The sequence below is a fragment of the Pseudomonas sp. NFX5 genome (assembly GCF_049132125.1).
GTDB classification, from domain to species: domain Bacteria; phylum Pseudomonadota; class Gammaproteobacteria; order Pseudomonadales; family Pseudomonadaceae; genus Aquipseudomonas; species Aquipseudomonas marginalis.
The window spans coordinates 173015-228945 of the sequence record NZ_JAFMZG010000009.1; the positions used below are offsets into that span (position 1 = coordinate 173015).

Annotated in this window: 58 protein-coding genes (1 of these 58 cut by a window edge); 6 read left to right on the forward strand and 52 right to left on the reverse strand. The window is 61.4% G+C overall.

From position 1 onward, the window contains the following. The first annotated feature begins 266 nt into the window (after window positions 1-266). The 3 genes from J1N02_RS04720 (at window position 267) to J1N02_RS04730 (ending at window position 3116) form a co-directional block, all read left to right on the forward strand. Window positions 267-2150, forward strand: a complete 1884-nt coding sequence (locus J1N02_RS04720; protein WP_368964294.1) for an acetyl-CoA carboxylase biotin carboxylase subunit — start codon at window positions 267-269, stop codon at window positions 2148-2150. A gap of 74 nt (window positions 2151-2224) precedes the next feature. Beyond that, the gene (locus J1N02_RS04725) at window positions 2225-2767 is read left to right on the forward strand and encodes an exonuclease domain-containing protein (protein ID WP_027603887.1); all 543 of its coding nucleotides are present in this window, start codon (window positions 2225-2227) and stop codon (window positions 2765-2767) included. A 64-nt stretch (window positions 2768-2831) separates the two neighbouring features. Next, window positions 2832-3116 (forward strand): pyrimidine/purine nucleoside phosphorylase, encoded by a 285-nt coding sequence (locus tag J1N02_RS04730; RefSeq protein ID WP_027603886.1) that lies wholly within the window; start codon window positions 2832-2834, stop codon window positions 3114-3116. 63 nt (window positions 3117-3179) lie between these two features. On the opposite strand, the gene J1N02_RS04735 is transcribed toward J1N02_RS04730, so the two are convergent. Continuing rightward, window positions 3180-3986 carry an MOSC domain-containing protein gene (locus tag J1N02_RS04735; protein ID WP_027603885.1) on the reverse strand — a complete coding sequence of 269 codons (807 nt, stop codon included), beginning with the start codon at window positions 3984-3986 and terminating at the stop codon, window positions 3180-3182. A gap of 39 nt (window positions 3987-4025) precedes the next feature. Next, entirely contained in the window at window positions 4026-4961 is a 936-nt protein-coding gene (locus J1N02_RS04740) for a chemotaxis protein CheV (protein ID WP_027603884.1), read from the reverse strand. 550 nt (window positions 4962-5511) lie between these two features. On the opposite strand from J1N02_RS04740, the gene J1N02_RS04745 reads away from it, so the two are divergent. The 3 genes from J1N02_RS04745 (at window position 5512) to J1N02_RS04755 (ending at window position 7866) form a co-directional block, all read left to right on the forward strand. Next, entirely contained in the window at window positions 5512-5961 is a 450-nt protein-coding gene (locus J1N02_RS04745; RefSeq protein ID WP_027603883.1) for a hypothetical protein, read from the forward strand. Window positions 5962-6316: 355 nt separating this feature from the next. Beyond that, on the forward strand, window positions 6317-7210 hold the full coding sequence (locus tag J1N02_RS04750) for a sensor histidine kinase (protein ID WP_027603882.1): 894 nt from the start codon (window positions 6317-6319) through the stop codon (window positions 7208-7210). Next, a complete protein-coding gene (locus tag J1N02_RS04755) occupies window positions 7207-7866 on the forward strand; it encodes a response regulator transcription factor (RefSeq protein WP_027603881.1) in 660 nt (219 codons plus the stop codon). The genes J1N02_RS04750 and J1N02_RS04755 overlap by 4 nt, the downstream gene beginning before the upstream one ends. On the opposite strand, the gene yegS is transcribed toward J1N02_RS04755, so the two are convergent. The 50 genes from yegS to flgK form a co-directional block, all read right to left on the reverse strand. Then, window positions 7825-8745 (reverse strand): lipid kinase YegS, encoded by a 921-nt coding sequence (gene yegS / locus J1N02_RS04760; protein WP_092355172.1) that lies wholly within the window; start codon window positions 8743-8745, stop codon window positions 7825-7827. The two genes, J1N02_RS04755 and yegS, sit on opposite strands and share 42 nt — an antisense overlap. A 96-nt stretch (window positions 8746-8841) precedes the next feature. Continuing rightward, window positions 8842-9387, reverse strand: coding sequence for a hypothetical protein (locus tag J1N02_RS04765; RefSeq protein WP_027603879.1), 546 nt, complete (start codon window positions 9385-9387; stop codon window positions 8842-8844). A gap of 33 nt (window positions 9388-9420) precedes the next feature. Beyond that, window positions 9421-9747 carry a hypothetical protein gene (locus tag J1N02_RS04770; RefSeq protein WP_027603878.1) on the reverse strand — a complete coding sequence of 109 codons (327 nt, stop codon included), beginning with the start codon at window positions 9745-9747 and terminating at the stop codon, window positions 9421-9423. A gap of 24 nt (window positions 9748-9771) precedes the next feature. Beyond that, window positions 9772-10080, reverse strand: a complete 309-nt coding sequence (locus J1N02_RS04775) for a hypothetical protein (RefSeq protein ID WP_027603877.1) — start codon at window positions 10078-10080, stop codon at window positions 9772-9774. A gap of 433 nt (window positions 10081-10513) precedes the next feature. Next, window positions 10514-10906: a DUF2802 domain-containing protein gene (locus J1N02_RS04780; protein WP_092355175.1), complete on the reverse strand. Its 393-nt coding sequence runs from the start codon at window positions 10904-10906 to the stop codon at window positions 10514-10516. After that, window positions 10907-11389, reverse strand: coding sequence for a chemotaxis protein CheW (locus J1N02_RS04785; RefSeq protein WP_005790025.1), 483 nt, complete (start codon window positions 11387-11389; stop codon window positions 10907-10909). Window positions 11390-11470: 81 nt separating this feature from the next. Then, window positions 11471-12265 carry a CheW domain-containing protein gene (locus J1N02_RS04790; RefSeq protein ID WP_027603875.1) on the reverse strand — a complete coding sequence of 265 codons (795 nt, stop codon included), beginning with the start codon at window positions 12263-12265 and terminating at the stop codon, window positions 11471-11473. Window positions 12266-12267: 2 nt separating this feature from the next. Continuing rightward, window positions 12268-13056: a ParA family protein gene (locus J1N02_RS04795; protein WP_027603874.1), complete on the reverse strand. Its 789-nt coding sequence runs from the start codon at window positions 13054-13056 to the stop codon at window positions 12268-12270. A 51-nt stretch (window positions 13057-13107) separates the two neighbouring features. After that, the gene (gene motD, locus J1N02_RS04800; RefSeq protein ID WP_027603873.1) at window positions 13108-13995 is read right to left on the reverse strand and encodes a flagellar motor protein MotD; all 888 of its coding nucleotides are present in this window, start codon (window positions 13993-13995) and stop codon (window positions 13108-13110) included. A 15-nt stretch (window positions 13996-14010) separates the two neighbouring features. Further along, window positions 14011-14751 carry a flagellar motor protein gene (locus J1N02_RS04805; RefSeq protein WP_027603872.1) on the reverse strand — a complete coding sequence of 247 codons (741 nt, stop codon included), beginning with the start codon at window positions 14749-14751 and terminating at the stop codon, window positions 14011-14013. Then, window positions 14751-15884: a protein-glutamate methylesterase/protein-glutamine glutaminase gene (locus tag J1N02_RS04810; protein ID WP_421147202.1), complete on the reverse strand. Its 1134-nt coding sequence runs from the start codon at window positions 15882-15884 to the stop codon at window positions 14751-14753. The genes J1N02_RS04805 and J1N02_RS04810 overlap by 1 nt, the downstream gene beginning before the upstream one ends. 48 nt (window positions 15885-15932) lie before the next feature. Then, on the reverse strand, window positions 15933-18158 hold the full coding sequence (locus J1N02_RS04815; RefSeq protein WP_027603870.1) for a chemotaxis protein CheA: 2226 nt from the start codon (window positions 18156-18158) through the stop codon (window positions 15933-15935). 11 nt (window positions 18159-18169) lie between these two features. Next, the gene (locus J1N02_RS04820) at window positions 18170-18958 is read right to left on the reverse strand and encodes a protein phosphatase CheZ (protein WP_027603869.1); all 789 of its coding nucleotides are present in this window, start codon (window positions 18956-18958) and stop codon (window positions 18170-18172) included. Between the two features lie 18 nt (window positions 18959-18976). Continuing rightward, a complete protein-coding gene (locus J1N02_RS04825) occupies window positions 18977-19351 on the reverse strand; it encodes a chemotaxis response regulator CheY (RefSeq protein ID WP_160385018.1) in 375 nt (124 codons plus the stop codon). A 170-nt stretch (window positions 19352-19521) separates the two neighbouring features. Next, window positions 19522-20262 carry an RNA polymerase sigma factor FliA gene (gene fliA, locus J1N02_RS04830; RefSeq protein ID WP_015885174.1) on the reverse strand — a complete coding sequence of 247 codons (741 nt, stop codon included), beginning with the start codon at window positions 20260-20262 and terminating at the stop codon, window positions 19522-19524. Continuing rightward, window positions 20259-21092 (reverse strand): flagellar synthesis regulator FleN, encoded by an 834-nt coding sequence (fleN, locus tag J1N02_RS04835; RefSeq protein ID WP_003192912.1) that lies wholly within the window; start codon window positions 21090-21092, stop codon window positions 20259-20261. Before fleN ends, fliA begins: the two co-directional genes overlap by 4 nt. 105 nt (window positions 21093-21197) lie before the next feature. Beyond that, the gene (gene flhF, locus J1N02_RS04840) at window positions 21198-22514 is read right to left on the reverse strand and encodes a flagellar biosynthesis protein FlhF (RefSeq protein ID WP_027603868.1); all 1317 of its coding nucleotides are present in this window, start codon (window positions 22512-22514) and stop codon (window positions 21198-21200) included. 12 nt (window positions 22515-22526) lie between these two features. After that, window positions 22527-24641: a flagellar biosynthesis protein FlhA gene (flhA, locus tag J1N02_RS04845; RefSeq protein ID WP_222935394.1), complete on the reverse strand. Its 2115-nt coding sequence runs from the start codon at window positions 24639-24641 to the stop codon at window positions 22527-22529. Between the two features lie 224 nt (window positions 24642-24865). Then, complete coding sequence (gene cspE / locus J1N02_RS04850) at window positions 24866-25069, reverse strand: transcription antiterminator/RNA stability regulator CspE (RefSeq protein ID WP_098478959.1); 204 nt, start codon at window positions 25067-25069, stop codon at window positions 24866-24868. A gap of 41 nt (window positions 25070-25110) precedes the next feature. Next, complete coding sequence (locus J1N02_RS04855; protein ID WP_108573778.1) at window positions 25111-25314, reverse strand: DNA-binding protein; 204 nt, start codon at window positions 25312-25314, stop codon at window positions 25111-25113. 149 nt (window positions 25315-25463) lie between these two features. Continuing rightward, on the reverse strand, window positions 25464-26783 hold the full coding sequence (locus tag J1N02_RS04860) for a YncE family protein (RefSeq protein ID WP_098478957.1): 1320 nt from the start codon (window positions 26781-26783) through the stop codon (window positions 25464-25466). Window positions 26784-26913: 130 nt separating this feature from the next. Further along, window positions 26914-28050 (reverse strand): flagellar biosynthesis protein FlhB, encoded by a 1137-nt coding sequence (gene flhB, locus J1N02_RS04865; protein ID WP_027603865.1) that lies wholly within the window; start codon window positions 28048-28050, stop codon window positions 26914-26916. A gap of 3 nt (window positions 28051-28053) precedes the next feature. Then, entirely contained in the window at window positions 28054-28839 is a 786-nt protein-coding gene (gene fliR / locus J1N02_RS04870; RefSeq protein WP_027603864.1) for a flagellar biosynthetic protein FliR, read from the reverse strand. 4 nt (window positions 28840-28843) lie between these two features. Beyond that, entirely contained in the window at window positions 28844-29113 is a 270-nt protein-coding gene (fliQ, locus tag J1N02_RS04875) for a flagellar biosynthesis protein FliQ (protein WP_027603863.1), read from the reverse strand. 18 nt (window positions 29114-29131) lie between these two features. Continuing rightward, on the reverse strand, window positions 29132-29875 hold the full coding sequence (fliP, locus tag J1N02_RS04880; RefSeq protein WP_027603862.1) for a flagellar type III secretion system pore protein FliP: 744 nt from the start codon (window positions 29873-29875) through the stop codon (window positions 29132-29134). Next, window positions 29875-30309 (reverse strand): flagellar biosynthetic protein FliO, encoded by a 435-nt coding sequence (gene fliO / locus J1N02_RS04885; protein ID WP_027603861.1) that lies wholly within the window; start codon window positions 30307-30309, stop codon window positions 29875-29877. The genes fliP and fliO overlap by 1 nt, the downstream gene beginning before the upstream one ends. Window position 30310: 1 nt before the next feature. Further along, window positions 30311-30778: a flagellar motor switch protein FliN gene (gene fliN / locus J1N02_RS04890; RefSeq protein WP_098478955.1), complete on the reverse strand. Its 468-nt coding sequence runs from the start codon at window positions 30776-30778 to the stop codon at window positions 30311-30313. A 38-nt stretch (window positions 30779-30816) separates the two neighbouring features. Beyond that, window positions 30817-31785 (reverse strand): flagellar motor switch protein FliM, encoded by a 969-nt coding sequence (fliM, locus tag J1N02_RS04895; protein ID WP_027603859.1) that lies wholly within the window; start codon window positions 31783-31785, stop codon window positions 30817-30819. 9 nt (window positions 31786-31794) lie between these two features. Then, window positions 31795-32295, reverse strand: a complete 501-nt coding sequence (gene fliL, locus J1N02_RS04900; protein ID WP_027603858.1) for a flagellar basal body-associated protein FliL — start codon at window positions 32293-32295, stop codon at window positions 31795-31797. Between the two features lie 328 nt (window positions 32296-32623). After that, entirely contained in the window at window positions 32624-33961 is a 1338-nt protein-coding gene (locus tag J1N02_RS04905) for a flagellar hook-length control protein FliK (protein WP_421147203.1), read from the reverse strand. Between the two features lie 86 nt (window positions 33962-34047). Beyond that, a complete protein-coding gene (locus J1N02_RS04910; RefSeq protein WP_065940558.1) occupies window positions 34048-34392 on the reverse strand; it encodes an Hpt domain-containing protein in 345 nt (114 codons plus the stop codon). Between the two features lie 30 nt (window positions 34393-34422). Further along, window positions 34423-36141 (reverse strand): ATP-binding SpoIIE family protein phosphatase, encoded by a 1719-nt coding sequence (locus tag J1N02_RS04915; protein WP_421147204.1) that lies wholly within the window; start codon window positions 36139-36141, stop codon window positions 34423-34425. Further along, window positions 36138-36443 (reverse strand): STAS domain-containing protein, encoded by a 306-nt coding sequence (locus tag J1N02_RS04920; protein WP_098478953.1) that lies wholly within the window; start codon window positions 36441-36443, stop codon window positions 36138-36140. The genes J1N02_RS04915 and J1N02_RS04920 overlap by 4 nt, the downstream gene beginning before the upstream one ends. A gap of 95 nt (window positions 36444-36538) precedes the next feature. Then, window positions 36539-36988: a flagellar export protein FliJ gene (gene fliJ, locus J1N02_RS04925; protein WP_027603853.1), complete on the reverse strand. Its 450-nt coding sequence runs from the start codon at window positions 36986-36988 to the stop codon at window positions 36539-36541. A gap of 3 nt (window positions 36989-36991) precedes the next feature. Continuing rightward, window positions 36992-38350, reverse strand: a complete 1359-nt coding sequence (gene fliI, locus J1N02_RS04930; protein ID WP_098478952.1) for a flagellar protein export ATPase FliI — start codon at window positions 38348-38350, stop codon at window positions 36992-36994. Then, entirely contained in the window at window positions 38340-39104 is a 765-nt protein-coding gene (fliH, locus tag J1N02_RS04935; RefSeq protein ID WP_421147205.1) for a flagellar assembly protein FliH, read from the reverse strand. The genes fliI and fliH overlap by 11 nt, the downstream gene beginning before the upstream one ends. Before the next feature lie 10 nt (window positions 39105-39114). Continuing rightward, window positions 39115-40131 carry a flagellar motor switch protein FliG gene (gene fliG / locus J1N02_RS04940; RefSeq protein ID WP_017527617.1) on the reverse strand — a complete coding sequence of 339 codons (1017 nt, stop codon included), beginning with the start codon at window positions 40129-40131 and terminating at the stop codon, window positions 39115-39117. Next, window positions 40124-41902, reverse strand: coding sequence for a flagellar basal-body MS-ring/collar protein FliF (fliF, locus tag J1N02_RS04945; protein WP_027603850.1), 1779 nt, complete (start codon window positions 41900-41902; stop codon window positions 40124-40126). The genes fliG and fliF overlap by 8 nt, the downstream gene beginning before the upstream one ends. Before the next feature lie 16 nt (window positions 41903-41918). Beyond that, window positions 41919-42248, reverse strand: a complete 330-nt coding sequence (fliE, locus tag J1N02_RS04950) for a flagellar hook-basal body complex protein FliE (protein WP_010208741.1) — start codon at window positions 42246-42248, stop codon at window positions 41919-41921. Between the two features lie 128 nt (window positions 42249-42376). Next, window positions 42377-43753: a sigma-54-dependent transcriptional regulator gene (locus tag J1N02_RS04955; RefSeq protein ID WP_027603849.1), complete on the reverse strand. Its 1377-nt coding sequence runs from the start codon at window positions 43751-43753 to the stop codon at window positions 42377-42379. A 4-nt stretch (window positions 43754-43757) separates the two neighbouring features. Beyond that, window positions 43758-44969 carry a sensor histidine kinase gene (locus tag J1N02_RS04960; protein ID WP_065924955.1) on the reverse strand — a complete coding sequence of 404 codons (1212 nt, stop codon included), beginning with the start codon at window positions 44967-44969 and terminating at the stop codon, window positions 43758-43760. A gap of 110 nt (window positions 44970-45079) precedes the next feature. After that, on the reverse strand, window positions 45080-46555 hold the full coding sequence (locus J1N02_RS04965; protein ID WP_027603847.1) for a sigma-54 dependent transcriptional regulator: 1476 nt from the start codon (window positions 46553-46555) through the stop codon (window positions 45080-45082). Between the two features lie 168 nt (window positions 46556-46723). Beyond that, window positions 46724-47020, reverse strand: coding sequence for a flagellar protein FliT (gene fliT / locus J1N02_RS04970; protein WP_027603846.1), 297 nt, complete (start codon window positions 47018-47020; stop codon window positions 46724-46726). Between the two features lie 41 nt (window positions 47021-47061). After that, complete coding sequence (gene fliS / locus J1N02_RS04975) at window positions 47062-47466, reverse strand: flagellar export chaperone FliS (RefSeq protein WP_027603845.1); 405 nt, start codon at window positions 47464-47466, stop codon at window positions 47062-47064. Window positions 47467-47606: 140 nt separating this feature from the next. Next, entirely contained in the window at window positions 47607-48998 is a 1392-nt protein-coding gene (gene fliD / locus J1N02_RS04980) for a flagellar filament capping protein FliD (protein WP_027603844.1), read from the reverse strand. Between the two features lie 80 nt (window positions 48999-49078). Continuing rightward, a complete protein-coding gene (locus J1N02_RS04985) occupies window positions 49079-49432 on the reverse strand; it encodes a flagellar protein FlaG (protein ID WP_027603843.1) in 354 nt (117 codons plus the stop codon). A 74-nt stretch (window positions 49433-49506) separates the two neighbouring features. Then, window positions 49507-50931 carry a flagellin gene (locus tag J1N02_RS04990; RefSeq protein ID WP_027603842.1) on the reverse strand — a complete coding sequence of 475 codons (1425 nt, stop codon included), beginning with the start codon at window positions 50929-50931 and terminating at the stop codon, window positions 49507-49509. Window positions 50932-51205: 274 nt separating this feature from the next. Next, window positions 51206-52135 (reverse strand): ketoacyl-ACP synthase III, encoded by a 930-nt coding sequence (locus J1N02_RS04995; RefSeq protein ID WP_065924951.1) that lies wholly within the window; start codon window positions 52133-52135, stop codon window positions 51206-51208. 274 nt (window positions 52136-52409) lie between these two features. Further along, the gene (locus tag J1N02_RS05000) at window positions 52410-54011 is read right to left on the reverse strand and encodes a flagellar hook-associated protein 3 (protein WP_027603840.1); all 1602 of its coding nucleotides are present in this window, start codon (window positions 54009-54011) and stop codon (window positions 52410-52412) included. Window positions 54012-54025: 14 nt separating this feature from the next. Beyond that, window positions 54026-55931, reverse strand: partial view of a flagellar hook-associated protein FlgK gene (flgK, locus tag J1N02_RS05005; protein WP_368961219.1) — the 3' portion only. The gene runs 143 nt beyond the window's last position; 1906 of the gene's 2049 nt are visible here — the last part of the coding sequence; its start codon lies off the right edge, out of view — the gene reads right to left on this strand; it ends in the stop codon at window positions 54026-54028.

Sequence of the window (55931 nt, forward strand, 5' to 3'; positions counted from 1 at the left end):
CCCGTCAAACACGCTGGCCGAACGCAGGCTTTGGAGCGTGGGTAACCCGGCAGGACGCCGGGTTAGCCGCACTGGGCCAGGGATGGCCCAGTGCGGCGGCCCACGCTCCAAAGCCGGAGTGAGGGCACACCGAGCCTAGGCGAGGTGCCGAGTGTTGGGGCGAGGACCTTTTGGTTACTTTTGGGTCCTTCCAAAAGTGACCCGCTGTAAGAGCGGAACCCTAAGTGGCCGTTACCTAAATAACGGATATACACACGGAGCAAAAAATGCCGCAGTTCACAAAAATCCTGATCGCCAACCGCGGCGAAATCGCCTGCCGCATCCAGCGCACGGCCCAGGCATTGGGCTACCGCACCGTCGCCGTCTACAGCGACGCCGACGCCCAAGCCCGGCACATACAAATGGCCGACGAAGCCGTCCACATCGGCCCCGCCCCGGTACAGCAGTCGTACCTGAACATAGAAGCCATCCTCAATGCAGCCAAACTGACCGGCGCCGACGCCATCCACCCCGGCTACGGCTTCCTCTCGGAAAACCCCGGTTTCGCCCGCGCGTGCCAGGACGCCGGCCTGACCTTCATCGGCCCCAGCGCCGAGGCCATCGAATTGATGGGCAGCAAGCGCCGGTCCAAACTCGCCATGCTCGAGGCCGGCGTGCCTTGCATCGCCGGCTACCAGGGCAGCGCCCAGGATGACACCTGCCTGCAACGGGAAGCCGAGCGCATCGGCTACCCGCTGATGATCAAGGCCAGCGCCGGCGGCGGTGGCCGTGGCATGCGTCTGGTCCACCAGCCGGAGGCGCTGCTGGAAAGCCTGCACAGCGCCCGCTCGGAGGCCAGGCATGCGTTCGGCAGTGACGAACTGATCCTCGAACAGGCGCTGATCGAGCCGCGCCACGTCGAGATCCAACTGTTCGGCGACCGCCACGGCAACCTGATTTACCTCGGCGAACGCGACTGCTCGATCCAGCGCCGCCATCAAAAAGTCATCGAGGAAGCGCCCTGCCCGGTGATGACGCCCGAACTGCGCCAGGCCATGGGCGAGGCCGCGCTCAAGGCCGGGCGCGCAGTGAATTACCTCGGCGCCGGTACCGTGGAATTCCTGCTCGACCGCAACGGCCGGTTCTACTTCCTGGAAATGAACACCCGCCTGCAAGTGGAGCACCCGGTCACCGAGCTGATCACCGGCCTCGACCTGGTGGCCTGGCAACTGCAAATCGCCGCCGGCCAGCCGCTGCCGCTCGAGCAGGCGCAGGTGAGCCTGAGCGGCCACGCCATGGAAGTGCGCCTCTATGCTGAAGACCCGGCCCAGGGCTTCCTGCCGCAAACCGGTGAGGTGCTGCGCTGGGAACCGGCCGTGGGCGTACGGGTTGACCATGGGCTGTGCGAAGGCGAAACCATCAGCCCGTTCTATGACCCGATGCTCGGCAAGCTCATCGCCCATGGCGCCACCCGCGAAGAAGCCCGGCGCAAACTGCTGCGGGCGGTGGAGGACACGTTGCTGCTGGGGGTGACGACCAATCAGCGCTTGTTGGCTGAACTGCTCAAGCACCCAGGGTTTATCGAGGGTGATTTCAGCACCGGGTTTATCGCCGAGCACTTCAGCGAAATACCGCGCCCGGCCGCGACAAGTGATCAACTCGCCCTGGCCGCCGCGCTGTTTTACCAACACAGCGCCGACCAGCATCCCCACGGCCTCGCGGGATGGCGCAACAACGCGCGGGTTCCCTGCACCTTTCGCCTGGAGGTCGACGGCGAAACCCACACCGTCACCGCCGCCCCCCTGCCACTCAGCACCGATGGCCGTCACGCCACCGTGGTGCTCAACGGCATTCGCCGGCGTATCGCCTATCACCTGGAGGGCTCTCGGCTGTGGTTGCCAGGCCTTATCGTCACCAACCGCACCCAGCAGGTTGCCGGGCGCCAGGCCGACGCAGGCAGCGGCACGGTCAAGGCACCGATGGACGGTGCCATCGTCGACGTCCGCGTCAGCACCGGTGAACAGGTGACCAAAGGCCAACTGCTGCTGGTGCTCGAAGCCATGAAAATGGAGCATCCACTCAAGGCCGACAGGGACGGCGTGGTCAAGGCCGTACAGGTCACAGCAGGCGATCAGGTACGCAATCGCCAGGTTCTGCTGGAGATCGAATAACCCCCTAGTCGGAACTACAAGGCCGGTCTACGCTCTATCCCCAACAGGAAAGGACGAGTACGGGAACCTGCGCGATGCCTCATTGGCTGATTATTGACCTTGAAGCCACAACGGATGAAGGCGGCTGGCCCGTGACGGAGATGGAAGTCATCGAGATCGGCGCTAGCCTGGTAAACCGCCAGGGCCGCGAGCTGGACCACTTCCAGCGCTTTGTGCGGCCGCTGCGCCGCCCCTTGCTCACGCCCTTTTGTCGCCAGCTGACCCATATCACCCAGGCAAATATCGACGGCGCTGCACCGTTCATCGAGGTGTGGCCGCTGTTCGAGCGCTGGCTGGGCCAGCATCAGGCGCGCCTGGAAGGCTGGGCCAGTTGGGGTGACTACGACCGCGTGCAGCTGGAGCTCGAATGGCAGCGCCATGGCCTGGCCAGCGCCATGGCCCCCACGCCCCATGTCAACCTCAAGCAACGCTTCGCCAAGGCCCGGCGCCTGGACAAGCCCCTGGGGCTCAATGGCGCCCTGCAATTGGCGGGGATGCAGTTCCAGGGCCAGCAACATCGCGCGCTGGAAGATGCACGCAACACCGCGCGCCTGCTGCCGCTGATTTTGCCGGTCTAGGCAGCTTCCCTGGCCTTGGGCATACTGGCCGACCTTTCCAGACCCTTTTTCCGAGGATTCGCCCATGTTCAAAGTCAACGAGTACTTCGACGGCACCGTCAAGTCGATCGCTTTCGGCACCGCAGAAGGTCCGGCGACCATCGGCGTGATGGCCCCGGGTGAATACGAATTCGGCACCGCCCAGCGCGAAATCATGCACGTGGTGTCCGGCGCCCTGAGCGTCAAGCTGCCCGACGCCAATGACTGGGAAACCTTCGCCGCCGGCAGCCAGTTCAACGTACCGGCCAACAGCAAGTTCCAGCTGAAGGTCGCGGTAGACACCGCTTACCTGTGCGAATACCGCGGCTGATCGCTGCGCCGCAAAAAAAATGCCCGTCTCCCAGGAGACGGGCATTTTTTATGGGCCCATGGCTTATTCGAGGATGATCACCGGCATGCCCACTTCCAGGCGGCCCACGCCATCGTTGACCAGGTTCTGGCCAAAAATCGCGCCGTCCTCGGTCTTGCGGTAGGCCTCCAGCGTCACAAAAGGCTCACGGTCGGGACTGCGCTCGCCGGTGTGCGGATCGATGGTGGTGAGAATGCAGCGTGAGCAGGGCTTGACTGCACGAAACTCCACATCCCCGATGCGCAGGCGCTTCCAGCCATCCTCGGCGAAGGCGTCGCTGCCTTCGATCACCAGGTTGGGGCGAAAGCGCAGCATGTCCATGGGACGGCCGACTTTTTGCGAGAGGTCGTCGAGGGACGCTTGCCCGATCACCAGTAACGGATAACCGTCGGCGAACGCGACCTGGTCATCATCGCGGCCGTAACCTGCCTGGGTAGTGCGCGCCCGCTCCAGAGGAATCTGCACCAGCCGTGTCGGTTTGCCGATAAAGGCGCTGACCCAGGCGGCGGCTTCGTCGCCGGCGTCCGGCACACGCAAGGTGTCGCGCCAGATGGTCACGCCACGTAACTCAGCCGCGCTGCCGGGCAACGCCACGTCCAGCGGCGCGTAGCCAGGCGAACTCAGGGTCAGGCCGCCGCTGCTGTTCCACAGCGCCGACAGTTGGCTCATCTTCGCCACGGCGCGCTGGGTGAGGAAACGCCCGCTGGCCTCATCCACCAGCATCCAGCGTCGATCGCCGTCCAACCCCAGTTTATCCAGGCCGATCTGTTGCAGGGTTTCGGCCTTGCCGGACTTCAAGGGGTAACGGTACAACGCGCTGAGACGAAGCATGGGCCAACATTCCTGAGGGGCAAAGCCGTCACCCTAAGGTCAAGCGGACGCTTCGTCCAGCATCAGGCGCTGACGCACCACATCCACCAGCTTGTCCGGCTGGAACTTGGACAGGAAGTTGTCGCAGCCGACCTTCTTCACCATCGAGTCGTTGAAACTGCCCGACAGCGAGGTGTGCAGCACCACGTAGAGCTTGCGCAGTCGTGGGTCGTTGCGGATTTCGGTGGTGAGGCGGTAGCCGTCCATCTCGGGCATTTCGGCGTCGGTGAAGATCATCAGCAGCTTGTCGGTCATCACATGGCCGGCGTCGGCCCAGGCCTTGAGCATGTTCAGCGCCTTGAGACCGTCGCTGGCGATGTGCATCTTCACGCCCAGTTGGCCGAGGGTGTCGCGCAATTGCGACAGGGCCACGTTGGAGTCGTCCACCAGCAGCACTTCGCGGCCACGGGCGCGTTCCAGCACCGGGTCGTCGAGTTTTTCGCGGGAGACCTTGGCGTTGTACGGCACGATCTCGGCGAGGACTTTTTCCACGTCGATGATCTCCACCAACTGGTCGTCGACCTTGCTGATGGCGGTGAGGTAATGCTGGCGCCCGGCGCTGGTCGGCGGCGGCAGGATGGCCTCCCAGTTCATGTTGACGATGCGGTCCACGCCACCCACCAGGAACGCCTGCACCGAGCGGTTGTACTCGGTGACGATGATGGTGCTGTTGGGGCCCGGCACCAGCGGACGCATGCCGATGGCCTGGGACAAGTCGATCACCGGCAGGGTCTGGCCCCGCAGGTTGACCACGCCGCACACGAAGGGGTGGCGCTGGGGCATCAGGGTCAGCTTGGGCAGTTGCAGGACTTCCTGCACCTTGAACACGTTGATGGCGAACAGCTGCCGCCCGGCCAGGCGGAACATGAGGATCTCCAGGCGATTCTCACCCACCAGTTGCGTGCGTTGGTCTACCGTGTCGAGAATGCCGGCCATTAAGAGCTCCTGGTGTGCGCTGGAAAGTAATGCGCGAAGTGTTTGTGCAGTTAGCTTGTTATCGGCGGCAAACGCCGGACCTTGACCCCGGTAAAATGCCACGTAAATTCATTGATGTCACACTGACATCATGCTTTACTGCTGAGGCCTGTTCATATGGCGGTGCAGCGACGTTGCGCGACATTCAAATCGACGCAAGGTTCCGCCATGTAAGGGATTCCCCTATACACAATCAGGCCCAACCTGATGTTCGCAATATCTAATAGCCATTAATGTGACGCCATTCTCATTGCATGAATGGAGTCAGGCTTTTGTTTGCCATCCCCAGCCCTCGTCTTATGGGTTTTCCAGACGCTCACGTCGCGGCAACTGAAGGTGTGCAATCGAGCCCGCTCACGGGGGCCACGCACAGCCGTCGCCGTCATTCAAATAAACGTCCTACTGAAAACTCAGAAGCAACCTACAGATTCCCGTTATCTTTCAGCGGTAGTTTTACGCCATTCACCCGGTGCGACCTCTCATCACCCGACCTTATGTTGTGGAGACTTGCATGATGAACGACGGTAACGAGTGGCAACTTGCACTTCCTGAGTTCCTGCGCGAGGCTGAAAAGCTGCTGACCAAGTCGGAAGAATGCCTGAGCCACCTGCATTTGATCCGCAACGACAGTGACGCCATCGACTGCATGAAAATCAGCCTGATCAAGCTCGCCGAAAAGGCCGATTGCCTGGCCCTGCAAGCGATCAGCGAGTTCTCGCGGCATATCCAGGACGTGATCGCCAACGCCGAAAACCCGTTGCAGTTACATGATCAAGCCCTGGACGCCCTGCATGACTGCCTGACATTGCTGGCCTGGCAGTTGGAATTGATCGATGCAAAAACAGGCCAACTGCCCCTGGATGAAGAAGAACAGACCAAGTTGATTGACACGGTCACCCTGCACATTCCGCAAAAGGGTTTCAGTTACAATCCGCAACAACGTATGCACCATTTGTCTTGAAGCGTTATCAGGTCGCATTCAAGCACGGGGTTATCTAAAAACGACGACTCCAACTAATCTGCTGGAGAAAAATGGCTATTCAATATCAATTAGCCATTAACGATACAAACCCTTTGAAATAATACAACCTCACTTCATTAACTCTGGGATTATCATTCCTCGAGTTGTTGCGCGTTTAAATAGGCCCGCCAGGCACGGCACCTGGCGACCAACGGTAAGAGTGGTGGTACTATGCACCCGCTTGAAGTGACTCAACTTCAGCCTGCTTGAGAACGATTCAAGAACGTATTCCAAACAGAGCCCGGTCAGCCGCGACCGGTCTTCCCGCAGCGAACCTTCATTGGCTCCATCCGCTATGCATGCCAGCCTCAAGACATTCATCGCAAGGTCCGCGTCCCGCAGTAACGCACGCCGTTTGATCCTCGCCCTGTGCCTCGGCTCGCTGCTGCTGAGCCTGTGGGCCTACAGCCGCTCCGCGCCGCTGCCACTGCTGGTGCTGCTGCTCAACCTGGCCATCTTGGTGGTGGTTGGCCTGCAACAATGGCGCTCGCGTAAATCCATCAAGTTCCAGCCCCAGGAGTTGGCCGATCGCCTGTTGCAAGTGCAGGAAAACGAACGTCATCGCCTCAGCCGTGAACTGCATGACGATATCGGCCAGTTGCTGACCGCCGCCAAGCTGCAAAGCGAATGGCTCAAGCGCCGCCTGCCGGAGGAGCTGCAAAGCCAGTGCACCGTGCTGTGCAACACCTTGAACGAGACCCTGGCCAAGGTGCGCGACGTGTCCGCCATCCTCAACCCCCGGCAGCTCGCCAGCCTGGGCCTGGAAGCCAGCCTGCGCGCGCACCTGCTCAAGACCCTGGAAAACACCCCGGTGCACTGGAGCCTCGAATGCCAGCAACGACTGACCGGCATCCCTGAAGAAATGGCCGTGGCGGCCTTTCGCATTACCCAGGAAGCCGTGACCAACATGCTGCGCCACGCCCAGGCGCGCAACCTGCTGGTGCGCCTGCAGCGCCTGCCCGAGGGCCTGTCGCTGACCATCTGCGATGACGGCCAGGGCTTTTCGCCCGCCATCAACCCCGGCCTGGAAGGCCAACGGGGCATGGCCGGCATGTCCGAGCGCATTGACCAGCTTGGCGGTTCATTGTCCGTCAGCAGCCAACCAGGCCACGGCACACGGATCGACGCGCTTTTCCCCTGGGCGCCTCGCTCCCTCGAACGGGCCAGCGCCCCTAAGGTTATCGAGTGACCTGCACATTACTCCTGGTGGATGACCATGCACTGATCAGGGCCGGCGTACGTGCGCTGGTACAGGATATTCCCGGCTACACGGTGACCGGCGAAGCCAGCGATGGCGCACAATTGCTGGAGCAGTTCAATACCCTGCTGCCGGATATCGTGCTGTTGGACTTGTCCATGAAACACACCACTGGCCTCGACGCGCTGCAGCAACTCAAGCGTGTGCACCCCAGGAGCAAGGTGCTGATCCTGTCGATGCACACCGATCCGGAGCTGATCATGTGCGCGCTGGAAGCGGGCGCCCACGGCTACCTGCTCAAGGACACCACTGCCAACGAGCTGGAACACGCGTTGCTGGCCTTGCGCAACAACGAGCGCTACCTGAGCCCGGCGATCGCCCATACCGTGATCAACCAGGCGCTGGTGCGCAGCCAGGGGCCGGCCACGCCCGCCAGCCACAGCCATAACCTCACGGCCCGCCAACTGGAAATCCTGCGCCTGATCGTGCGCGGCAAATCCACCCGCGAGATCGCCCACGGCCTGGGCCTGAGCATCAAGACCGTAGAAGCCCACCGCTCGCAAATCATGAAGCGCCTGCAGATATTCGACGTGGCGGGCCTGGTGTTATTTGCCGTGCGCGAGCAGATCATCAGCCTGGACGACTAGGGGCGAACCCACCGGCAGATGCACGCGCAGGGCCTTGGGCAAGGCCTCGAAGTGCAGGTCGTCACCTTCCAGCGGCTCGCCATCGAGGTTGATGTACAAGCCCTGCGCGACCTTGATGTTGACCCACGGCAGGCGTGCCCGCACGAACATCGCGTCCAGCTCCCAACCGTTGCCCATCAGCTCGCGCAAGGTGCCGACCACTTCCTGGGGCGCCGGCAGGATACTGACGTCCAGCAAGCCATCGTCGGCCAATGCCCCAGGGCACAGCACATGCCCACCGCCCGCCTGGCGACCGTTGCCGATACCCAGGGCAAGCAGCTCGCCTTTCCAGTGGAAATCCGGCCCGTCCAGCTCCGCATAGGCGGCCTTCAACTCGCTGAAGCGCGTCAGGCCGGTGAACAGGTAGGCGGCGCCACCGAGGACTTTCTTCAGGTCTTCGGAGGTATTGGCGGTAACCTGGCTGCCGAAGCCGCCGGTGGCCATATTCAGGAAGATTTGCCCGCCGACCTGGCCGAGGTCGATCGCCCTGGGCGGCACATCCAGCAACGCCAGGGCCTGGGCGGGCTCCAAGGGCACGCCGGCAGCCTTGGCGAAATCATTGGCGGTCCCCAGGGGCATCAGCACCAGGCTGGCGTCACCCTTGGCCTGCGCCATGGCCTCGGCCACGTCGCGCAAGGTGCCATCGCCGCCGCCGGCAATGATGTGGGTATAGCCGCCCTCCAGGGCCTCCTTGACCAGGCGCTTTGCGTCACCGCCCTCCCAGGTCACCCGTACCGCCAGCTCCCAGCCCTGCTCGCGCCGGGCCAGCACGGCGCTGCGCACGTCCTCGTTGAGGGCCTGCTTGCCGTGGAGGATCAACAGTGCCTTGGGGGTGGTCATGGGTGGCTTACTCCTGGATTCAAAGGTGCTTGAAGGATGTGGACCCTGGGCGACCGAAAAAAAGCCATGGGCGTTGAAAATTAATCCCGCGACTCACTAGAAGTTATCCATCGCGTTGCACATCGACAGCTTGCCCTTGGGCACAGGCTCCACAGCGACCCATTGCTTGGCGCCCGCCGGCAGTTCATGCAACTGGATCGAACAATTGGCATACATGGACGCCTGCACCATGTAATCCACCCCGGGCCGAGGCACGAAGGCCATGCTGGCGGAGCATTGCCGGGAATACTGCAATTGCCCCAAGTAATGAAAGGCGATCGGCGTGTTCGCCGGCACCACCAATTCCGACGACACCGCAGCCGCCCACGAATAAATCGGCCCAGGCATGCCCAGGCTTTCACCGTTGTGATCGGGGAAGCCCGCTTTCGTCGACGCCATCACCCCGGCGCCCGGCACGTTCCAGTCCAGGCAATCACGCCCCGGCACCGCGCGCACCAGACCATCGGTGATCAACCGCACGCGGGCGGTCTCGCCGGTCTGCGGTGCAACGTAGCCGGTGGACAGGGAGCGGATGTTCGCCACTTGGCCGCAGCCGGTCAGCAGCACCAGCAACGCCACGGGAACCACACGTAAAAGGCTCATCAGCAGTCAACTCGCAGAGGAATAAAGGGCCGCTTACGGCTGACGGCAATTCTGCTTGACCGACAGCTCTGGCGCCGGTTCGTACTTCACCTGCTGCAAGCCATCAGCGCCCTGGAAGATGAAGTACTTGATCCGGCAGTCCTTGAACATCGGCGAATAACCCTCAGCCCGGAAGCCTTGGCCATCGACCTGCTTGGTCACAGCGTTGTTTCGGCTGACCACCGCGAGCACCTGGGCGTAACTCTGGCCCATCTTCACCCCCGGCTCGCCGGTGACCGTCATCGACGAGGCGCAACCGCCCAGCCCTGCCACCGCCAATGCCAGCGCGACGCCGTACAGTCCATTGCGTAGATCGTTCATTCCTTGCTTCCTTTTAGTGATGGATCAGCGGCGGCCATCGCACACTGGAGATTCGCCAACGCGGCCAAGCTTGCACAGGTCCAGATTATCCTTGCGGGTAAAGCCAGCGTCCTTCATGCAATAGAAGTGCTTCAGTCTCTCATCGATTGAGCCGCCGCCCGTGCCCGCCACATTCTCGTACCCGCACGCGAGCATGCTGCTCTTGACGCCCTCTACAGAGACCCCGCTCTTTTGCCAATCGGTAAAATCCGGCGGCGGCGGTTGGAAGCCCCTGCCCGTGCACCCAATCAATAACACCGCGTAAACACTCAACAGCAGCCCGCTCCTCAACATCGCGTTCCTCCTCATGGTTTGCGTAGACCGCTCACCCGCCAACGCGTCCCTGGCATGGCCCGTGGCTCAACGTGAGGTCAATGCCGCTGGCACCGATGCAACGTCCCTGCAACGGATCATCGACAGGGTTGACTGGACATCTTCAGCCTGATCGCCACTGAGCACGACGCGGTCGATCTTGAAGCACGGCATTTGATTGCGCGGTAAGCGCGGAGGTGGCAACCCAAGACGGCAGCCAAACAGAGGGTTTTGCTCGAGAGGGGATCAACAGGCATTTCGCATCCTTGTGAGTGAAACGTCCTACATGCGTAGCTTGGTCATCACAAACAAGTAAAAGTGCCACGGAAAAACATGGCACGGTGACGCATCCGACACAATCAGCCGCAGGCGGCATTCAAGGCATAGCGAGAAGCGCACGGTATACACGGCACAATCAGCTTTTGTGTAATTTACTCATCAACTGCGCCTCAGCCTGGGTCAAGCCACACGACTGGGTCAGTTCATCCACGGTAGCGCCCATGCCCACCAGCTTCGCCGCCTGGGCAAATGACAGGCTGGAAGGGTCACGCTGCTCGATCTGCGCCAGCTTGTCCGGCAGCGGCGCGAGAATGGCGCGCAGTTCATGCACCTCGTCCCCCACCCTCACCGCACTCTGCTGGAAGTGATCAACCCGCTTGACCAGCTCCAGCACCCGTCGATCACGCACCGCATCGCGCTCGGCCTGCTGCATCGCCAACTCGCGCTGCTGGCGTATGTAGCGCAGCAGAAAACCCAAGGTCCCGGCCCACAACAGGGCCAGGACAATCACCGCGACCTCAAGGAACAATCAGATGCTCTCCAGTTCCGACCATTCTTCTTCGCTCATCATTTTGTCCAGCTCAACCAGAATCAACAGTTCGTTGTTCTTGTTGCATACGCCCTGGATGAACTTGGCCGATTCCTCGTTGCCCACGTTCGGCGCGGTTTCCACTTCCGATTGGCGCAGGTAGACCACTTCCGCGACGCTGTCGACCATGATCCCGACCACTTGCTTGTCGGCCTCGATGATGACGATACGCGTGTTATCGCTGACTTCGACCGTGTCCAGGCCAAAACGCTGGCGGGTGTCGATCACCGTCACCACGTTGCCGCGCAGGTTGATGATGCCCAGCACATAGCTTGGCGCACCGGGAACCGGAGCGATCTCGGTGTAGCGCAGCACTTCCTGCACGCGCATCACGTTGATACCGTAGGTTTCGTTGTCCAGTTTGAAGGTAACCCATTGCAGGATCGGATCATCCAAACCTTGTGCGGACGCTGACTTGTTCATATCTCTGACCCCTTCAAATGCCGATGTAGGCGGCGTGTGTACTTCTTTTGGCCGCACGTTCGCGCGGCCCTTGTTGTCCCATCAACTGCGTTTGTTCACCGGCATTGCTTTAACGGCACCGCTGGCGATCAACTCGGCCAGTTCGGCAACGTCCAGCAACGCACACATGTGTTCGATCACGGTGCCTGCCAGCCAGGGCCGCTGGCCCCGATGGCTGCGCCATTTGATTTCATTCGGGTCCAGGCGCAGCGAGCGGCTGACTTGATGCACCGCCAGCCCCCATTCGTAGCCCTGCACCGAGATCACGTATTGCAAGCCTTGGCGGAAGTCATCGCGGTAGCGGTCGGGCATCACCCAGCGTGCGGTGTCCAGCACCTTGAGGTTACCGGCCTGGCTCGGCAGGATGCCCAGGAACCACTCCGGCTGCCCGAACAACGGCGTCAGTTCCTGGCCCTCCAACGAGTAGATCGAGCCCAGGCACACCAACGGCACCGCCAGGGTCAACCCGGCGACGTCGAACAGCAGACATTCAAATGGCTCGGCCGCCCAGGCCGGCCGATCATCGCCACTCACCGGCGGTGGCGTGATGCTCGGTGGCAGGTGCACTTCCACGACCGGCTCGACCACCGCAGGTACGACGGGAGCGACCACCGGGACGCTGACCGGGACGACGAGTGCATCGCGGGCCTGCTCTTCCAATACAGCCAACTGGAACTCGTCCAGGCTGCTCGAGGACGGCACTTCGACCGCCGGCTCCAGCACCAGGATAGGCTCCTGTAATTCTTCTGCGGTCGCGTCCTGCAGCAAGGCATCCAGGTAGGATTCCAGTGCCAGTTGCGGCCGGGTCTTGACCTTGAGTTCGACGGGACGGTTCATCATCAGGCCACCTGCGCCACAAGCTGCTGGGACAGCAGGTGCTTGAGCAACGCCCGGTAGGCCAGCACACCGCGGCTTTTGCCGTCGAACTGCGACGGCGTGAGCCCGGCACGGCTGGCATCACGCAGGCGGGTGTCCACCGGAATGTAGCCGTTCCAGATAGTCTCCGGGTAGGCATCGCGCAGGACGCGCAAGGTGCCCAGGGACGCCTGGGTGCGGCGGTCGAACAGGGTGGGCACGATGCTGTAGGGCAACGCCTGTTTGCGCGAACGGTTGATCATCGCCAGGGTGCTGACCATGCGCTCCAGGCCCTTGACCGCCAGGTGCTCGGTCTGCACCGGGATCACCAGTTGCTGGCTGGCCGCCAAAGCGTTGACCATCAGCACCCCGAGCAACGGCGGGCTGTCGATGATCGCGTAGTCGAAGTCCTGCCACAGTTGCGCCAGGGTCTTGGCGATCACCAGGCCCAGGCCGCTCTGCCCCGGCGACTGGCGCTCCAGGGTGGCCAGCGCGGTACTCGACGGCAGCAGGAAAATGCTTTCGTTACTGGTGGGCAGCAGCAATTGCCCGGGCAGGTCGGCCGGTACGTTGCCTTTGTGCAGGAACAGGTCGTAGTTGCTGTGCTCCAGCGCATCCGGGTCGTAGCCGAAATAGCTGGTCATCGAGCCGTGGGGGTCGAGGTCGACCACGACCACACGCTTGCCCGCCTCGGCCAGCAAGCCGGCTAAAGCGATGGAGGTGGTGGTCTTGCCGACTCCACCTTTTTGATTGGCAACTGCCCAGACTCTCATTCGGATGGTTCCTCCCGGTGGGCACACGCGCGACCGAGACATTGCATAAGGTTATTGAGCCGGCGACGGAGAATTGACGGCACTCTGCTGAACCGGCGGCTTTGCAGGGGCCGGTGCAGTTTGTGTGCCAGCGCGCTTCAAGGCCGCATCCGGTGTTGCATTGGCGGTACCAGTGCCGGTCAGGCTACGGCGCACCTCCAGGTTTCGGGACACCACCAGCACCACCCGGCGGTTGCGTGCGCGGCCTTCGAGCGTGGCGTTATTGGCCACCGGCTGGAACTCGCCATACCCCACCGACGCCAGGCGTCCAGGGTTCACGCCCTGCATCGCGAGCATGCGCACGATGCTTGCGGCACGGGCCGATGACAGCTCCCAGTTGGTCGGGTACTGCGCGGTACTGATCGGCACATTGTCGGTAAAGCCTTCAACGTGGATCGGGTTTTCAAACGGTTTGAGGATCGCCGCCACCTTGTCGATGATGGTGAACGCCTGGTCGCTGGGCAATGCATCGGCACTGGCGAACAGCAGGCTGGAATTGAGCTCGATCTCCACCCACAACTCATTGCCGCGCACGGTCATCTGGTTGGAGCTGATCAGGTCGCCAAACGCGGCACTGATGTCGTCGGCGATGCTTTTCAGCGGATCACTGGTGCCGCCCACGCCGGCAGCGGTTTCGTCGCTGTCGTTGACCAGCGGCTTGGCCGGGGTCACGGTCCTGGGCCGCTCTTCGCCAATCGGGATCGGCTTGAGCGAACGGTCGGCGTCGTTGAACACACCGATCAACGCCTGGGAAATGACCTTGTACTTGCCTTCGTTGATCGACGAGATGGAGTACATCACCACGAAAAAGGCGAACAGCAAGGTGATGAAGTCCGCATAGGACACCAGCCACCGCTCGTGGTTGACGTGTTCTTCAGGCTCGCGACGGCGACGGCTCATTGGCAATACTCCCCATCAATCCATGAAGCCCTGGAGCTTCAATTCGATGGAGCGCGGGTTCTCGCCCTCGGCAATCGACAGGATGCCTTCGAGCAGCATCTCGCGATAGCGCGACTGGCGCATGGCAATCGACTTGAGCTTGCTGGCCACCGGCAACAGCACCAGGTTGGCACTGGCCACCCCGTAGATGGTGGCAACGAACGCCACGGCAATGCCGCTGCCCAACTGCGACGGATCGGCCAGGTTGCCCATCACGTGGATCAGGCCCATCACCGCGCCGATGATGCCGATGGTCGGCGCGTAGCCGCCCATGCTTTCAAATACTTTGGCGGCGTTGATGTCGCGGCTTTCCTGGGTGTAGAAATCCACCTCGAGGATGCTGCGGATCGCTTCCGGCTCGGCGCCGTCCACCAGCAATTGCAGGCCTTTGCGCGAATAGCTGTCGGGTTCGGCATCGGCCACGCCTTCGAGGCCCAGCAGGCCTTCCTTGCGCGCGGTGAGGCTCCAGTTGACCACACGATCGATGCCACCGGCCAGGTCGACACGCGGCGGAAAAATGATCCAGATGAGGATCTGCATCGCGCGCTTGAACGAACTCATCGGTGACTGCAGCAACGCGGCGCCCACCGTGCCGCCAATCACGATCAGCGCCGCCGGGCCGTTGGCCAGGGCGCCCAGGTGACCGCCTTCGAGGTAGTTGCCGCCAATAATGGCGACAAACGCCAGGATGATGCCGATCAGGCTCAATACATCCATCAGAGGCAGGCCTCCACCAGATGCCTGCCGATGTCGTCCAGGCTGTAGACGGCGTCGGCCAGGTCAGCCTTGACGATGGCCATGGGCATGCCATAGATCACGCAGCTGGCTTCGTCCTGGGCCCAGATCGCACTGCCGCCCTGCTTGAGCAGGCGCGCCCCTTCACGGCCGTCGGCGCCCATGCCGGTGAGCACCACCGCCAGAACTTTGTCGCCGTAGGACTTGGCCGCCGAACCGAAGGTGATGTCCACGCACGGCTTGTAGTTGAGGCGCTCATCGCCCGGCAGGATTTTGATCGCGCCACGGCCGTCGACCATCATCTGCTTGCCGCCCGGGGCCAGCAACGCCAGGCCAGGACGCAGGATGTCGCCATCCTCGGCTTCCTTGACGCTGATGCGGCACAGCTTGTCCAGGCGCTCGGCGAAGGCCTTGGTGAACGCGGCGGGCATATGCTGGATCAACACGATCGGCGCCGGGAAGTTGGCCGGCAATTGGGTCAACACGCGCTGCAAGGCGACCGGGCCGCCGGTGGAGGTGCCGATGGCGACCAGCTTATAGGCCTTGCGCTTGGGCGCAGGCGAATGGGTAGCCGCCGGTGCCGACGTTCGTACCGGTGGCGTGGCAGGCCGTGCAAGCGGCGCTGGCGCCGGACGACTGAACGAGGAACTGGTGGGGGCAGCCGGCGCAGCCACCGGTGCCGGCGCAGGGGCTGGCGCGCTGAACAGGCTGCGGCGGTTGCTGCGGGAAATACTGTGGACTTTCTCGCACAGCAGTTGCTTGACCTTCTCGGGATTGCGCGAGATGTCTTCGAAATTCTTCGGCAGGAAGTCCACCGCCCCCGCATCCAGCGCGTCGAGGGTCACTCGGGCGCCTTCGTGGGTCAGCGAGGAGAACATCAATACCGGGGTCGGGCAGCGTTGCATGATGTGCCGGACTGCCGTGATGCCATCCATCATCGGCATCTCGTAGTCCATGGTGATCACGTCCGGCTTCAACGCAATGGCTTGATCAATCGCCTCTTTGCCGTTGGTGGCCGTGCCGACCACCTGGATGCTTGGATCGGCGGAAAGAATTTCCGAGACGCGGCGGCGGAAGAAACCCGAATCGTCCACCACCAGGACCTTGACTGCCATAAACACTCCGTTAGGTGGGGCGGGCAATACCGCCCTGCCCCACCAGAATCAAATACGCCGAGCGGCGTAACGCTTGAGCATGCTCGGAACATCGAGAATCAGCGCGATCCGACCGTCACCGGTGATGGTCGCGCCCGACATGCCCGGGGTTCCCTGCAGCATTTTGCCCAAAGGCTTGATGACCACTTCTTCCTGGCCAACCAGTTGATCGACGACAAAGCCGATACGCTGGGTGCCCACGGAGAGGATCACCACATGGCCTTCGCGCTGCTCTTCATGGGCGGCCGATGCAACCAGCCAGCGCTTGAGGTAGAACAGGGGCAACGCCTTGTCCCGCACGATCACCACTTCCTGGCCGTCGACCACGTTGGTGCGCGACAGGTCGAGGTGGAAGATCTCGTTGACGTTGACCAGCGGGAAGGCGAACGCCTGGTTGCCCAGCATCACCATCAGGGTCGGCATGATCGCCAGGGTCAACGGCACCTTGATGACGATCTTGGAGCCCTGGCCCTTGGTCGAGTAGATGTTGATCGAGCCGTTGAGCTGGCTGATCTTGGTCTTCACCACGTCCATGCCCACGCCACGGCCCGACACGTCGGAAATCTCGGTCTTGGTCGAGAAGCCGGGGGCGAAGATCAGGTTGTAGCACTCGGTGTCGGTCAGGCGGTCGGCGGCGTCCTTGTCCATCACGCCACGCTTGACCGCGATATTGCGCAGGATGGTCGGGTCCATGCCCTTGCCGTCATCGGTGATCGACAGCAGGATGTGGTCGCCTTCCTGCTCCGCCGCCAGGATCACCTTGCCGCCACGGGACTTGCCCGAGGCTTCGCGTTCTTCCGGGGTTTCGACACCGTGGTCGACAGCGTTGCGCACCAAGTGGACCAGCGGGTCGGCCAGGGCCTCGACAAGGTTCTTGTCGAGGTCGGTTTCTTCACCCACCAGTTCCAGATTGATCTCTTTCTTCAGCTGGCGCGCGAGGTCGCGGACCAGGCGCGGGAAGCGGCCGAAGACTTTCTTGATCGGCTGCATGCGCGTTTTCATCACGGCGGTCTGCAGGTCGGCGGTGACCACGTCGAGGTTAGACACGGCCTTCTGCATGGCTTCATCGCCACTGCTCAAGCCCAGGCGCACCAGGCGGTTACGCACCAGTACCAGCTCGCCGACCATGTTCATGATGTCGTCCAGCCGTGCGGTATCGACCCGCACGGTGGTTTCGGCTTCACTGGCCGGTTTTTCCGCGACCGGTGCCGCAGCGGCACGCGCTGGCGCCGGGGCAGCAGCCGGCGCAGGCGCAGGCTTGGCGGCGGGCGCGGCGGCTTTGGCGGCAACCGGTGCCGCCGTGGCTGCAGCAGCGGCCGGGGCGACTTCGGTGAACTTGCCCTTGCCGTGCAGATCGTCCAGCAGTGCTTCGAACTCGTGATCGGAGATCAACCCATCGTCCGCAGGCTTGGCGCCTGCAGCGGGTGCTGCCGGGGCCGCGGCCGTAGCGGCGACTGCCGGCAAGGCATCGGCCGCGAAGGTGCCCTTGCCATGCAACTGGTCGAGCAACGCTTCGAATTCATCGTCAGTGATGTCGGTGCTGGCAGAAGCGGCGGGCACCTCCGCAGCACCGGCGGCGGCACCGGCAGGCGCCACGGCGTCGGCAGCGAACTGGCCCTTGCCGTGCAATTGATCGAGCAGGGACTCGAACTCAGCGTCGGTAATGTCCTCGCTGGTCGGCGCGGCAGCCGGGGCAGCCGGGGCAACCGCAGCCGGCGCTTCGGCTTCGGCCTTGACGGCACTGAGGGAACTGAGCAGTTGCTCGAACTCGCTGTCCGTCACATCCGCTTCAGGCTCCGCCACTGGTTCCGGTACGACTTCGACCACCGGCGCTGCCGTGGTGTCGGCCGGCTCGGCATAGCGCGCCAGGGCGGCCAGCAGTTCCGGAGTGGCTGCGGTGATCGGGGCACGCTCGCGCACTTCGCTGAACATGCCGTTGACCGCATCCAGTGCTTCGAGAATCACGTCCATCAACTCCGAATCAACGTGACGCTCACCCTTGCGCAGGATGTCGAACACGTTCTCGGCGATGTGGCAGCACTCCACCAGCTCATGGAGCTGGAGGAAGCCGGCGCCCCCTTTTACAGTATGAAAACCGCGAAAAATTGCATTGAGCAGGTTCGCATCATCCGGGCGGCTTTCCAGCTCGACCAGTTGTTCGGACAGTTGCTCTAAAATTTCGCCGGCCTCTACAAGGAAATCCTGAAGGATCTCTTCATCGGCGCCGAAGCTCATGTGGGTGCTCCTTAGAAGCCTAAACTGGATAACAGGTCATCTACGTCATCCTGACCTGACACAACGTCTTCACGTTTATCGGCATGAATCTGCGGACCTTCACCCTTGGCGAGATGTTTTTGTGGATCTTTTTCAGAGAGGATCGCTTCGCGGTCATGTTCGATGCCGGCAAAACGGTCGACCTGGCCGGCCATGAGTACCAATTTGAGCAGGTTGCTTTCCACTTCGGTGACCAACTGGGTCACACGCTTGATCACCTGACCGGTCAGGTCCTGGTAATCCTGGGCGAGCAGAATGTCATTGAGGTTGCTGGAAACCATGCGGTTTTCCTGCTCGCTGCGTGACAAAAACCCTTCGACCCGACGGGCCAGCTCACGAAACTCTTCCGCACCGACTTCACGGCGCATGAAGCGGCCCCAGTCAACGCTCAGGGCGTGGGCTTCCGTGGCCATGCCGTTGACCAGGGGCGTGGCGTTTTCCACCAGGTCCATGGTGCGGTTGGCCGCCGCCTCGGTCAGCCTGACCACATAGGACAGGCGTTCGGTGGCGTCGGTGATCTGCGAAATCTCTTCGGCCTGGGGCATGTGCGGGTCAATCTGGAAATTGACGATCGCGCTGTGCAGCTCGCGTGTGAGCTTGCCCACTTCCTGGTACAGGCCTCGGTCACGGGTCTGGTTGAGCTCATGGATCAACTGCACCGCATCGCCGAACTGGCCTTTTTCAAGGCTGTCAACCAACTGGTGAGCATGCTTTTTCAGGGTCGACTCAAAGTCTCCCTGTGACGTTTCTTTATGCTCCATAGCTCCCCCGCGATGGCATCAGCCGTGGATGCGTTCGAAGATCTTTTCGATCTTCTCTTTCAAGGCCTGTGCAGTGAATGGTTTGACCACGTAACCGTTGACCCCGGCCTGGGCGGCTTCGATGATCTGTTCACGCTTGGCTTCGGCGGTCACCATCAACACGGGAAGGCTGCGCAATTTTTCGTCGGCACGCACGTGGCGCAACAAGTCGATACCGGTCATCCCCGGCATGTTCCAGTCCGTTACCAGAAAGTCGATGCTCCCGCTGTTGAGGATCGGAATCGCCGTCAGGCCGTCATCCGCCTCGACCGTGTTTGTGAACCCAAGGTCACGCAACAGGTTTTTTATGATCCGCCGCATCGTTGAGAAGTCATCAACGATGAGGATTTTCATGTTCTTGTCCAATTCGACCTCCAAGCAGTCTTAAACGCGCCCAGCACCTGGACGCGCCATTTCAATCAACAGGCATTACACAAAAAGGACTGCCAAGGGCACCACGGCCCGAGCCCGCGAAGGCCTATCACCTTCGCGGTATCGCTTTGCAATGCTCCCCACACTGCCTGTCAGCGCGCTCGCCACTCTCCCAGACGCCCCCGCAAGCGGGCCGCGCACTGGCTATGCAACTGGCTGACACGGGATTCGCTGACCCCCAGGACCTCACCGATTTCCTTGAGGTTCAGCTCTTCGTCGTAGTACAGCGCCAATACCAACCGCTCACGCTCCGGCAAGTTGGCAATGGCGTCCGCCAACGCACCCTGGAAACGCTCATCTTCCAGGTCACGGGACGGCTCCATATGCGCGCTCGCGCCGTCCTCGTGCAGCCCTTCGTGTTCGCCGTCCTGCAACAGGTCGTCGAAACTGAACAGGCGGCTGCCCAAGGTATCGTTCAAAATCCCGTAATAATCGTCGAGACTCAATTGGAGTTCGGCCGCAACTTCGTGATCTTTAGCGTCGCGACCGGTTTTTGCTTCAATTGCACGAATTGCGTCACTGACCATGCGTGTATTGCGGTGCACCGAACGCGGCGCCCAGTCACCCTTGCGCACTTCGTCGAGCATCGCGCCACGGATGCGGATCCCCGCATACGTCTCGAAGCTCGCGCCCTTGCTCGCGTCGTACTTGGTCGACACTTCGAGCAGGCCGATCATGCCCGCCTGGATCAGGTCTTCGACCTGGACGCTGGCGGGCAGGCGTGCCAGCAGGTGATAGGCGATGCGCTTGACCAGTGGCGCATAGCGCTCGATCAACTCACCCTGGCTGTCACGGGCAGATTTCTTGTAAGCGTTATAGCCGTTCGCTGTCATAGCACCGGTCCTGCACTCGTCTGATGCACCAATCGCTCGACGAAAAACTCCAGATGCCCCCGAGGGTTGGCAGGCAACGGCCAGGTATCGACCTTCTGGGCAATAGCCTTGAACGCCAATGCGCACTTGGAACGAGGGAATGCTTCGTAGACTGCACGCTGCTTTTGCACAGCCTTGCGCACACACTCGTCGTAGGGAACTGCACCGACGTATTGTAAGGCGACATCGAGAAAGCGATCCGTGACCTTGGTCAACTTGGCGAACAGGTTGCGGCCTTCCTGCGGGCTCTGGGCCATGTTGGCCAGGACGCGGAAGCGGTTCATGCCGTAGTCACGGTTAAGCAGTTTGATCAGGGCGTAGGCGTCGGTGATCGAGGTGGGTTCATCGCAGACCACCAGCAAGACTTCCTGCGCCGCGCGCACGAAGCTGACCACGGACTCGCCGATCCCGGCGGCGGTGTCGATCACCAGCACGTCGAGGTTGTCGCCGATGTCACTGAATGCCTGGATCAGGCCGGCATGCTGCGCCGGGCTCAGGTGCACCATGCTCTGGGTACCGGAGGCGGCCGGCACGATGCGGATCCCGCCAGGGCCCTGGAGCAGCACGTCGCGCAGCTCACAGCGCCCCTCGATCACATCGGCCAGGGTATGTTTGGGCGTCAGTCCCAGCAGAACGTCGACGTTCGCCAGCCCCAGGTCAGCATCCAGCAGCATGACGCGACGGCCAAGCTCTGCCAGGGCCAGGGACAAATTCACTGACACGTTAGTTTTCCCGACGCCACCTTTGCCGCCGGTCACCGCGATCACCTGTACGGGATGCATGCTGCCCATTTTATTTCTTTACCTTGTCTTGCTTAGACGCAGGCTACATGGCTTGGCCGCGTGAGTCGCTTGCAGACCATCGATGTAGGTACATTTCACGGTGTTCATCGCACCTCAACCCACCCGTTTTGCAGGCTTGTGGTAAAGGTCGGCGAACATATCGGCCATCGCTTCCTCGCTAGGCTCTTCTTGCATTTGCACGCTGACGGCGCGGCTGACCAGTTGATGACGGCGCGGCAGATGCAAATCATCCGGGATCCGCGGCCCGTCGGTCAGGTAGGCAACCGGTAGTTCATGGCTGATAGCCAGGCTCAACACTTCGCCCAGGCTGGCGGTTTCATCCAGTTTAGTCAGGATGCAGCCGGCCAGACCGCAACGCTTGTAGCTATGGTACGCAGCGGTAAGAACCTGTTTCTGGCTGGTGGTTGCAAGCACCAGGTAATTTTTCGACTTGATGCCACGCCCCGCCAGGCTTTCCAGTTGCAGGCGCAACGCCGGATCGCTGGCCTGCAGGCCGGCGGTGTCGATCAGCACCACGCGCTTGCGCAGCAATGGATCGAGCGCGTTGGCCAGGGACTGGCCCGGGTCGACGTGGGTGACCGGTACATTGAGGATACGGCCCAGGGTCTTGAGCTGTTCCTGGGCGCCGATGCGATAGCTGTCCATGCTCACCAGCGCGATGTTGTTCGCGCCGTACTTGAGCACATAGCGCGCCGCCAGCTTGGCCAGGGTGGTGGTCTTGCCCATGCCGGCAGGGCCGACCATGGCGATCACACCGCCCTCTTCCAGGGGTTCGATTTCCGGGGTGGCGATCATCCGCGCCAGGTGGGCCAGCAACATGCGCCAGGCCTGGCGAGGCTCTTCGATTTCGGTGGTCAGGGCCAGCAGGTCGCGGGACAACGGGCCGGACAGGCCGATGCGTTGCAGGCGGCGCCACAGGTTGGCCTGGTGCGGTTTGCTGCCTTGCAGTTGGGTCCAGGCCAGCGAACCCAGTTGCACTTCCAGCAATTCGCGCAGGCCGTTGAGTTCAAAACGCATCGAGTCGAAGACGCGCTGGTCGACTGCGGCGGCCGGGGCTGGCGCGGCAGGACGCGGCGGTTCGATGAATGTTGGCTCAACCAGCGGCTCGGCGGCGGTCAGCGGCAGGCCGGCGAACAACTGGCGATTGGTGGAGGCATCGCTGTCGCCACGCATGCTCAGCTCAGCCTGGGCCGAGACGATGCGCGAAGCGGTCTTGCGCAGCTCGTCTTCGAGTTCCATGTTCGGCACACGCGGCGCCAATGCCGAGGGGGTGTAGTCCAGGGCAGCCGTCAGCTCGACACCGCCGGCAATACGACGATTACCGATAATCGCGGCATCGGCGCCCAGCTCATCGCGGACCAGTTTCATGGCCTGACGCATATCGGCGGCGAAAAAACGCTTAACTTGCATAACCCACTACCCTCAGCCGTTGGGCCCTACTGTCGCGACGATAGTCACTTGCTTGTTGTCAGGAATTTCCTGATAAGCCAAAACGTGCAAATTCGGTACTGCCAGACGTCCAAACCGCGACAACATCGCCCGGACCGGACCCGCCACCAGCAGAATCACCGGTTGGCCCTGCATTTCCTGGCGCTGTGCGGCGTCGATCAACGAACGCTGCAGTTTCTCAGCCATGCTTGGCTCCAGCAGAACGCCCTCTTCCTGGCCTTGTCCTGCCTTCTGAATACTATTGAGCAATATCTGTTCCAACCTTGGCTCCAAGGTGATCACAGGCAGCTCGGAGTCAAGCCCTACAATGCTTTGCACGATTGCGCGGGACAATCCGACACGCACCGCCGCCACCAGCGCGGCGGTATCTTGACTCTTGGCGGCATTGTTGGCGATAGCCTCGGCAATGCTGCGAATGTCGCGTACCGGCACCTGTTCGGCCAGCAGCGCCTGCAGCACCTTGAGCAGTTGCGACAACGACAGCACGCCCGGCACCAGCTCTTCTGCCAGTTTTGGCGAGGCCTTGCCCAGCAAGCCCATCAATTGCTGGACTTCTTCGTGGCCGATCAGCTCGTGGGAGTGCTTGTACAGGATCTGGTTGAGGTGGGTGGCGACCACGGTGCTGGCGTCCACCACGGTGTAGCCCAGGGACTGCGCCTGGCTGCGCTGGCTGATTTCGATCCACACCGCCTCCAGGCCAAAAGCCGGATCTTTGGCGGTAATGCCGTTGAGGCTGCCGAATACCTGGCCGGGGTTGATTGCCAGCTCGCGGTCCGGGTAGATCTCGGCTTCAGCCAGAATCACGCCCATCAGGGTCAGGCGGTAGGCACTCGGGGCCAGGTCGAGGTTGTCGCGGATATGCACGGTGGGCATCAGGAAGCCCAGGTCCTGGGACAGCTTCTTGCGCACGCCCTTGATCCGCGCGAGCAACTGGCCGCCCTGGTTGCGGTCCACCAGCGGAATCAGGCGGTAGCCGACTTCCAGGCCGATCATGTCGATCGGGGTCACGTCGTCCCAGCCCAACTCCTTGGTTTCCTGGGCGCGGGCCGGGGACGGCAGCAGTTCCTGCTGGCGGGCGATCTCTTGCTGGGCCTGGACCTTGACCGCATTCTGCTTTTTCCAGAACAGGTAGGCCGCGCCGCCGGCCAGGGCCGCCATGCTCAGGAACGACACATGGGGCATGCCCGGCACGATCCCCATGATCGCCATGATGCCGGCCGCCACGGCCAGGGCCTTGGGCGAGGCAAACATCTGGCGGCTGATCTGCTTGCCCATGTCTTCGGAGCCCGAAGCACGGGTCACCATGATGGCGGCAGCTGTAGATAACAACAGTGATGGCAATTGCGCCACTAAACCGTCACCGATGGTCAGCAGGGCGTACACCTTGCCCGCATCGCCGAAGGTCATGCCGTGCTGGAAGATCCCGACCGCCATGCCGCCGATCAGGTTGATGAACAGGATCAGCAGGCCGGCGATGGCGTCACCGCGCACGAATTTGCTGGCACCGTCCATGGAACCGTAGAACTCGGCTTCCTGGGCGACTTCCAAGCGACGGGTCTTGGCCTGGTTCTGGTCGATCAGGCCGGCGTTGAGGTCGGCGTCGATAGCCATCTGCTTGCCGGGCATGGCGTCGAGGGTAAAGCGTGCGCTCACCTCGGAAATCCGTCCGGCACCCTTGGTCACCACCACGAAGTTGATGATCATGAGGATCGCGAACACCACGATACCGACCACGTAGTTACCGCCGATCACCACCTCACCGAAAGCCTGGATCACCTTACCGGCAGCGGCGTGGCCGTCCTGGCCGTGGAGCATGACCACACGGGTGGACGCCACGTTCAGCGCCAGGCGCAACAGGGTTGCCACCAGCAGGATCGTCGGGAACACCGCGAAATCCAGCGGCCGCAAGGCGTAGACGCACACCAGCAGGACGACGACGGACAGGGCGATGTTGAAGGTGAAGAACACGTCCAGCAGGAACGGCGGCATCGGCAACATCATCATTGCCAGCATGACCAGCAACAACAACGGCACACCCAGATTGCCCCGCGAGAGGTCAGTCAGGGTGCCACGGGCCGTGCTGAACATTTGAGAGCGATCCACCACCGGTATTCCTCGTTTCCTTGAAGCAAACTTTTGACGCCGGGAGGCGACCTGGAGGCGGTATTGCAAGAAGCCTTCCAACTTTGCTTTTGAGGAGGTGGATCGCTACAGGCGCCCGAGTCCTATCGGATGTAAACACTCCAACGGTGAGAGAAAGCCTGCTCCCGTCCCACCGTTGGATCCGTTTGCATTTACTGCACGGGACCTTTCTATAACGGCCTCACATTGGCCGCCTGCGGCCCTTTTTGACCCGGAGTCACTTCGTATTCGACTTTTTGCTTTTCATCCAGGCTTTTGAAGCCCGCGCTGTCTATAGCGGAGTAATGGACGAATACATCCGCACTGCCGTCGTCGGGAGAAATAAACCCAAACCCCTTCTCCGCGTTAAACCACTTCACCGTGCCCGTTGCCATTGCCGTTCTCCCTAGATTTCACTCAAGAACCTGCGCCGGTGTCACAAGATAAGCCTGACCCTTGATGCATACACGCCATCGGGTCGATGGATCATCTGAAGCTCGACCTTCAAACCCACTGAAAGCCGAACCCCTTGCGAACCGAGCGAATCCACCAACACCACCTCTGCGCGATCATCCAGCACAATCACCCCCTTGCGGGACTTCGGGTCATAAGATTTGATCGTTCCCGTCACCACAGCCATCACCACTCCCTGCATCTATTAACAGCGTGCGCGCAGTACCTGATGGTATGGAACCGCGAGAATGGCAGGTTGGCTACTGTCAAACTTGACAGGTAGGCAAGGAGTGACGACGAATGGCAGGCCACTCGCCTGCCTCGGCTTTTACGTCGTTACTCGCTGGAGAAGCACACCCACAGGTCGCCGTTGGACTTCTGGGTTTCCATGCGATGAATGAAGGGTTTGAAAATAGAAATACTGTGATCCAACGTCCAGCCTTGCGCGTCATACACGTCAATCCGTCCGTGCTCTTCATAGGACCCGGTGTATACCCACTTCCCGTCCGGACTCACGGCCAATGACCGCACAGACAAACGCTGATTCTCCTTCTCTCTGCCGGTCTTCGTGTCGATGACACTGATAATGTCACCGCCGTATGCATACAGCCGCTGGCCATTGGCACTCAAGGTCAGCCCCCAGGCCGGGTGCTTGGATATTTTTTCGACGCGCTCACTGACAGGATCGAACCTATAGACCCCAGCCCCTTCGCCCAGCACGCCAAGACAAGCCACATAGACATGGCCGTCGTGCGGATTGCCCACGGTGTCGAACGTGATGGCCCCAACCGGTATTTTCTTGATCACTTCCTGCGACGCCCTGTCGACAATGATCAGCGAAGCTTCAGCGTTCCCAGGGCCACCCCACGCACCAACATAAATCTGGCCGCCATCGCGACCAAGCACCAGCCCCGTGGCGTATTCCTCAATGACAGCGCCTGGCAATAGCTCTTTTTCCTGCACATCAACGATGAACAAATGGCTATACAGCCAATTGCATGCATATAGAAACCGCCCGTCGGGGCTGAACCCTCCCAGCTTTTCAATGAAGACGGGATAGTTATCGACGAGGCTGATTGTCTGAAGATCGATCTTCGCAATGCCATTGACCCATTCGGCATGCAGATACCGGCCATCCGGACTGAACAGAAAACTGCCAATATTGCCCTCGATCATATGAACCACTTCGGCGGCCGCCGTGAGGGTGGCAATGCAGGGTTCGACCCTGATATCGATGTTCACATAGACACGTTCATCGTTCTTCTTCACGGGCACCCCCAAGTACAACAGGCGCTGGGCATGCACGCGGACGATGGCTTGGCGGGTGGCCTGACGCAGGCCCGAGCGACCTTGCTTGACCTGATAGCTCAACACATGCCGGCCATGGGTGAGCCGTTCGGCCGCTACCGAAAACTTGATCCCGGCCTGCAGAGGGTCACCTTCGAGCTTATGGCTGGCAATCACCTCGCCGTCCAATATCAGCTCAACAGCACTGTCGGCTTGGCCAAAGGTCTCACGCACATGCACATCGAGACCTTTGTTCGGATAAAAGCCGTGCTGGGCAGCCTGCTTGTCGACCGCATTGCCGGGACGTCGCCGCTGGCCAGGAAGGTTGATCGCAAGGAGAGGAAGGGGTTTGGTTGAGGAGCCGCTCATGGGGGGAAATCCCTCTGCATGGATGGGAATCCCATGTAACGCTCAGAAGTGCCAGCTCACAACTGTCAAACTTGACAGGTAGGCGGCATTTACCGACAGACTGAAACACCGCAAGCACGACAACCCTGCCTCAGGAGTCGCGGCGCAACTCAGGCGGGATCGGCAGATCCTTGAGCGGATCCGGGCGCTTGCCCTTGCCCGCGCGGTATTGGCGAATCTGATAGACATACGCCAACACCTGGGCCACGGCCAGGTACAACCCCGCCGGGATTTCCTGGTCAAGGTCGGTGGAGTAGAAGATCGACCGCGCCAGCTCCGGCGACTCCAGCAGCAGGATGTCGTGGGCCACGGCGATTTCGCGGATTTTCAACGCGGTAAAGTCGCTGCCCTTGGCCAGCAGCATCGGCGCGCCGCCCTTCTCCGGGTCGTACTTGAGGGCCACGGCGTAGTGGGTCGGGTTGGTGATGACCACGTCGGCGTCGGGCACCGAGGCCATCATCTTGCGCTGGGACATTTCCCGCTGCAGCTGGCGGATGCGTTGCTTGACCTCGGGGCGGCCTTCCTGGTCCTTGTGCTCGTCGCGCACTTCCTGCTTGGTCATCAGCAGTTTCTTGTGGCTTTCCCACAACTGGATCGGCGCATCCACCGCCGCGATGATGATCAGCCCGGCAGCCATCCACAGCGCACTCCAGCCCACCACCTGCACGCTGTGGATGATCGCCGACTCCAGCGGCTCATGGGCGATGCGCAGCAGGTCATCGATGTCGGACGACAACACCATCAGCGCCACGAACAGAATCAGGATGAACTTGGCCAGGGCCTTGAGCAGCTCCACCAGGGCCTTGGCGGAAAACATGCGCTTGAGACCGGCCGCAGGGTTCATGCGACTGAACTTGGGCGCCATGCTGCCGGCGGCGAACAGCCAGCCACCGAGGGCGACCGGGCCGATCAGTGCGGCCAGCAGCAAGGTGATCAGGATCGGCTGCACCGCCAATATCGCGATCTTGCCCGAGTGCAGCAGGTATTGGCCCATGGAGCCCGGGTTGAGCAGCACATCGCGGGGCAAGGTGAAGTTGTGCTTCATCAGCTCCATCAGGTCCAGCGCCAGGCCGCCGCCATAGATCAGCAAGGCACCGGCTCCGGCCATCATGGTCGCAACGGTATTGAGTTCCTTGGAACGGGCAATCTCGCCCTTTTCCCTGGAGTCCTTTTTACGTTTCTCCGTGGGGTCTTCTGTCTTGTCCTGACCACTCTCGCTCTCGGCCATGGCTCAGCGCGCCCGTGCCAGATCACGTAGGAACTGCAAGGCGTCGGTCGCCAGCGGTTGATACTGATTGAGAATGTCAGCCAGGCCGACCCAGAAAATCCCCATGCCCAGCACCAGGGTCAAGGGGAAACCAATGGAGAAAATGTTCAGCTGTGGCGCCGCGCGGGTCATGACGCCAAACGCGATGTTGACCACCAGCAAGGCCGTGATCGCCGGCAGTACCAGCAACAGCGAGGCACCGAGCACCCAACTGAGGCGCCCCACCAGCTCCCAGAAGTGATTGACCACCAACCCGGAGCCTACCGGCAAGGTGGTGAAGCTTTCGGTCAACACCTCGAACACCACCAGGTGGCCGTTCATGGCCAGGAACAACAAGGTCACCAGCATGGTCAGGAACTGCCCGATCACCGCCGCCGATACGCCGTTGGTGGGGTCGACCATGGACGCGAAGCCCATGCCCATCTGGATCGAGATGATCTGCCCGGCGATCACGAACGCCTGGAAGAACAGTTGCAGCGAAAAGCCCAGCAGCGAGCCGATCAGGATCTGCTCGGCAATCAGCATCAAGGCACTGAGGTCGAGTGCGTTGACCGGGGGCATCGGCGGCAGGCCCGGCACCAGCACCACGGTGATCGCCACGGCGAAATACAGGCGGATGCGGCGCGGCACCAGGGTAGTACCGAACACCGGCATGCTCATCAGCACCGCCGTCACCCGGAACAACGGCAGGATGAACGAGGCCACCCACGTGCTGATCTGGGTGTCGGTCAATGCCAGCAAGGACTGCATCGGGTCAGCCGATCAACTGCGGAATACTGCCGTACAGCTGCAGGATGTATTCCATGAAGGTTTGCACCAGCCACGGGCCGGCGACAATCAGGGTGATCAGCATCACCAGCAGGCGCGGCAGGAAACTCAAGGTCTGTTCGTTGATCTGGGTCGCGGCCTGGAACATCGCCACCAGCAGGCCCACCAACAGGCTCGGCACCACCAGCACGGCAACCATCACGGTGGTCAGCCACAGTGCTTCACGGAACAGGTCGACGGCGACTTCTGGGGTCATGCTGCTTCACCTAACACATCACACCCCTCCGAAACTGCCGGCCAACGTGCCGATAATCAGCGCCCAGCCGTCCACCAGCACAAACAGCATGATCTTGAACGGCAATGAAATAATCAGCGGCGACAGCATCATCATCCCCATGGCCATCAGCACGCTCGCCACCACCAGGTCGATGATCAGGAACGGGATAAAGATCATGAAGCCGATCTGGAACGCGGTCTTCAGTTCCGAGGTGACGAACGCCGGCACCAGGATGGTCAGCGGCGCCTGGTCCGGAGTCGCGATGTCGGTACGCTTGGACAGGCGCATGAACAACTCAAGGTCGCTGGAACGGGTCTGCGACAGCATGAAATCCTTGATCGGGCCCTGGGCCTTGTCGATCGCATCCTGGGCAGTCATTTTTTCGGCCAGGTACGGCTGCAGGGCTTGCTGGTTCACCTTGTCGAACACCGGCGCCATGATGAACATCGTCAAGAACAACGCCATGCCGGTGAGGATCTGGTTCGACGGCGTCTGTTGCAGGCCCAGGGCCTGACGCAGGATCGAGAACACAATGATGATCCGCGTAAAGCTGGTCATCAGCATGACAAACGCCGGGATAAAGCTCAGCGCAGTCATGATCAGCAGGATCTGCAGGCTGACCGAATACTCCTGGGCCCCCGCCGCGTTGGTACCCAGCGTAATCGCCGGGATCGACAACGGGTCGGCGGCCAGCGCCAATGGCGTGGCCAGCAACAGCATGAGCGTCAATAAAACGCGCATTACTTCTTATCCTTCTGATCCTTGCCCAGCAATTCCATCAGGCGCTGGGCGAATTCTGGCGTGGCGGGCTGGGATTGGGTGGTTGGCACCGGGGTCTTGAGCACATGCAGCGGCGTGATTCGGCCGGGGGTAATGCCCAGCAGGATCTGTTCCTCGCCCACTTGCACCAGCACCAGCCGGTCACGCGGACCGAGGGAGCGCGAGCCGATCATTTCGATGACCTGGGCATTGCCCGGACCGATGCTCTGCACGCGCCGCATCAGCCAGGCCAACACGAAGATCAAGCCGACCACCAGCAACAGGCCCAGCACCAACTGCGTCAGTTGCCCGCCAACGCTGCCGCCGACGGGCGCAGCGGCAACCTGGGCTACCGGCTCCGCCGCCCACGCCGCCAATGGCAGCGCGGCGAACAGTCCCACCATCAGCCGTTTCATATCAGCGCAACTTCTTGATGCGTTCGCTTGGGCTGATCACGTCGGTCAGGCGGATGCCGAACTTTTCGTTGACCACCACCACTTCGCCGTGGGCGATCAGGGTGCCGTTGACCAGCACGTCCAGCGGCTCACCGGCCAGGCGATCCAGCTCGATCACCGAGCCCTGGTTGAGTTGCAGCAGGTTGCGGATGTTGATGTCGGTGCTGCCCACTTCCATGGAGATCGACACCGGGATGTCGAGGATCACGTCCAGGTTCGGCCCATCGAGGGTCACCGGGTCGTTGTTCTTCGGCACGCTGCCGAATTCTTCCATGGGCAAGCGGTTACCCACCGGCGCAGTGGCGGCGTCGGCGGCCAGCAGTGCGTCGATATCGTCCTGGCCAACATCGCCGGTCTCTTCCAGGGCCGCAGCCCACTCGTCAGCCAGGGCCTGGTCTTCGGCGGAAGTGTTTTCGTGTTCGGTAGCCATTACATGTCCTCGGCGGAGCAAACATTCATAAATAGGGATCAGCGACGGTTGATCGGCTCAACCACTTGCAAAGCGAGGTTGCCCTTGTGGGACCCCAGCTTGACCTTGAACGACGGCACGCCGTTGGCGCGCATGATCATTTCGTCCGGCAACTCGACCGGGATAATGTCCCCCGGCTGCATGTGCAAAATATCCCGCAGGCGCAACTGGCGCCGGGCCACGGTAGCGCTCAGCGGCACGTCGACATCCAGCAGGTCTTCGCGCAGGGCCTTGACCCAGCGTTCGTCCTGGTCGTCCAGGTCGGACTGGAAACCGGCGTCGAGCATTTCGCGCACCGGCTCGATCATCGAATACGGCATGGTCACGTGCAGGTCGCCGCCACCGCCATCGAGCTCGATGTGGAACGTGGACACCACAATGGCCTCGCTCGGCCCGACGATGTTGGCCATGGCCGGGTTCACTTCCGAGTTGATGTACTCGAAATTGACTTCCATGATCGCCTGCCAGGCTTCCTTCAAGTCAATGAAGGCCTGCTCCAGCACCATGCGCACCACGCGCAATTCGGTAGGGGTGAATTCACGGCCTTCGATCTTGGCGTGACGGCCGTCACCGCCGAAGAAGTTGTCCACCAGCTTGAACACCAGCTTGGCGTCGAGGATGAACAGCGCGGTACCGCGCAATGGCTTGATCTTGACCAGGTTGAGGCTGGTGGGCACGTACAGCGAGTGCACGTACTCGCCGAACTTCATCACTTGCACGCCGCCCACCGCCACGTCCGCCGAGCGGCGCAGCATGTTGAACATGCTGATCCGGGTGTAACGGGCGAAACGTTCGTTGATCATCTCAAGGGTCGGCATGCGTCCACGGACGATGCGATCCTGGCTGGTCAGGTCATAACTTTTGACGCTGCCGGGCTCGGCAGCCATTTCAGTCTGTACCAGACCGTCGTCGACGCCATGCAACAGCGCGTCGATTTCATCCTGGGACAGCAGGTCCTGCACGGCCATGGGGTGATCCTACTGCAATACGAAATTAGTGAAGAGCGCCTGCTCGATCACGACTTTGCCGAGCTCCTTCTGGGCCACTTCCTGCACGCTGGCAGTGACCTTCTGGCGCAGCATTTCCTGGCCCACCGGGGTGGCCAGGGTGTCGAAACTCTGCCCGGAGAACAGCATCACCAGGTTGTTGCGGATCACCGGCATATGCACCTTGAGGGCATCCAGGTCCGACTGGTTACGCGCCAGCAAAGTGATGCTCACCTGCAGGTAGCGTTGACGACCGTTCTGGTTGAAGTTGGCGACAAAGGCCGGAAGCATCGGCTCGAAGATTGCCGGTTGCTTGGCGTTAGTGGCGGTTTCGGCGGCAGGTGCCGGCTTGCTGGCACTGCTGTGCATGATGTACCAGGTGCCGCCCACCGAGGCGCCGATGGCCAGGAGCAGGCCCACGACAATCATCAGGATAAGCTTGAGCTTGCCTTTGCCTGCGGGTGCTTTTGCTGCGTCGTCGCTCTTCGCCATGCCAATAATCCGTCACTATTCGGGGATTCATAGATCTACGGAAAGGCAAGAGCAAGTGTTATGCCAGAGTTGTCTGGCTGGACGCAGACAGAGGAACGCCATAAAAAAATGTGGAAGGGGGGGGGCTGTGGTGGGGGGCTTGTTCACCGACAATGGGACTGCTGCGCAGTCCAGCGCGGGGCAAGCCCGCTCACCACAGCAACCCCGCTCACCACAGCAACCCCACTCACCACAGCAACCCCACTCACCACTGCAAGCCAGCTCACCACAGCAAGCCTACCCACCACAGCAAGTCCGCTCCCACATTTTGTCCTATGCCAGACTCACATCAGGCGTAGTAGTCGACGGCGCTGGAGCCGATCACCGTCGAAGTCACGGGCGCCACGGCTTCGGCCACTTCAATGTGGCTGCCGCTGTCGCCGCTGTCGCCACCCCGCCCGCTGCGACTAACGCCCCCCGTCTGCGCCTGCTGTTGCTGTTGCTCCTGGCCACGGGACTGGTCGGACACGTTCACATCCACCTGGCCCATGCCCTGCTGGGCGAACATCTCGCGCAAGCGACCGGACTGGCTTTCCAGGGCTTCACGCACCACCGGGTGGGCGCTCATGAAGTTGACCTGGGCCTGCTGGTCGGCGGTCATGTTGACCTTGATGTCCAGGCGCCCGAGTTCGGCCGGTTGCAACTGGATCTCCGCCGACTTGAGGTTGGCGCTGGAGAGGTACATCACGCGGTTGACGATCTCGTCGGTCCAGCCGCTCTGGTGCATGGCCAGCGGCGCATTCGTCACCGGCGGCAAGGCATTCGCGGTTTTCGGCGTGGCCGCCTGGGTCAATGCAGCCAGGCGGTTGGCGAAGTCATCGACGCGGGTGTCGCTGCTGGCCTCCTTCAAGTCCTTGAGGCCGCCTTCGATCAAGCCGCTGAAGGCCTTGTCGCCACCCTGGTCCGTACTGTCCTTGGTGGCTTGCTGGTCGACCATGGTGGCCAGGCCGGCGGCAAAGTTCTGGGCGGCGGTTGGCTGGTCCTGGGTGGTCGTCGGGGCGGTTTTGGCCGGTGCCTGGCTGCTGGCCGACACGTGCCCGCCCTGCTCCATTGCCAGGCGTACGGCCGGCATGGCGTCCAGGGGATCGGCCTCAGGGTCGAAGGCCGGCGTGGCGTCCTCGGTCGCTGCGATTGGCGCCGCAACCACGGGTGCGGCCTTGTCATCCTTGGCAGCGGCTGCGGGGACCGGGGTTTCCACCGGCACCGGCACCACCACCGGGGTGACCGTGGCAATCAATGCCGGGTCGACCACCGGGTCCACGGGAGGCTGCTGCGCCAGGGCCGGATCCACAGGTGCAGCGTCATCCTTGCCGGCAGTGTCGTCGGACGATGCCGCAGGCTTGGCAGGCAAGGTATTGCCGCTATCGGCAACCGCTGGCGTGGCGGCGGCAGGTTTGTCGTTGCCCGCCGCAGGCTTGGCGCTGGCATCGACAGGCTTGTCCCGCGTGGGCTTGGCCGAGTTGTCATCAGCCTTGACCGTGGGTTTGGAACCCTGGCTGGCGAACACCTGAGCGAAGCCTGGGCCCTTGTCCCGTGGGTCCGCAGCCACTGCCGGTGGATTGACGGCAGGCGCTTGAGGCTTGGCCGCAGGGGCAGCCTGGAGAAGCGAATTCGGGGCGACTGGCATAGGTAAAGGTCTCCACTGCATGGGGATCGGGGATGCAGTATCAGGAGGTAGAGCAAGAGTCGGGCCAGGTTTTCACACGGATGGAATCAAATCTGGAACCGCTGCCGCTCCGACTCATACATCGGCTTCACCAAGGCAAACTCATGATCGATCTGGTCCACCAGCGCCCCCAGGTCCGCCGCGGCCTCAGCGGACTCCGCCTCCAAGCGCTGGCACAGGTGCGCCAACCGCACTGCGCCGAGATTGCCACTGCTGCCCTTGAAGCTATGGGCGATACGCCCCAGTGCCTTGGCGTCGTCCCGCGCCTTGCGCAGCGCTTCGACGCGTTTCTGGGAGTCATCGAGGAAGGTATCGAGCAACTTGGGATACTCGCCTTCCATGACCTCCTGCAAACCCGACAGCACGTCCGGGTCCATATGAATCTCAGCCACTTGCTCGCTCCTTGATCAAGAATCGGCGGATTATGCCAGAGCCCCCCAGCAAAACTCTACGCAGACACTGCGTCCGCCGTCGGACCAGCGCACCTGACTGCTCAGTTGACGCACCAGGCTCAGGCCTCGACCGGACAGGCCGTCGATGTCCAGCGGCCGGGCCAGCACCTGCTCCACGTCGAACCCTGGCCCACTGTCTTCAAGGCGCAGGGTCATCTTGCCGCCCGCCTCGGCGGGCACCACCTGCACATGCACGCGCACATAGCCACTGCTCAACTGCGCCAGGCGGTCATTGCGCTGGCGGTAATACTCGGCAAAGCCCTGGGCATCGCGCTTGAGCCGCGAGTCCAGGCCCAGCACGCCATGTTCCAGCGCATTGGAATACAACTCGGCCATGACGCTGTAGAGCGCCCCGCTCTGCTCGCGCAGCCCCTGGATCTCCAGCAGCAGTTGCAGCAGGTAGGGCAAGGGGTTGTAACGCTTGAGGGTTTCGGCCCGAAATTCGAAACTCACCGACCAATCGAGCGGGCATGTCTGGCCGCTGTCGGCATACAGCAGCCCGGTCGCACGCAGCGGCTGCCCGGGTTGCAGGATGATTTCCACCAGACTGACATCGTCCCGCGCCTCCCCGCGAAAAGCCGCCAGGGCGCGCTCGATGTCGTCGAAGAGCCGGTCGGGCTCACGGTTGGCGGCAAACACCTGCTGCAAGCGCTCGACGCCAAACAGCTGGTCATTGGCGTCGGCGGTGTCCAGCACACCATCGGAGAGCAGGAACACGCGGTCACCCAGCGCCATGGGCCAGACCTCGGTGCGATCATCAAACGCCTCCGCCGACAGCACCCCCAACGGCAAATGCCGCGGCTGCAGCGGCGTGCGCCTGCCGCTGGCGACTTCATGCACATAGCCTTCGGGCATGCCGCCGTTCCACACCTCCACCACCCGCCGCTGCGTGCTCAGGCACAGCAGGGTGGCGCAGCAGAACATGTCCACCGGCAGGATGCGCTTGAGCTTGGCATTCATCTCCCGCAGGATCTGCGCCAGGCCGTAGCCCTTGGCAGTCATGCCGTAGAACACTTCCGCCAGGGGCATGGCGCCCACCGCCGCCGGCAGGCCATGGCCGGTGAAATCGCCAAGCAGCACGTGCATGTCGCCCGACGGCGTATACGCTGCCAGCAGCAGGTCGCCGTTGAACAGCGCATAGGGCGATTGCAGGTAGCGGATATTCGGCGCCGCGTTAATGCAGCCGGAATGGGCGACTTTATCGAACACCGCCTTGGCCACCCGCTGCTCATGCAGCAAGTGGTCATGGTGCCTGGCGATCTGGTCGCGCTGCTGCAGCATCGTCGCCTGCAGCCGGCGCAGGCGGTCCATGGCGTTGATCTTGGCCGCCAGGATCAACTGGTTATAGGGCTTGGGCAGGAAATCATCGCCGCCGGCATCCAGGCACTCGGCCAGGGCGGCACTCTCGCGCAGGGACGTGAGGAAGATGATCGGCACCAGCTCCTCCCCCGCCAACTGCTTGATCCACCGCGCGGCGGTCAGGCCATCCATCACGGGCATGATCGCGTCCATCAACACCAGTTGCGGACGCTCGCGCGCGAATAGCTCAACGGCCTCCTCGCCATTGGTTGCAGTGAGCACCTGGTGCCCCTGGCGTCGCACAATGGTCGACAGCAACAGCAGGTCGGCGGCACTGTCTTCGGCGATCAGGATCGTCAGCGGCTCAACCGCGGGGGCCAGGGCGCTCAATTGATGTCGAACAATTTGTCGAAGTTGGAGATGGCGAGGATCTTGCGCACATCGGAGTTGGTGTTGATCACCTGGACCTCCGACTCCTCGCCGCCGGCATGGTCCCTCAACAGCAGGAGCATGCCCAGGGCCGAACTGTCCATGTAAGTGGTTTCCTTCAGGTCGACCACATACGACTCAGGCACCTTGTAGAAACGCTCGTAAGCCTCACGAAATGTCTGGTGGCTACTGAAATCGAACCGACCCTTGATTGCGATCGTCAACTTCTTCCCGTCCAGGGATACTTCTGACTCGATTGACATGCGACTGCTTCCTTGTCATGGGCATAGACACAAGGTGTAGCAGGCGAATGGGATACCAGCAACACGGCAGATCAAATGTGGCAGGCGGGCCACCGTCAGTATTGTGATTGGCGCGGCAGGCGCTGGGACAATTCGTCGAGCAATTTCTGCTCGCGCTTGTCTTCCAATGCCCGCGCTTCGTCGATGTAGCGCTGCACCAGTTTGCGCAGGCCCTCGACGCGGGCGAAGGCTTGCTGCCAGCTCTCGCGGGCCTTGTCGAGGTTGTTCTGGTGCCAGGCCAGGCTTTGGCGCTGCTGGCCGACGGCCGTCTCGAGCTGATTGAGAAAGCCCTGGTAACCCATCAGCCATTGCCCCGACACACCTTGGGTGCCGCGTTCGATCCATTGCTGCTGGTACTCGCCACGAAAACGCTCCAGGTCGCCCAGCTTGCTTTCCGCCAAGCGCACCTGGCCCTGGAAATACCCCAGGCGCTGGACCGCGGTTTTCTCGGCCTTTTCGGCCATGTCGACCACCGGGGCCAGGCGCGCAGCGCGGCTGTTGGCCATGGCTTAGCCACCCGGCGCAGGAGCGAAGATCGAACCCAGGTGCGCTTCGCTTTCACCCATGCTGATCTTGTCGTTGAGGCCCTGGCGCAAGTAGGTCACCAACTGCGGTTGCAGGGCGATCGCCAGGTCGGTGTCGCGGTCGCCGCCGGCCACGTAGGCGCCGACGCTGATCAAGTCGCGGCTCTGTTGATAACGCGACCACAGCTGCTTGAACTGCTGCGCGCGGGCCATATGCTCCGGCGTGACCACCGCCGGCATGACCCGGCTGATGGACGCTTCGATGTCGATGGCCGGGTAGTGCCCCTCCTCCGCCAGACGCCGCGACAGCACGATGTGGCCGTCGAGCACACCCCGCGCCGAGTCGGCGATGGGATCCTGCTGGTCATCGCCTTCGGACAATACGGTGTAGAACGCGGTGATCGAGCCGCCACCGGCCTCGGCATTACCGGCGCGCTCCACCAGTTTGGGCAGCTTGGCGAACACCGACGGCGGATAGCCCTTGGTGGCCGGGGGCTCGCCGATGGCCAGGGCGATTTCCCGCTGGGCCTGGGCGAAACGGGTGAGCGAGTCCATCAGCAACAGGACGTTCTTGCCCTTGTCGCGAAAATATTCGGCGATGCGTGTGCAGTACATGGCCGCGCGCAGACGCATCAGCGGTGCATCGTCCGCCGGCGACGCAACGACGACCGAACGCTTGAGGCCTTCTTCGCCGAGGCTGTGTTCGATGAACTCCTTCACCTCGCGGCCCCGCTCGCCGATCAGGCCCACCACGATGATGTCGGCCTCGGTAAAGCGCGTCATCATGCCGAGCAACACCGACTTACCCACCCCCGTACCCGCGAACAGGCCCAGACGCTGGCCGCGGCCGACCGTCAATAAACCGTTGATGCTGCGAATCCCCACGTCCAGCGGCACACTGATGGGGTTGCGGTTGAGCGGGTTGATGGTGGGGCCGTCCATCGGCACCCAGTCTTCGGCTTTCATGCCGCCCTTGCCGTCCAGTGCGCGACCGGCGCCGTCCAGCACCCGGCCGAGCATGCCCATGCCCATGGGCAGGCGGCCGGTGTCGGCCAGGGGCACCACACGGGCGCCGGGGGCGATGCCGGCCAGGCTGCCGACGGGCATGAGGAAAATCTTGTTGCCGGAAAAACCCATCACTTCGGCTTCGACCTGCACCGGATGGTAGCTGTCGTCGTTGATCACCATGCAGCGGCTGCCCATGGCGGCCCGCAGGCCCTCGGCTTCGAGGGTCAGGCCGACCATGCGCAACAGGCGCCCTTCGAGGATTGGCTGGCCGGGCAATTCGGTGGCCTCGGCATAGCCGCCCAGGCGCTTGGCGAAGCTGGTGCGATCAAGGCGCATCGGGGGCGTCCAGGTCCACGCTCAGGTCCGGTTCGGCCGGGTTCAGCGCCTGCTCGTGTTGTTGATCAAGCAGCTTGGCCATGATCTGGCTGATGCGGGTTTCCACCGTGGCATCGATGCGGCTGTGCTCGGTCTCGACCCGGCAACCGCCGGGCTGCAGCGCCGCATCTTCGACGATGCGCCAGGTTTCTTCATGGCGCTCGCGCATCGCTTTGACCTGTTCGAAGTCCTGCGGGTTGATGTACAGCCGCACATTACCGACGCCCAGGGGCAACAACTTGAGGGCTTCGCGCATCACGCTTTCGATCTGGCTGGAATCCAGCACCAGTTCGCGCTGGATCACCTGGCGGGTGATGTGCTGTACCAGGCCGACCATGGATTTTTCGATCTGCGAATCCTGCTCGGCGATGGGCGCGAACAGGTTGCCCATCAGGCGCTCCAGGCTGGCCAGCTTGACGCTCAGCGCCACCTCGGCCTCCTGGCGCACCTTGAGGGTAGTGCTGCGAAAACCGTCTTTCTCGCCAGCGGCGAAGCCTTCGTTGTAGGCCTCCTGACGGATGCTTTCCAACTCTTCCAGGGTCAGTGGCTGGACTTCCTCCAGCGGCACTTCTTCCATTTCCACCGGCGGCTCTTCAACCGGTTCCGGCTCGGGCTCGGGCACATGCGGATCGAAGCTGGGCAACGACCAGATGTCGAACCCACCGACGTCCCGTGCGCGAATCAGATCGCTGGGCGCCTCATCTTTGTTCGACATGGGGAGCGCCTTAGATCATTTCTTCGCCGCCCTTCCCACCGAGAACGATTTCTCCGGCTTCGGCCATACGGCGGGCAATGGTGAGGATTTCTTTCTGCGCGGTTTCCACGTCGCTGACGCGCACCGGACCCTTGGCTTCCAGGTCGTCGCGCAACAGCTCGGAGGCACGCTTGGACATGTTCTTGAAGATCTTCTCCTTGACGCCTTCGTCCGAGCCCTTGAGGGCCAGTACCAGCACGTCGGAGGACACTTCGCGCAGCAACGCCTGGATGCCACGGTCGTCGACATCGGAGAGGTTGTTGAACACGAACATGAGGTCTTCGATCTGGCCGGACAGGGTGTCGTCGATCTCGCGGATCGAGTCCATCAACTGGCCTTCGACCGAGCTGTCGAGGAAGTTCATGATGTCGGCCGCGCGCTTGATACCACCCAGGGTGGTGCGCGAGGCGTTCGAGTTGCCCGAGAACTGTTTCTCGAGAATCGTGTTGAGTTCCTTCAGGGCCGCCGGCTGCACGGTGTTCAGCGATGACACGCGCAGGATGATGTCCAGGCGCACCTTATGGTCGAAGTGGCCGAGGACTTCACCGGCCTGGTCCGGGTCGAGGTAGGCCACCACGATTGCCTGGATCTGCGGGTGCTCGTAGCGGATCACGTCGGCGACCGCGCGCGGTTCCATCCACTTGAGGCTGTCCAGGCCACTGGTGTTGCCGCCCAGCAGGATGCGGTCGATCAGGCCGTTGGCCTTGTCTTCGCCCAGGGCCGAGGTGAGCATCTTGCGGATGTAGCTGTCGGAGCCGACGCCCAGGCTGGTCTGGTCGCCGACGATCTCGACGAACTCGCTCATCACCTGTTCGACTTGCTCGCGGTGCACATTGCGCATTTGCGCCATGGCCACGCCCACCCGCTGGACCTCTTTGGGGCCCATGTGGCGCAGCACTTGGGCGGCGTCGGTTTCCCCCAGGGACAGCAGCAGGACTGCGGCTTTGTCGACCCGGGAGAGCTTGGCAACAGCGGCTCGATCACTCATCTGCGTTAATCCACTCTTTCACGACCTGGGCCACACGGCCCGGGTCTTCTGCTACCAGACTTTTGATTGCGTTCAACTGCGCGTCATAGCCTTCGCTCGGGCTCGGCAACAGGATGCTTTGCGGGCCGCCGAGGCTGACGCGGTCGTTGGCCAGTTCGCCGTCCAGGCCGCCCATGCCACCCAACTCGACATCGCTGCCACCGAAGGCCGCCAGTTGTTTCTTGCCGTTGCCGGTGATGTTGTTGAGCACCGGGCGCAGCACGCCGAACACCAGCACCAGGATGAACAACACACCCAGCACTTGCTTGACGATGTCCCAGAACCACGGCTGGGTGTAGAACGCCGCTTCGGCGATCACTTCGCCACGCTCGGCGGAGAACGGCATGTTGATCACGCTGACGCTGTCACCCCGACTGGCGTCAAAACCAACGGCGTCCTGCACCAGGCGTGTGAAGCGCGCCAATTCGTCGGCGCTCCACGGTGCACGCGTTACAGCACCGTCAGCGGCGTTGACCTTGACCTGGTCATCCACCACCACCGACACCGACAGGCGATTGACGCGACCCTGCTGCTGCTTGGTGTGGCTGATGGAACGGTCGAGTTCGAAGTTCTTGGTGGACTGGTTACGCTTGTCCGCCGGGTACGGCGCGAGCATCGGCTGGCCGGTGGCCGGGTCCATGATCTGCTGGCCGTTGGCATCCAACAATGGCTGGCCAGGCTGGATGGCGCCCGCGGTGGCTGCGGCGCCACCGGTGGTTTGCGGCGCCGAAGCCGGGGCCGGCGGCTGGTTGCTCAGGGCACCGGGCACACCTTGCGGGCCATTGCTGGCGGTACGTTGTTCGCTGGTCGATTGCTCACTGCGCAGGGCCGGCTGGTCCGGGTTGAACTGCTCGGAGGTCGACTCGACGGCACTGAAGTCCACGTCGGCAGACACTTCCGCCTTGTAGCGGTCATTGCCCAGCACCGGTTGCAGGATGTTGTGCACACGCTGGGTGAGCATGCTTTCCATGCGGCGGCTGTAGTCGAACTGCTTGCCGGCCTGGGTCAGCGCGGAGTTTTCGGCCATGTCGGAGAGCAGGTTGCCCTTCTGGTCGACCACGGTGATCTGCGACTTGCTCAGTTCGGGAACGCTGGTGGCCACCAGGTTGATGATCGCCATGACCTGGCCAGGCTCCAGGGAGCGACCGGAAAACAGTTCGACCAATACCGACGCACTTGGCTTGCGCTCATCGCGCACAAACACCGAGCTTTTCGGAATCGCCAGGTGCACGCGGGCACCCTTGACGTTGTTCAGGCTGGAAATGGTGCGCGCCAGCTCGCCTTCAAGGCCACGACGGTAGCGGGTGGCTTCCATGAACTGGCTGGTCCCCAGGCCCTGGTCCTTGTCGAGGATCTCGAAACCGATATTGCTGTCGGACGGGGTCACGCCGGCGGCAGCCAGCTTCATGCGCGCACGGGCCACATCGTCGGCCTTGACCAGCAGGGCGCCGGAGTTGGGCTCCACGGTGTAGGCAATGTCGGCGGCGGCGAGGGTTTCCATGATCTGCTTGGAATCCATGCCCGCCAGGCTGCCGTACAACGGCCGGTAATCGGGTTGCTGCGACCACAACACCACGGCGAAACCAATCGCCACGCTGGCAGCCAGGCCGACCATCAGGCCCACCTGACGCAGCATGGTCATTTCCGAGAGGTTTTCCAGGAACGACAGGCCAAACAGCGGCGGCTTGCCGTCTGTCTTGGCGGGTACGTTGTCGGAGACTGCTTCTGCCATGACTTAAATCTCGCCCTTAAACCGGCATCTGCATGATGTCTTGATAGGCCTGAACCAGCTTGTTACGCACTTGGGTCAGGGCCTGGAAGGAAACGCTGGCCTTTTGCGAGGCGACCATCACATCGGTGAGGTCCACGCCGCTTTTGCCGATCTCGAACGCATTGGCCAACTGGCTGGAAGCTTGCTGGGTATCACTGACTTTGTTGATGGCCTGGCCGAGCATGTCGGCAAAGCTGCTTTGGCCCAATTCCGGCGCTGGCGCGACGGATTTCGGTTGAGCCATGGCATCCATCTGCATGGCGCGCATATCCAACATCAACCGATTGAACTCAATACCCTGGCTCATGACCTTCTCTCTCCAACCTGCAATTTTTTGACACTACGCAGCGATTACTAGGGGAGGTAGCAACAAGGGTGCCAGATCCGCATCAGCTCGTAAGAAAAGGCGACAAACATTGTCGACCTTCTTACCGGTTACGTGGCGAATAGATACGCTTCCACATCCATTCCAGCGTCACGCATCTGCGCCAGCTTGTAGCGCAGGGTGCGCGGGCTGATGCCCAGGCGCTCGGCGGCCTCTTTGCGCCGGCCGCGCTCGGCGCGCAGGGTGTCGATGATCATCTGGAATTCGCGGCGACGCAGGTCGTCGCCGAGGGCACCGGCAGACTCAGCCTCTGCAACCACCGGTGCGGGCGCCAACGAGGGCAATGGCGCCGCACCAGTGCCCATGGCCAGGCAGAAATCCTGGGGCTGGATCAGGCCGCCTTGCTGCAGGATCAGCGCGCGCTGGATGGCGTTGTCCAACTCCCGCACGTTGCCGGGCCATGGATAACTGATCAGGCAGGCCTGGGCTTGCGCCGACAGCCGCGCCTGGGCGTGCTTCATTTTTTTGACGTGGTTGTTCAGCAGGCGCTCGGCCAGCGGAATGATATCTGCCGGGCGTTCACGCAGCGGGCGCCAGGCCAGGGGGAACACCGAAAGCCGATAGAACAGGTCTTCCCGGAAGCGCCCCGCCGCCACTTCGCCGGCGAGGTCACGGTTGGTGGTGGCGACCACACGGATGTCCAACTGGATCGGCTTGCGCGCACCCACCCGCTCCACTTCGCGCTCTTGCAGCACCCGCAGCAACTTGGCTTGCAGGCCCAGGGGCATTTCCGAGATCTCATCCAGCAAAATCGTGCCGCCATCGGCCTGTTCGAACTTGCCCGCCTGGGCCGCGATGGCCCCGGTGAACGAACCTTTCTCATGACCGAACAGGGTGGCTTCAAGCATGTTGTCGGGGATCGCCGCGCAGTTGATGGCGATAAACGGTTGCTGGGCGCGGGTCGACTGCTGGTGGATATAACGCGCCAGCACCTCTTTACCAGTGCCGGACTCGCCGGAGATCAGCACGGTGGAGTCACTGCGCGCCACACGGGCTGCCAACTCGAGCAATTGTGCACTGGCCGGCTCGAAGGCGATCGGGCCCTCGCCTTCGTTGGCCGGGATTACCCCCAGGGCGTGACGGGCCACCAGTTCGATCAGGGCTTTAGGCTCGAAGGGCTTGACCAGGTAATCCGCGGCGCCCTGACGCATCGCGTCCACGGCACGCTCCACCGCACCGTGGGCGGTCATCAGCAACACCGGCAGCTGCGGCTGACGCGCACGCAGCAGGCCGAGCAACTGGTGGCCGTCCATGCCGGGCATGTTCACGTCGCTGACCACCAGGCTGAAGGCTTCCTGCTCCACCGCGTCCAAGGCGTCCTCGGCAGAACCGACCGCCCGGTAGTCATGGCCCGCCAACAACAGCGTGTCAGCCAATGCTTCACGCAGGGCGCGATCGTCTTCCACCAACAGAACCTTGATAGCCATATCCTTACTCCGCGCTTGCCGCGCATGAAAACAGCGGCAAGGTCATCAATGCACAGGTGCCACGCCCAACGCGGGAATGCAGCTGCAATTCTCCCTGATGGGCACGCGCCACCGCCTTGACCACGGTCAGGCCCAGGCCGGTGCCGTTGGTTTTGGTGGTGAAAAAGGGTTCACCCAGGCGCTTGAGCACCACCGGGTCGATACCGCTGCCGCTGTCGCTGATGCACAGGCGCAGGGTTTGCTCGCGGTTGTACAGGTGCACCTTGAGCCGCGCGCCGGGACCGCTGGCCTGGGTGGCGTTTTCGATCAGGTTGAGCAGCGAGCCCACCAGGGTGTCGCGGTTGCAGAGCAGCTCGCCGAGGTGGCTGTCGCACTGCCAACGCACGTGCACGTCCTGGATATGGGCAGCGGCCGCCGCTTGCAGGGCCTGCATCAGCTGGGCCGGCGTCACGCGGTCGGTCAGCGGCAATTCGCCGCGGGCAAATACCAGCATGTCGCGGACCTGGTGCTCCAATTCATGCAGGCGCTCCTTCAGGCGCCCGGCAAAACGCTGGTGCGTGGCGGCGGGCAATTGCTCATCAGTCAAATGACTGGCGTAGATCAACGCAGCCGACAACGGCGTACGGATCTGATGCGCCAACGAAGCGACCATCCGCCCCAACGAGGACAAACGCTCATGGCGCGCCAACTGGTCTTGCAGATGACGGGTTTCAGTCAGGTCGTTAAGCAGCACCAACTGGCCCGGCTCCGCATCCAGGGAACGGGTGGCGATGGACAGGCGGCGCCCGTCCTTCAGGGAGATTTCGTGGCCATCGTCCTCACGCGGCGCAAAGCAGCGGGTGATGACATGGCGCCACAGCTCGCCTTCCAGCGGCAGACCGAGCATGTCGCAGGCCGCCGGGTTGGCTTCACGCACGCGGCCTTCTTCATCGATGACGATCACGCCACCGGGCAACAGCGACAACAGGTTTTGCAGACGATTGGCCAGGCGCTCTTTCTCGGCCAACTCTTCCATGCGCTGGGCGCTGACCACGGCCAGTTCGCCTTTCAGCTCGGAGACCCGGGCTTCCAGCAGGCTGTAGGAGTCGGTCAGCTGGCTCGACATCTGGCTGAACTGCGAGAACGCCTGTTCAAGACCCTGGCGGGTCGGCGGCTCGACAGGCGGAACCAGCCCCTGGATGGCAGGGGCCGAAGATAGTTGGGCGGCGTGGGGCATGATGCTCTCTCGCTTGGCTGACCGTCAGTTAAACGGAACGTTGCGAGGGCTGTAGCAATAGTTGTGCCGAAAAAAAACCGCTGAAATATCAGCGGCTTGGAAAACAGGCGTCAATCATCTGCCTGTTCATCACCTTCTTTGCGGCTCATTCCGTACTTGCGCATCTTCTCCACCAGGGTGGTTCGACGGATGCGCAGGCGCTCGGCGGCACGGGCGACGATGCCGTTGGCGTCGTCCAAGGCCTGCTGGATCAACCCCTGCTCGAGGTTGCCGAGGTAGTCTTTCAAGTCCAGGCCTTCGGGCGGCAGCATGGCGGTGGAGCCGAAGTCCGGGGTGTGGCCGTTGATGGCAACCCGTTCTTCCATGTCGCTGCGCAGGCTGTCGACCAGTTGCTCGTCTTCGTCGTCGACGTAGCGGAATTTCTTCGGCAGCTCGACCACGCCGATCACACCGTAGGGATGCATGATCGCCATGCGCTCCACCAGGTTGGCCAGCTCCCGGACGTTGCCCGGCCAGCCATGGCGGCACAGGGACATGATCGCGGCCGAGTTGAAGCGGATCGAACCGCGCTTTTCGTGCTCCATGCGCGAGATCAGTTCGTTCATCAGCAGCGGGATATCTTCCACGCGCTCACGCAGCGGGGCCATCTCGATCGGGAATACGTTGAGGCGGTAGTACAGGTCTTCGCGGAAGCTGCCGACCTCGATCATGCTTTCGAGGTTCTTGTGGGTCGCGGCGATGATGCGCACGTCGACGCTCTGGGTCTTGTTACTGCCCACGCGCTCGAAGGTGCGCTCCTGCAAGACGCGCAGCAGCTTGACCTGCATCGGCAACGGCATGTCGCCGATTTCGTCGAGGAACAGGGTGCCGCCGTTGGCCAGCTCGAAACGCCCGGCACGGCTGGTGATCGCCCCGGTAAAGGCGCCCTTCTCGTGGCCGAACAATTCACTTTCGAGCAGCTCTGCCGGGATCGCTCCGCAGTTGACCGGCACAAAAGGCCCGTCGCGGCGCTTGGAGTGGTAGTGCAGGTTGCGCGCGACCACTTCCTTGCCGGTGCCCGACTCGCCGAGGATCAGCACGCTGGCGTCGGTATCGGCCACCTGCTGCATCATCTGGCGCACGTGCTGGATGGCACGGCTGGTGCCGACCAGGCTGCGGAACAGGTTGGGTTCGCGGTGGCGACCGCGCTCGCGGGCCTGGTCGTACATCTCGCGATAGACCTGGGCACGGTGCAGGGAATCGAGCAGTTTGCTGTAGCTGGGGGGCATTTCCAGGGTGGAAAGCACACGACGGCGCTGGTCTTCGGGCAGGTCGACAGAAGAAATATCGCCTATTAGCAACACCGGAAGGAACTCATCCCAGGTTGACAGTGTCTTTAACAAGCCCAAAACAGCGCCAGGAGCGTTTACCGTCCCGATCAGCACACAGATGACTTCACGGCTCGATGACAATGAGCTGACTACCTGCTGCCAGTCATGGCTGCCGCAGGGCAGATTTTCTTCGCCAAGAAAATTCAAAATCACCGCTAAATCGCGGCGGCGGACGCTATCGTCATCGATCAGCAGAATTTTGGTTTCACGCCACATGCAATAGCAACTTCCCTAGTAAAACGCTCTGCCCAGTGTAGGGGCAATCGAGACGGCCGTAAGACTTCTTACTTTATAGACGTCTGAAATCTGAAAACAGCACTAGTTAAGTCAAAAAAGCTGGCACGGTCAAATTTATGACGCGCCGTTCGGATTAACTGCGCCTGTTCAGCCGAACAAATGGTAAACCTTTGACGCGTTCTTCGCTTGGTTGATCTGCGACATCTCTTCAAAAATCGCCTGGCGCTCGCCCGTCGTCACCTCAAGCAACTGCTGGTATACCGCCAACAGGCTCTCAAGCTTTTCACGCAACGCATCCTCATCCACCGGCGCTTCGCTGAGCACCTCGTCGATCACGTTGCGACAGCCCATGTCCAGCTCGCCAATGGCGTCCCAGTTACGGTCTGCCAGCGCGCCGATCAGCGCTTCACGGGTTTCATCAATGCGTTGCAATGCTTGGCTCATGACGTATTCCTCAAGGCCCTCAGGCCCTTCTCTGCTGCGCCTTACTCGGTTGCAGCCTGTGGCACAGCGATGGCATCCCAGCCTTCTTTCACGGTAATCAGCAAACGGGCGACTTCGTCGATCATGTCGGCATCGTTATGCAGGTTCGCTTCCATCAGACGGTTGGTCATGTACGCATACAGACTTTCCAACTGCTGGACGTAAGCCGGGTTGTCACTCTTTTCAGCATTCAGGCCGTCGCGCAGGCCGATCACGATATCGATGGCCTTGCCCAGCATCAGGCCCTTCTGGGCGATGTCGCCACGCGCCAGCGCCCCCTTGGCCTGGGCCATACGGTCCAGCCCGCCTTCCATCAGCATCTGCACCAGGCGATGTGGGCTGGCTTCGGAGATCTGAGCATGGGAATTGACCTTCTGGTATTGGCGAAGGGCTCTCATGGGATTCATGTTTCTACCTCGTGACAGGCGACAGCGAAAAGGATTCTAGTAACCAATATGTCGACTGACCCGCAAAAAGCTTTAGGGCCAGTCGTACCCCGATAAAAAAAGCCAGGCAGTTTGCCTGGCCTTTTTGCATCAGCAGGGGATCAAGAATTGGTTTTGACGTTGTTCAACGCATTGAGTGTGGTCATGACACTGGTGCTTTGCTGACGCAATTGGGCGACCAGGGTGTCCATGGCGTTGTATTTGGCCGACAGGCTGCTGGTGAGCAGGGTCATGCGCTCGTCGAGCGTGGCTTGATCCTTGGTCAGATCCTTCAACGTGTTCGACAAGGAGGTAGAGCGCGTCGCCAGGATCCCGGTGCTTGCCTTGGCAAAGTCATCCGTGGCGCTTTTCATCCGCGCCAGCATGCCGTCTTTGCCACTGAACATACTGTTGATGTCGGCCCCGTTGGTTTTAACCGCCGCGTCCCACTTTTTGTCATCAATCGCCAGCAGACCAGTGGTCGAACTGGTGGTCACGCCGAACTGAGCCAGGGACTTGAAGGCCCCGTTGCCCGACAGCGCGTTGAACTCATTGCGGATCGTGCTCTGCAACGAACGCATGGTCGAGTCACCCGTCAACGCTGCCGCAGTGGTGCTGCCGTCCAGGTTCGTGGTGACCTTGGTTTCGGCGTTCATCGCTGTGATCAGGGCGTTGTAGGTGTCAATGAACCCCTTGACCCCGGACTTGAGCGCGGTGTTGTTGGTGCTGACGGTGATGAGCGTGGCGTTCTTTTCACCCTCACTGCCCGTTTTGTAAGTCGACGTAGCTACCAGCTTGATATCCACGCCACTAAGAGCACCAGTGATGGTGTTGGACTTGGACACAGACGCAACCCCATCAATGCTGTATTGCGCATCCTTGGGAGGATCAACGACCGTGGCGCCCACATCCAGCCCCGAGGTGCCAGACAGCGTGAGGTCCGAGCCCGTCCCCATATTGGTAGAGGTCAGGATCAATCGAGAACCGTTGGAATCGGTCTGGATGTTGGCACTCAGCCCCGACGTGCCAAACTGCGTATTGATCGAGTCACGTACCTGCTGCAGGGTCGCGCCGGCTGGAACGCTGAGGTCGTAAGCCTTGCCGGACTGACTGATGGTCAACGTGGTCGGCTTATCCGTCGCGTTGACAACCGTCGAAGTGCCACCGCTGAAGATCTTGCTCGACAGCTTGGACGCCTGGGCCAACTGGTCGACGATCAACCGGAAGCTGCCGTTCGAGGCCGTATTGCTGGCCGTCATGGTCGCGGTCTTTTCATCCGACGACGAACCGCTCAAACCGGTGAAGCTGCTGTCCTTGGACATGGTGTCCAGGGCGTTACGAAACGCATCCAGCGCGGCCTGAACCTTGCCGATCGAAGACAGCGTGGTGGTCGCTTTCGCGGACGCGGTATTGATCTGCGTCTGCTTGGGCACCTTTTCGGCGTTAACCAAGGATGTCACGATCGCTTGCGTATCGATATTCGAACCGATACCACTTACCGTTGAACCCGCCATCATCTATCTCCTGTTCGGTGGCTGCCGTTATCTTGACTTATTACGCCTCAAGCCACGACAGCAACAAGTTTCATGCCAGCTCAGACTTTGTCGTCAAACAACAGGTTGCTTGCGCTGGAAAGGTTCTGTGCCAGCTTCAATGCCGTTTCCGACGGGATCTGGCGAATCACTTCACCACTGTCGGTGGCGATGACCTTGACCACCACACGGTGGGTGGAGTCATCAATGGAAAAGTCCAGTTTGCGCTGGGCCGCTTGTACGAATTCGCGAATATCAGTGACTGCTTTTTCCAGGTCGGCACGCTCAGGCTCTTTGCCTGTGGCCGGTGTTTCCTGGACTTTGGTGACGCTTTTGTCAGTTGCTGCTATCGGTGCAGGCGCGCTTTTAGGTGCAACCGGCGGATAAGACTGGTTCAGCTTTACACTCATGTCCATGTCCAATCTCCTCTAAACCGAAAAAACGGAAGGGCACGTAGACGCGCCCTTCCGTTAGTTACCAAGCGCTGGAATTACTGAAGCAGCTTCAGTACAGCGGATGGCAGCTGGTTAGCCTGCGACAGGATCGCGGTGGAGGCCGATTGCAGGGTTTGTTGCTTGGTCAGTTCGGCGGTTTCGGAAGCGAAGTCGACGTCCTGAACGGTGGAACGTGCAGCGGTGGAGTTCTTCTGAATGTTCTGCAGGTTGTCTGCAGTGGTAGTCAGACGGTTCTGAGTAGCACCCAGGCCCGAACGAACGCCGTCAATGGTGCCGATGGCCTTGTCGATAACAGCCAGCGCGTTTTGAGCGTTGGTAGCGTCGGTCACATCGGTGTTAGAGATGGTGGTCTTGGTCGACGAAACGGTAGCAGCCGAGAACAAGTCCGATACACCAGTACCAGCGTCGCTCAGGGAGTAGCCTTTAGCCGAATCCAGGGAAACCTGACCGGTCACAACGATTGCAGCAGCACCCAGAGCAGCCGGGGTGGCGAATGCGCCAGCGCCGTCTTTAGCGCCAACCAGGATGTTGGTCTGGGCGTTGGCATCAGCACCCGAGAACGACAGGTTTTCGCCGGAGTCCGACTTAACCGACAGGGTTTTGTTGGATTCGTCGTAGTTAACGCTGATGCCCAGTTTGGCAGCGTTCGATTTCAGCTGGTCAGCCAGGCCGGCCAGGTCCTTCACGCCGACGAAATCAACAGCATTACCGCTACCTACAGCCAGTTTGAAGTTCGACGGAGTGGCAGCGCCTACTTCCAGTTTGACTTCAGTGCTGGCGGTAGCGGTCAGGCCACCGATCGAACCGTTCAGGCCCGCAGCGATGTCTTTAGCCGAAGCGCCTGCAGCGTAAGTTACGGTTTTGGTCTGACCGTTGCCGGTAACAGTGATGTCGCCGCCAGCCAGGCCAGTTGCGCTAGGCACGATGGCCTTGGTTTTGATCTGCTGCGAACCAATGTTGTTGGCTGCAACGTTTTCCAGGCTCAGGTTGATGGTTTCGTTAGCGTTAGCGCCAACCTGGATGGCTTTGGTACCGTACGAACCGTCCAGCAGCTTCTGGCCACCGAAAGTAGTGGTTTGCGAGATACGGGTCAGTTCCGAAGTCAGGGCCTGGTATTCGTCGTTGTTCGACTTACGGTCGTCAGCGCTGAGGGAGCCAGTCGCGGAAGACAGAGCCAGGGTACGCATTTTTTGCAGGATGTCGGTCGAAGCCTGCATCGCGCCTTCAGCGGTCTGAGCGATGGAGATACCGTCGTTCACGTTTTTTACTGCTTGGCCCAGGCCGTTGATTTGGCTGGTCAGGCGGTTAGCGATCTGCAGGCCGGCTGCGTCGTCTTTAGCGCTGTTGATACGCAGGCCGGAAGACAGGCGCTGCATGGAGGTGGCCAGGGCGCCGCCGGCTTTGTTCAGGTTGCCCTGAGTAGTGATCGAAGCAATGTTGGTGTTTACTGTTAAAGCCATGACGAAATCCTCGTTGGATGGATACTGCGGCTTCCGGCCCTGGCAACCGCCGGGTGTGGCCTGAGAACCTACGTAATAGTTATCGTCGTGGTAGCCGGTTGCTTGAGGATTTTTTTTGATTTTTTTAATGGCGCCGTGCCACCCCTTGTAATTCAAGGGCTTACGACGGCTAAAAACCCATATTTCATTGGGTTTTCTGGCGCCAAATAAAAAACGCCGATGCTCTTTCGAGCATCGGCGTTTGCTTTTACGCAGAAAGCAGTCTATCGAAGCGTCACGGACGATAGAGAATCGCCGATCCCCACGACAGGCCCACGCCAAAACCGCTGATTGCCACGCGCTTCCAGGTGGCGTCCATCACATGCTTTTCCAGCAGCAACGGAATGCTCGACGACACGGTGTTGCCGGTCTCGACCATGTCCTTGATGAACTTCTCCACCGGCGCGTCTTCGAAACGCCGGGCCACGGCGTCGACAATCGCCGCACTGCCCTGGTGAATGCAGAACGCATCGATGTCATCGGCCGCAAGGTCCGACTCGTCGAGCAGCTCGTGCAAATGCGCCGGCACCTTGAGCAAGGCGAAGTTGAACACCTGGCGGCCATTCATGAAGAACACGCCATCGCTGACCTTGAGATGCGGTGCGCCGGAACCGTCGGTGCCGAACTTGGACTTGCCCAGCAACCACGGCGCGTCTTCGCCCATCCAGGTGGCGGTGGCGGCATCGCCGAACAGCATGGTGGTGTTGCGGTCTTCCGGGTCGACGATCTTCGAATACGGGTCGGCGGTGACCAACAGGCCGTTTTTCAGGCCGGTGGCTTCCATGAAGCCCTTCATCGCGTAGATGCCGTAGACGTAGCCGGAGCAGCCCAGGGAAATATCAAACGCCGCCACGTGGGTGGGCAGGCCGAGTTTGTCCTGGACGATCGCGGCCGTGTGGGGCAAACCCTCTTCATCGCCGTTCTGGGTGACGACGATCAGGGCATCGATGGACTCGCGCTTCAAATCCGGGTTGTTGGCAAACAAAGCGTTGACCGCCTCGACACACAGGTCGGAGGTTTCCTGCGCGGCTTCCTTGCGCGGCAGGAACGCCGAACCGATCTTGCCGATGATGAATTCTTCATCCTTGGCGAACTTGGCACCCTGGGCGTAGTTATCGATCCCGTCTGCCGGCACGTAACTGGCGATGCTTTTTATGCCAATCATTGTGGCTTCCCAATACTAAATAGCTGGAGAACACCCCAGACGTGGCCTGGAGTGCTGACAATAAAGGGGATAACCCCATAAAAATCTCGCTGAAAGCCGCCCCGCAAGGACCCTGTGACGACTTATCCTTTTCACACGATACAGTGAAGATGCGCTTTATGACTCACAGGTCACTCAATTGTGTGTGCTTTGTGCAAAACCTTCAAACAATTAAGTCCCAGAAACGGCAGCGGCCCGCCCTGTTTCCAGAGCGGGCCGCTTGACTTGACGCCACTTACATCTTGTTGAACAGGCTCAACTGCGAGACTTTCACGAAAGCCAGCTGCGAGGCCTCCAGCATGGTTTGCTGCAGGGTCAGGTTGATCGCTGCCTCGCCCATGTCAATGTTGGCCAGGTCACTCATCGTGGTCTTGTTGGCCAGGCCGACACTGGTGTTTTCACTCGACTGCACCGTGAGTGCATTCTGTCGCGCACCGATGGAGCCACGCACGTTGTCCACCTGGTCGGCCGAGTTGGTCAGGTTACTGACCGCGGCGTTCAGGGCGTCCTGAAGCTTGACCCGCGCACCGGGAATACCATCCGCCGGCTGTTCCAGGGCCTGGCGCAGCTGGCTCAGGGTGTCGAGGGCATTCTGGGTTTTCTGGGTGGTGTTGCCGACCGAAAACTGATCGCCGGTGTTCGGCGTACCGCTCAACTCGAAGGTGACACCCGCGGCGGTGATCGTGTCCTTGGCTGGCGGCGTACCGCTGACGATCACGCCATTATCGACAATCGGCTTGCTGTCGGGGGTATACGGCTGGGCATACACCTTATAAGCAGTCGGGTCGACATCGTCGAACTTGATCAGTACGCCGCTGTTGGGAAACGTACTGGAGTAGTCGGCTGCACTGCTGACGCGGGCATTGGTCAGTTGCGCCGCCGAAGTGTTGCTTGCGGTGCGAGAGACATTGAACGCGTCCGGCTTGGCGGCCAGGGTGAACTCACGCCCTGCGACCAACGCATCGGCATCCGGCCCGGTGGCCACGCCGGTGAGGTCCGCGGTGATATCGAATTTGACCCCGCGTACATTGATACTGGCGCTGCCTTCCTTGGTGGAGTCGAACGTACCATTACCTGGAAGCTGCGAAGTAATGTCGTTGTTGTCCTTGTCGGTCACAACGTACTGCGTGCTACTGGTAAAGGTCACCTTATAGGGCTGGCCGTCGGCAAACTGCTTGGTGTAATCGATGCCCGACGTTACCAGGCCTGCCGAGATCGCGACCTTGTGGTCATCCACCGTTGCAGGCGTCGTGTAGGTGGCTTGGGTGCGGCTGGTGTTGACCGCGCCTTCCAGGATGGTCTTGCCCGTATCGCTGGTGCGCACCTTCAGCGTCTCGGAAACCTGCAGGCTCAGCTCGTTTTCGTCGCCTTGATAGCTATAAGTACCATCATTGTTGCGCGAATACGGCGGCGTATCGGTCTTGGAACCGGAGAACAGATAGTTGCCCGCCGCATCCTTGCTGTTAAGCAAACCCAACAGCTGATTTTCAAGCGCGCCCACCTCGACCGAGATGGACTTGCGGTCAGCATCACTGGTCACGCCACCCGCACGCAGCGCCAACTGGCTGCCGGCCTGGATCGTTGTATTGATCGCCTCCAGCACGCTTTCTTCGTTCGTCAGGGTATTTTGAATGCTGGTGATATTGCCGCTGTACTGGGCCAGCATGTCTTTTTGCTGTTGCAGCATCAGCAAGCGCTGGGCGGCAACCGGATCATCCGAAGCGGTCTGTACACGCACGCCGGAGCTCGCCTGTTCCTGGGCCTTCACAACGCTGGAATAGTTGTTCTGATACTTGACGGCACTGGTGTCGTAATACTGCTGTGTAGAAATGCGCATCGTCCCAGACTCCCTTAAAGACTATTGATCAGCGTGCTGAAGGTTTCTTGCGCAGCCTTGATGATCTGCGACGACGCCGTGTAGTACTGCTGGAACTTGATCATGTCGCCCGCCTCTTCATCCAGGTTCACCTGGGATACGGAGTTGCGCGCGTTCTTGTTGGCGGCCAGCAGCGCACCGGTAGCGGTGTTGTCAGTGCCGGCCGAAGCGGCCTTGGCGCCGACGGTGGAGACCAGCTTGCTGTTGGCGCCCACCAGGCTGGTGCCGCCGCTGCCATCGGCCGCCAGGCCCACGGTTGCCTTGGTCTGCAGGTCGAGCAGTGCCTGGGCGTTGCGATTGTCGGACTTGCCGGTGGCATTGAACGAGAACGAGGTGCCGTCGCCGTTGGCCGGCGAACCGCCCACCGTGGTGTCGAAACTGAAGCTCTTGGCTGGCGACACCAAGGCACCGCTGGCATCACGCATCGGCACGCTGATGCTGATCTTATTGGCCTGTCCCGGAATGATGGTGCCGGAACCGATGGGATCGCCCTGGGCGTTACTCAGCGTATAAGGCTGGGTGCCATCGGCCGCCGGTTTACCGAAAACCATCTTCACCGGCATCGAGTATTCGATGCCGGTACGCAGTTGTGCCGTATCGGCACCACCCTGTATGTCCAGGGGCACGGTGAGCGTCGGCGGCGTGAAGGTGCCGGTGCCCTGGTTGGTCTTGCTGGCCTCGCCCTGCAACGGCGCGGCAAAGGCAATCTTGCTGGGGTCGCTGAGGACCGTGCCGATTTCCTTGGCGCCGTTGGCGGTGGGGCTGACCTTGAAGCTGTCACCGGCCTGCACCGTACCGCTCTTGACCGCCAGGGTGAACCCATCGATGACCGGAGGCGGCGTGGCACTGAGGTCATAGGTGCCCATGGCCTTGCCGTCGGAACGCAGTACCGTGATCTTGTTGAGGTCGGTGTCGTCGTTGAAGCTGACCTTGTAATCGAAGTTGGTCAGCTGAGTGGTGTCCTTGATCGTCACGCCCAGGGCGCCGTCGCCCAGGTTGCCTTGGGCAGCCAGGCTACGCAGGGCAACCGAGGCTGCGTTATTGATGTCGGTGAACATCGAGGCGCCGAACTCGCCATTGAGGTCCAGGCCCTGGCCCAACTGGCTGTTGACCGTATCGGCGGTGGCAATCGCGATGCGCCCCAGGTCATTGATCGCAGGAATCAACGCGTCGCTGCGATAGCGCAACAGGCCGCCGATGCTGCCGCCGCTGATCACGTTGCCCAGATCCATCGTCGTACCGCCGGCCGCATTGAGCTGGATCGTGTACTGGCTGGTGTCGCTCTTGCTCGGTACGGCGGAAATGGTATTGGACTTATCACCCAGCACCAGGGATTGGCCGCTACCGGTGCTGACGCTGAACACACCGTTCTTCTCAGTGGCGGTCACACCGATCAGCTCATTGAGCGAACGCACGGCTTCGGCGCGGGAGTCCAGCAGGTTGGCCGGGGTGGTGTTCGACGAACCCTGCACCTGGGCGATCTGCTTGTTGAGAGAGGCAATCGACGAAGTCAGTTGGTTGACCTGATCGCTCATCGAGGACAACTGGCTGTTAATGGTCTCTTTCTGCTGGCTCAACTGGCTGGAAATGGAGTTGAACCGGTTGCTCAGCGTCTGGGCGTTCGTGAGCAGGATCTGGCGGGCCGAGGTATCGTTGGGGTTCGCCGAGGCGGTCTGCACAGCAGCGAAGAACGAACTGAGTACCGCCGACATGCCGGTGGTCTTGTCCGACAGGGTCTTGTCGACGGCACTGACCTGATCCAGGTAAGCCTTGGCATCGCTGTTGAGCGAGGTGCTGTTCTGGTAGGCGGTGTCCAGGTATTCGTTGTACACCCGGCGCACGTCGGCCAGGGTGGTACCGCTGCCGATGAACACGCCGCCA

What these genes read in the sequence shown, in the direction of transcription:
- motD (WP_027603873.1), bottom strand. Translation starts at nt 13,995, where the DNA reads ATGAGCCGTCGCCGTCGCGAGCCTGAAGAACACGTCAACCACGAGCGG.
- yegS (WP_092355172.1), bottom strand. Translation starts at nt 8,745, where the DNA reads ATGACCACCCCCAAGGCACTGTTGATCCTCCACGGCAAGCAGGCCCTC.
- J1N02_RS04735 (WP_027603885.1), bottom strand. Translation starts at nt 3,986, where the DNA reads ATGCTTCGTCTCAGCGCGTTGTACCGTTACCCCTTGAAGTCCGGCAAG.
- fliE (WP_010208741.1), bottom strand. Translation starts at nt 42,248, where the DNA reads ATGAGCCAGGGTATTGAGTTCAATCGGTTGATGTTGGATATGCGCGCC.
- cspE (WP_098478959.1), bottom strand. Translation starts at nt 25,069, where the DNA reads ATGGCAACGGGCACGGTGAAGTGGTTTAACGCGGAGAAGGGGTTTGGG.
- J1N02_RS04905 (WP_421147203.1), bottom strand. Translation starts at nt 33,961, where the DNA reads ATGCCAGTCGCCCCGAATTCGCTTCTCCAGGCTGCCCCTGCGGCCAAG.
- J1N02_RS04725 (WP_027603887.1), top strand. Translation starts at nt 2,225, where the DNA reads ATGCCTCATTGGCTGATTATTGACCTTGAAGCCACAACGGATGAAGGC.
- J1N02_RS05000 (WP_027603840.1), bottom strand. Translation starts at nt 54,011, where the DNA reads ATGCGCATTTCTACACAGCAGTATTACGACACCAGTGCCGTCAAGTAT.
- fliR (WP_027603864.1), bottom strand. Translation starts at nt 28,839, where the DNA reads ATGCAGTCCTTGCTGGCATTGACCGACACCCAGATCAGCACGTGGGTG.
- J1N02_RS04795 (WP_027603874.1), bottom strand. Translation starts at nt 13,056, where the DNA reads ATGAGAGTCTGGGCAGTTGCCAATCAAAAAGGTGGAGTCGGCAAGACC.
- fliJ (WP_027603853.1), bottom strand. Translation starts at nt 36,988, where the DNA reads ATGGCCAACAGCCGCGCTGCGCGCCTGGCCCCGGTGGTCGACATGGCC.
- J1N02_RS04860 (WP_098478957.1), bottom strand. Translation starts at nt 26,783, where the DNA reads ATGAGCGGCTCCTCAACCAAACCCCTTCCTCTCCTTGCGATCAACCTT.
- fliT (WP_027603846.1), bottom strand. Translation starts at nt 47,020, where the DNA reads ATGAGCCAAGCATTGCAACGCATTGATGAAACCCGTGAAGCGCTGATC.
- J1N02_RS04920 (WP_098478953.1), bottom strand. Translation starts at nt 36,443, where the DNA reads ATGTCAATCGAGTCAGAAGTATCCCTGGACGGGAAGAAGTTGACGATC.
- J1N02_RS04765 (WP_027603879.1), bottom strand. Translation starts at nt 9,387, where the DNA reads ATGAGCCTTTTACGTGTGGTTCCCGTGGCGTTGCTGGTGCTGCTGACC.
- fliS (WP_027603845.1), bottom strand. Translation starts at nt 47,466, where the DNA reads ATGAATCCCATGAGAGCCCTTCGCCAATACCAGAAGGTCAATTCCCAT.
- J1N02_RS04740 (WP_027603884.1), bottom strand. Translation starts at nt 4,961, where the DNA reads ATGGCCGGCATTCTCGACACGGTAGACCAACGCACGCAACTGGTGGGT.
- fliA (WP_015885174.1), bottom strand. Translation starts at nt 20,262, where the DNA reads ATGACAGCGAACGGCTATAACGCTTACAAGAAATCTGCCCGTGACAGC.
- J1N02_RS04775 (WP_027603877.1), bottom strand. Translation starts at nt 10,080, where the DNA reads ATGTTGAGGAGCGGGCTGCTGTTGAGTGTTTACGCGGTGTTATTGATT.
- flhB (WP_027603865.1), bottom strand. Translation starts at nt 28,050, where the DNA reads ATGGCCGAGAGCGAGAGTGGTCAGGACAAGACAGAAGACCCCACGGAG.
- J1N02_RS04815 (WP_027603870.1), bottom strand. Translation starts at nt 18,158, where the DNA reads ATGAGCTTCGGCGCCGATGAAGAGATCCTTCAGGATTTCCTTGTAGAG.
- fliH (WP_421147205.1), bottom strand. Translation starts at nt 39,104, where the DNA reads ATGTCGAACAAAGATGAGGCGCCCAGCGATCTGATTCGCGCACGGGAC.
- flhF (WP_027603868.1), bottom strand. Translation starts at nt 22,514, where the DNA reads ATGCAAGTTAAGCGTTTTTTCGCCGCCGATATGCGTCAGGCCATGAAA.
- J1N02_RS04805 (WP_027603872.1), bottom strand. Translation starts at nt 14,751, where the DNA reads ATGGATGTATTGAGCCTGATCGGCATCATCCTGGCGTTTGTCGCCATT.
- J1N02_RS04965 (WP_027603847.1), bottom strand. Translation starts at nt 46,555, where the DNA reads ATGTGGCGTGAAACCAAAATTCTGCTGATCGATGACGATAGCGTCCGC.
- fliL (WP_027603858.1), bottom strand. Translation starts at nt 32,295, where the DNA reads ATGGCGAAGAGCGACGACGCAGCAAAAGCACCCGCAGGCAAAGGCAAG.
- J1N02_RS04790 (WP_027603875.1), bottom strand. Translation starts at nt 12,265, where the DNA reads ATGAACCGTCCCGTCGAACTCAAGGTCAAGACCCGGCCGCAACTGGCA.
- J1N02_RS04750 (WP_027603882.1), top strand. Translation starts at nt 6,317, where the DNA reads ATGCATGCCAGCCTCAAGACATTCATCGCAAGGTCCGCGTCCCGCAGT.
- fliM (WP_027603859.1), bottom strand. Translation starts at nt 31,785, where the DNA reads ATGGCCGTGCAGGACCTGCTGTCCCAGGATGAAATCGACGCGCTGTTG.
- J1N02_RS04745 (WP_027603883.1), top strand. Translation starts at nt 5,512, where the DNA reads ATGATGAACGACGGTAACGAGTGGCAACTTGCACTTCCTGAGTTCCTG.
- fliD (WP_027603844.1), bottom strand. Translation starts at nt 48,998, where the DNA reads ATGGCGGGTTCAACGGTAAGTGGTATCGGTTCGAATATCGATACGCAA.
- fliQ (WP_027603863.1), bottom strand. Translation starts at nt 29,113, where the DNA reads ATGACCCCAGAAGTCGCCGTCGACCTGTTCCGTGAAGCACTGTGGCTG.
- flhA (WP_222935394.1), bottom strand. Translation starts at nt 24,641, where the DNA reads ATGTTCAGCACGGCCCGTGGCACCCTGACTGACCTCTCGCGGGGCAAT.
- J1N02_RS04820 (WP_027603869.1), bottom strand. Translation starts at nt 18,958, where the DNA reads ATGGAGCATAAAGAAACGTCACAGGGAGACTTTGAGTCGACCCTGAAA.
- J1N02_RS04960 (WP_065924955.1), bottom strand. Translation starts at nt 44,969, where the DNA reads ATGCCCCACGCCGCCCAACTATCTTCGGCCCCTGCCATCCAGGGGCTG.
- J1N02_RS04810 (WP_421147202.1), bottom strand. Translation starts at nt 15,884, where the DNA reads ATGGCAGTCAAGGTCCTGGTGGTGGACGATTCGGGTTTCTTCCGCCGC.
- J1N02_RS04730 (WP_027603886.1), top strand. Translation starts at nt 2,832, where the DNA reads ATGTTCAAAGTCAACGAGTACTTCGACGGCACCGTCAAGTCGATCGCT.
- J1N02_RS04995 (WP_065924951.1), bottom strand. Translation starts at nt 52,135, where the DNA reads ATGATTGGCATAAAAAGCATCGCCAGTTACGTGCCGGCAGACGGGATC.
- J1N02_RS04985 (WP_027603843.1), bottom strand. Translation starts at nt 49,432, where the DNA reads ATGGACATGAGTGTAAAGCTGAACCAGTCTTATCCGCCGGTTGCACCT.
- fliI (WP_098478952.1), bottom strand. Translation starts at nt 38,350, where the DNA reads ATGCGCCTTGATCGCACCAGCTTCGCCAAGCGCCTGGGCGGCTATGCC.
- fliG (WP_017527617.1), bottom strand. Translation starts at nt 40,131, where the DNA reads ATGAGTGATCGAGCCGCTGTTGCCAAGCTCTCCCGGGTCGACAAAGCC.
- J1N02_RS04990 (WP_027603842.1), bottom strand. Translation starts at nt 50,931, where the DNA reads ATGGCTTTAACAGTAAACACCAACATTGCTTCGATCACTACTCAGGGC.
- fleN (WP_003192912.1), bottom strand. Translation starts at nt 21,092, where the DNA reads ATGGGCAGCATGCATCCCGTACAGGTGATCGCGGTGACCGGCGGCAAA.
- J1N02_RS04785 (WP_005790025.1), bottom strand. Translation starts at nt 11,389, where the DNA reads ATGAACAAGTCAGCGTCCGCACAAGGTTTGGATGATCCGATCCTGCAA.
- J1N02_RS04770 (WP_027603878.1), bottom strand. Translation starts at nt 9,747, where the DNA reads ATGAACGATCTACGCAATGGACTGTACGGCGTCGCGCTGGCATTGGCG.
- fliN (WP_098478955.1), bottom strand. Translation starts at nt 30,778, where the DNA reads ATGGCTACCGAACACGAAAACACTTCCGCCGAAGACCAGGCCCTGGCT.
- J1N02_RS04855 (WP_108573778.1), bottom strand. Translation starts at nt 25,314, where the DNA reads ATGGCTGTGGTGACGGGAACGATCAAATCTTATGACCCGAAGTCCCGC.
- fliO (WP_027603861.1), bottom strand. Translation starts at nt 30,309, where the DNA reads ATGAAACGGCTGATGGTGGGACTGTTCGCCGCGCTGCCATTGGCGGCG.
- fliF (WP_027603850.1), bottom strand. Translation starts at nt 41,902, where the DNA reads ATGGCAGAAGCAGTCTCCGACAACGTACCCGCCAAGACAGACGGCAAG.
- J1N02_RS04720 (WP_368964294.1), top strand. Translation starts at nt 267, where the DNA reads ATGCCGCAGTTCACAAAAATCCTGATCGCCAACCGCGGCGAAATCGCC.
- J1N02_RS04955 (WP_027603849.1), bottom strand. Translation starts at nt 43,753, where the DNA reads ATGGCTATCAAGGTTCTGTTGGTGGAAGACGATCGCGCCCTGCGTGAA.
- J1N02_RS04825 (WP_160385018.1), bottom strand. Translation starts at nt 19,351, where the DNA reads ATGAAAATCCTCATCGTTGATGACTTCTCAACGATGCGGCGGATCATA.
- fliP (WP_027603862.1), bottom strand. Translation starts at nt 29,875, where the DNA reads ATGCGCGTTTTATTGACGCTCATGCTGTTGCTGGCCACGCCATTGGCG.